Below are 57,671 nucleotides of genomic sequence, written 5' to 3'. Positions count from 1 at the left end.
AGTTTGATTTTACCATTTAAATCCTGCCTTTTATTGCATTTCGTTTTTATTTTATTCAATTATCTTTTCAAACAAACCATTCGGACTCGATTTATATTCAGTTGTTCCATTTCCTTGTCCAATAATCGCTGAAAAATTTATAATATCTCCAGTTCCGATTTTGACATTCCTAACTTTGAGATTATTAAATCCGATAAATTGTACTTCTAAATTATATTCAGATGCAGGAATTGTAAACTGAAACTCGCCTTTGGAATTCGATGTTGTCCCAATGAGGGAATCAGTTTGAATATCTTTAACCCAAATATTTGTATAAGCAAAATTGTCAGTCAGAGTATCATTTTCATTAATTGATTTTGCACAAATTTTTCCAGAAATACTTGCAAGAGTTGTGTCCGCAATTCCGATTCTTTTCAGTTCAATTATTTCGCTGTCTATCGTTTTCGGATTCATTTCTGAACCAAGTCCGCACGTCACGTAATTTTTTTTCGCACAGCTAATAAGTCCGATTAAAATTCCTAATGTTAAAATGAAATTTCTGCTTTTCATAAATGAATGCCAACGGTATTGTGTATGATTTCGTTGCGTGTTTAAGCACTAAAGTTAGCAAATAAATCATAGATAGAAAGTCCGCGAGGACTTTCGTAAGTAGGCTATAACTAGCAATGAATTATACACGGTGTTGTGCATTGTTATTTATTCAATACCTCTTTTATTTTATCTAAATCAACTTGTGGGTTTCCAATAAACAAAACTTCATTTACGTTGTTCAATATGACTAACCTCGGATAAGTTCCTTTTTTATTGAAAACTTTTAGTAGCTTTTCAGTAGCATACCCGTGAGTCCAATTCATTTCTTTTTTTTCAATCATTTTTTTTAGCTTACTAATATTTCTATCGTGAGCATTGATTGAAAAAATTGACAAATTATCCTCATATGTTTTTTTTAATTCTTTAATTTTTTCATTTGCAAGTAGGCAAGGTACGCACCAAGTTCCCCAAAATTCTACAATTGTATATTTCTTTTGTTTAGTAATGTCATAAAGTTTGATAAGGTCGTTTTCAAATACATTTCTAACAGCAAAGTTGTCAACTCGATTGCCAACTTTTATTGATTTGTCAGATAAATTTTGGTTTTCATAAATTGGTTTATATTTTGTTTTAATGTCAATTTTTAAATGTTCTCCTAATATGTTTTTAAAACTTACACTATTAATCTCTTTAATTGATTGAGCCTCAAAATCTATATTTCTACCACCATTTAAATGCTTAGTTCTTTTCAATACTAAAAATCCATTAATAATTAGGTCTGGGTATTCTAATTCTGAATCTTCTAACTTTACTTTTGAAATCCAAATTTTATTCCATCCATTTTTAGATTTTGATATCCAGGCTTGACATTCCTCCTCTAGTATTATTCTATCTTCATTAGGAATTCTTTCATAATTATTGATTTTACGATATTTTGTAGTAATATATGGATTATTCCATTTGGTTTTTTTTCCAGAGTTTAAATCAAGTCTATCATTTTTATTTGAATTCCTAATAAACATTGTTTTTGAAGGACCAATTTTTTTCGGGAACTGTTCAACCAATATGGTGTCCTTATTTATGATTACAATTTCCTTTTCGGCTGTGAGAATACGCTCCGAAATTTCACTATCCATTTTGCTGTAAAATTTAGAATACTTAAGGCTATCTTTTGAGTTGTCAAAATAAAGTTTTCCTCTGAATTCAATTTCAAAAGCTGAATTGTTTTGAGCGTAAATAAAAGAACTTAACAGTAAAATTGTTATAGTTTGAATTTTTTTCATAATGTTTCTCATAATAATGCACAACGTGTTTGTATATGGTTTGTTGCGTGTTTTAAGCACCTAATTTAGCAAATACAAACCGAATAGAAAATCCGCGAGGATTTTCGTAAGTAGGCTAGAACTAGCAATAAATTATATACGGTGTTGGCAACAGTTTTTATTCTTAATCTCCTTTTCCAATTGCAACTATAACAAAAGCAAAATCAATTTCATTCGGCACTCCATAATCAGTCAAATATTTTCCTCCAAGTCCACTAACTTGAGATTTTTTGTCCTCAACTTCAAGTCCATAGGTTTCTCCAAACATAAACTTAACTCCATTGTCTAATTTTAGAGTATCTGTGTCTGAAACATTAAATACTTTAAATTCTCTCGGTTTTATAATTAAGTCCTCTATTATTCCTATATTTTCAGTCGTTTCGTTGTAAAGGAAGACTTTATATTTTTTTCCTGTTTTATCGTATTTCGCTGGAATTATTGAAACTTCAGTTCCCTTTTCAATAAACATGTTTCCGTGCGAATCAGTCCACTTTTTTTCTTTTGGCTTTTCCATTGGGTCAAAACCGTACATAAATTTATTGAGTTGACCATTCGAGCTTTCCAGTCCGACAATATCCATTAATTCCTCAAAATACATACAAACTCTTTCTCTGTCTTCGGTATCTAATTCCAGATAAATGTCCGCAAACCTTGAAAGTCCAATTCCGATTTTTTCTTGATACTTTAAATCAGTCGGGTTTTCAGATTCCGCAACAGTTTTAAAATCAGTCGCAACTTGGTTTATTTTTTCCGTTAAAATTGGTCGCATTTTTTCGTCTGCAATTCCAGGATAGAAATTCGGGTAAGGTTGTTCAATAAACTTTTTCTTTGCAATGAATTCCGCAAACATTTCATTCGCATTTTCTGGTGTTTTCATTTCGGTTGCATTTTGTCCGCAAGCAGATAATGTCAAAAAAATTAATAAAATTTGAATATATTTCGTCATTTCTTAAATTGTTGCCAACGGTTTTGTGTAAGGAACGTTGCGGTTTTGTATGCGAGGATTTTCCGCAGGAAAATCAGAAGCTAGCAAAAGAGCAACGACCAAACGATTGAACTAAAATAAGCAATGTTTTTTACACGGTGTTGCAAGTAGTAGTTTTTTCTTTTCAACTACCTTAAAACTCCGAATAAAATCGAAAAACAGGCCAGTAGAAATTCCGCTTTATTTATTCCGTTGCTATTTTCAATTCCGCAAACTTGCTCAATTCCGCAAGAGTAAATTACCGGGTTCTGCTCGGTTTTCCGCAATGGTTTATAAATCCCGTTTGAGTGGCAATTCCGCAACAAGCTTAATTCAGATTTTGGATAGGAAATTCAACGTAAAGTTTGTTAAAAATCGGTCGTTTTTCAATTCTGAATTCCTAGCGCCTGAGTGAGTTCCGCTATTACTTGCAACGTTTTTGTGTAAGGAACGTTGCGATTTTGTATGCGAGGATTTTCCGCAGGAAAATCAGAAGCTAGCAAAAGAGCAACGACCAAACGACTGAACTAAAATAAGCAATGTTTTTTACACGGTGTTGGGTTTTAGTGCTTTTTATCCACTGGATATTTTGTTCAGATTACTCTTTTATCTATTGTGCTTTTATTCCGCAAACTTGCTCAAATTCCGCAATATATTTAATTCAGATGGCGAGTGAGCGATTCCGTAACTTGCTAAATTCCGCGTATAGTTTGGTTAAGTTTTAATTCAGATTCTGCAAACGATCTAAAATAGTCAAGGTAAGTTTTTGAATATTTTAATTCCGCAAACCTGCTTAAATTCGGCTGTTGTTTTTCAGTATAAGAATTGAATTTAAGCCGGAACTTTGGATTGGTAACAGGCGTTTCCGCATTAAACCCAACGTTTATGTATAAGAATAGTTGCGGGTTTGTATGCGAGGATTTTCCGAAGGAAAATCAGACGTTACAAACACGCAACGACCTTTGATTAAGCACTAAACCGCAATTATTTTTATACGGTGTTAGGTGCAGTTTTTATTCCGTTTCTATTTTCATTTCCGTACTGCAAGAAGTTCCGCAAACTTTACAAATACCGTCAACGTAAATTTTTCCGTTAAACTCATATTCGATTGGATAATTCAATCCAGTATCAGCTTTTTTACATTTTCCGCAATAATTATTTTCGGTAATCCATTCTTGCTCGTCGGAATCTCTTTCTTTAAAATTCTTTTCGAGTCTTTGGTAAACAACGTTTTTTAATTCTCTCGGCTTATCATATGGCTTGGTTTTTTCAAACATTTCATTAATTCCATATTCCCAAGTATAATCCGCAATTATTTCAGTTCCAGCGACAGCACAATCTTCTATATCATCTTCGGTTGCTGAATAATCTAAAATACACAACCATTGAACTTCTTTGTCTTTTAATTCAATGGATGCTTTTCGTAAAGATTTCGGTGTATTTCCTCCGAGTGCTCTTTTCGCACTACTTTTTAAAAATTCGTTTATGTTATTTCCGAAGTTCATCGTTTTCTCAAATTGCACCTAACGGTTACGTATAAGAATAGTGCGTTTTTGTGTGCGAGGATTTTCCGCAGGAAAATCAGATGTAACAAAAGCGCACGAACTCTTGATTAAGCACTAAACTACGCATTGTTTTTATACGATGTTGGCAAATCGTTTTTTATTCATTCGACTTCTCATAAACTTTGTATCCACTATCCATAATATATGCTTTACCAATAGCAAGAAAATTGTTCTTTTTTAAATTCACGAAATAAACTCCTTTGCCTTTTATGTGCATTTCTGTTCCACCAAACTTAATTCCTCTTAAGTAAAAGTCGTTACTTTCAATTATTTTATTGTTAGAATATATATTAATCTTTTTATCTTTTGTAATTTCTAATTTTTCATTGATTTTAGTTTTATAATCTTTCGTAAATCCAAGACCTTTTATACTGTCTAATTTCCAAACTCCAACAATTTGATTCAAGTTTAATGTTCGACCTTTGTGATAAACATTCGTTGCTCTGTCAAATGCTATGAGCGATAAAATTGAACCAGAATTTTCTTTAGCAAAATTTACATATTTACTCATCAAAACTGAATCACTAACTTTAAGTTTATTTAAGTTCAAATCAGGCGAATATTTATGCTCTCTTACGTTTCTCAGTGAGTCCAAAATTCTATCCTCAATAGCGATTTTTTCAAATTCAGAACTTGGAAGTTGATTCAGCGAATCTATTTCTTTTTTTAAACTCTCAATTTCGAATTTCAGATTTGTGTTTTCGCTCAAAAGTTCCTTTTCTTTTTTGTCGCATGAAATCAACGTAATAGTCAGAAATAACCCTAAAATTGTTCTTTTCATAATGTTTTTCTCAAATGTTTGCCAACGGTTTTGGCTATGGTTTCGTTGCGGAATGGTTCGGCAGAACTATTCCGCCATAAACCAAAGTTAGCAAATATGCAGGAATTTCCGAGAGGAAATTCCGCCGCAATGAACTATAGCCGTTGTTGTGTGGCGTTTTTTTTACCACAAATATTTTAATTCAATTTTGTCATTTTCGATATTCATCACTTTATATGTCGAAGCTCCAATTTCGATTAATGTACTTCCTTCGTCAATGTCTAATTTTTCTTTGAATTCCGCTTCTTTTTCCTTTTCAAAAGTCCAGCGATAAATTCCGTCAATTTTTGGTTCCTTTTCTGTTGTTCTTGTCAAAACTAAATTCCGATTTTTTAGAACTCCATTTTCCCAGCCAGAAACGTCCCAAATTCCATTAAAACTCCTTATCAAAGAATCAGCTACGATTTCTCGTTTTTTCTCTAATTCAATAAACTTGTGTTTGAATATTTTACTTTCCAAACTATCGTAGTCAATTCCGTTCCATTCACAATTCCCAACGATTTTAATTTCTTTTCCATTGGTTTTTATATCGTAGTAATCAATTGATGAAGAATTAAAAGAACAAGTATCATTAATCGATTTGGCTTTATTTATAAATTCAGTTATTAATTTTAAGTCAGATTTTCCAATTTCGGTTGTCCAAGTTGAGTCGGTTCCAGAACCATAATAATAAAACGGACTTTTTTTAATAGCTTTTATTTTTTCTCCGCTTTTAAAAATTTCCATTGAGTAAAATTCGATTCTTTCATCTCCAGTTCGATAATGAATTTCAAGGTCCGAAAAGTCATTAAATTCCGCTTTGTCAATTTTGTCAGAATTGCAAGAAGTTAGAATTAGAAGTAAGATTATTAAATGGTTTCTCATTTTTTCTCAAATGACACACAACGGTCTAGTATAAGAATAGTAGCGGATTTTATACACTAACTTTTCGGATTATAACTGACCTTTAATTTATTCATTTTTGTTTCGATTAAGCGATTAAACCGCTATTATTTTTATACATTGTTGGGCACAGTACTTTTTTCTTTCAATTCCTCAATTATCAATTCCTGTGATTGGATAATTTCTATATCAGATTCTAATTCAAAAAGTCGATTACCTCTTGATTCCTTTCGAGTTTGAATTACAATTTTTAACTCAAATTCTTTTCCTTGGCAAGATTTTTCAAGTTTTTCAATTGCATCATTAAGAGTTTCTCTTTTTCCTTGAATTTTAACAGGTACTGGTTTTTCGTTAAAATGCTTTCTTAAAAATCCATCAATTCCAGAGTTTCTTTGAACTGGCAGAGCATCAATACTTTTTAAAATTGCCATCTCATATTCTGATTTTTCAAGATAGCTATTATAACCTTTGTTTAATAATGCAGAATCTGTGATTATCATTTCTTCCAATCGTCTGTTCGCAAGTTCGACTGCATCTTGAGATGCATCAATTCCGATGAAATTTCTATCCATAGATTTAGCAGCAACACAGGTCGTCCCACTTCCACAAAAAGGGTCAACAACTAAATCTCCTTTGTCTGTTACTATTTTAATTATCTCTTTTAAGAGCAAAACAGGTTTTTGTGTCGGATAACCAACTCTTTCTTTTGCTTTAGGATTTAGATAAGGGATTTCCCAAGTATCTGATAATGGAACGCCTTTTTTTTCTTTTCCTAAAACAATATTGCCATCTTCATCTGTTTTGTAAATGGACTTACCTTTTGCAGTTTTTTTTCTGTCTTGTAAGATTTGGTCAATATTAGTTGTAGAAGCGTAATTTGTATAATATTGATTAAATTTAAAGTGCTTACTTTTTGAATAGAAGTATATATTTTGATGCGAGTTTAAAAGCCCTTTCTTGGAATTAGACCATCTTTTATAACTCCAAATGATTTCACTTTGGAAGTTTTTCATTCCAAAAACTTTGTCTAGAGTTACTCTAATGTAATGAGAAGCAACTTTATCACAATGAAGAAAAACACTGCCAGTTTCTTTTAAAACTCTTTTGCACTCTATTAAACAAGCCTCAATTAAATCGAGGTAGTCATTTAATGAATCCCAACTATCGCTGAATTCGTATTTTTTTGATTCATCTCTAGTTACTAATGAATGTTTTTTTTGAGTAAAAAAAGGTGGGTCAAAATATACTAAATCAACAGAGTTAGATTCTAATTCTGTCAATTTGTTAATACAATTACCTTTATATATTCTATTTACTTCCATTTGAACTAGTTTTTTTATCTGCGATAGAAGTTAAGATTTCTAATAAGTCGTAACCAGTATATTTTTTGACAAAATTCCAAGCTTCATCTCCACCATAATATTCCCCTTTTACTCCCTTATAGTATGTAGCAAGTATTTTTTGAATTTTAATTGCTTGTTTCCTTTGAGGATAGTAAAACATAACTCGAATTGGTTTATAACCATAACTAGTTATACACTCAACTCTTGTATGCTCTTTTGTTATATGGTCTCCATCTGTTGTTGCATCTCGCCATTTAATTTCAATAGCGTTGTTACCATCTAAAAAGTCAATTTCAAATGTTTTAGGTTTTGAACCTACTGTATTATCTACAAGCGTTCTCTTTCCTTTTAAGTTATTGAATTTGAAACATAGAACGGTTGCTTCCTCCAAAAATGAGCCTGCATATTTGTAGAGAAATCGACCTGTGTTTTGATAAACATCAATTAATTGACCTCTTTCATTAGAAATCCCCAATACTCTATAAATTAGATAATGAGAATTATCATCTTCGAGCATTTCTTCTTTTCTATCCTCTATCTTTCCGTTCAGAGTTTCAGAATATCTATTCGAAAGTTCTTCAATTTTTGAATATAGTAACTCATAGTCTGTCCCGTCCTTTTTCGCTTGTACGATTTGTTGATTACCGTATGTTTCTGCATCTTCCATTAAAGTGTTTTTGGTTTTTCCTTTTGTCTCGATTCCTAAAGATTTACAATAATCTACAAGTTCTTTTTTATTCAATTTATATAGTTTCAATTAGTTCTTAAATTTTAACAAATTTACGAAATTTAAAATTCTTTCGCAGAAGTTGTTTTGTATTGTGCCCAACGTAGTTATATAGTTAGTGGTGTGTATATATCCACTATACATACACTTACAAATCTAATGGATTTTTTATAAAATCAAAGCTGCTTTTGGCAACATGTGTATAAATCTCAGTGGTTTTTGTGGAATTGTGACCTAATAATAATTGAATATAACGTAAATCAGTGCCAGATTCCAATAGGTGAGTGGCAAAGCTATGTCTTAAAACATGAGGGGAAACACGCTTCTTAATACCAGCTCTTTCAGCGGCTTCTGAAACTATTTTACCAACACTGTTTGCGCTAAATTGTCCTTTAGTAGGACTTTCAAAAAGATAAGTGGCCGGTTTATATTGCTTGTAATAAGTTCGTAAATCTTTTAATGTGTTTTCGGAAAGTAAGGTGTACCTTTCTTTATTACCCTTGGCATCTGTGACATGTATAAGCATTCTAGAGCTATCAATATGATGCGGTTTTAAGTTTAATAATTCACTCCTACGCAATCCGGCGGAATATAACAAACTGACTACACAGCGATGTTTAATATTGTTTGTACAATCAATGACTTTCCTAACTTGATCTTTAGATAACACAATAGGAAGCTTCTTTTCTGGACGTGGACGCTCAATCATATACAATCTATTAGGCATGCCTTTTACAATTTCATAATAAAATTTTATACTGTTAATAGCAACGTTTATATATGAATTAGAACGCTTTTCTTTAATAAGATTAGTTAAATAAGCCCTGATATCAAGCTCATTTAACGAATCTACATCCTTATCGTAATAATAATTTATGAAATCTTCGAAACTATTTACGTAGGATTTTACAGTATTGTTAGAATATTTTTTTAACTCAAGTTTTTGTAGGTATGAATCAGGACACTTTTTATAGTTAGTGCGTTCTTCTCGATTATTATACCAGTTAAGGTTAAAATCTTCGTCGAGCTGTTTCGATCTTGTTTTTTGAAAAAAGTACTTGCCGTCAACCCATGCGACACCTTTAAATATTTGATAAATACTATCTAGGTTAGCTCTGTTATTTGGTATATAATACATATTAAAGGTATCACTCCACTTAACAGAGTCTAATTGATTGACTAGAACCTCTAAAGCTTTATTGGTGTAAAACTGAAGGCCAATAAATTTTTTGTTATCAATCAAAAGATGCTTTAAAATGATATGTTGACTAAACTTCATAATGTGTTTTTGTTTAAAATAGTGAATATTAGTATCTTAAAGGTGTAATAAGCGTTTAATATTCGTATAAATAACGGGTAAGTATAACTATCAATGGAAAATATCAAAACATGCAAAGCTTGTGGTAAAATCCTAGTAGGGCGATCAGATAAGAAATTCTGTGATCCCTATTGTAAAAGTACTTTTCACTACAAAAAGTCAATTCAAGAAACACCTAGTTTTTATCTAAAGGTAGATAAACAGTTGAAAAAAAACAGAAGAATTCTTAAAAGCTATAATAAAGCTGGTAAAGCGACGGTAAGAGGCCAAATTTTAATAAGTAAAGGTTTTGATCCTGATTTTTTTACACACTATTGGAAAAACTATAAAGGTGAAGTCTATTTATTCGTTTATGAATATGGTTATCTTAGGAAAAAAGAACGAAATATTGATAAATACATCCTAATAAAATGGCAGGACTATATGAATAAAAAGAAATAAAACAGAAGGTATTCTGAAACTATGACCAGCCCTGTTGAATTTTATTATATACCCATCCATAAATTAAAATCACTCGTTTTATTCTGACTTGTTCTTAAAATGATTCGTTCGGAGTTTAAATAAATGGATACCGTATTTTTATTGTACCTTTTAATCTTTATAATAAAATATTTCTGAACAATTTCACTGCGATTGATCTTATAAAACTTTTGCGGATCTAGAAAATCTTCGATTTCTTTCAAGGTCGATTGTGGCATTATGTGACGCTTATTCTTATCATCAAAAGCAAATACAACACCTTTGTCTGCTTGAAAATAAACGATGTTTTCAGTTTTAATAAAATAGGTTTCTGTGGCCGATTTAATCGCGAATTGTTCCTTGTATCCAACAGGAACAGGTGACGATTGTTTTAATAGCTGACTAATGGTTTCCATTAACTGCTGACTATTTTTAGAACCACTTCCTCCTAAACGAATAAATTTTTCCCAAGCCTTGGTAAATCGGTCTAGGGAAAATGGTTTTAATAAGTACTCAATCCCATTGGCTTCAAAAGCATGGATTAGAAAGTCATTATATGCAGTGGCAAAAATTATAGGACAGTTTAAAGAAATATCGTCATATACTTCAAAAACATTTCCATCTCTTAATTCTATATCGGAAAAAATGAGATCAAGTTCAGGAGCATCCTTCAAAAATAGTTTGCAGTCTTCAACATTGTCTAGTTCTGCAACAATTTCAGAAGTTGGGCACACTTCAGAAATATACCTTTTTAACTTTTTTCTAGCAGGAGCTTCGTCTTCAATAATAAGAATTCTATATATCATTATTGCTATTTATAAAAGGTAATTTAACCTTAAATTCTGTGTCATTATTTTCTATAATAATATCTGTTCCACTAAGTAAAGTGAATTGAGTTGAAAGGTTTTTTAATGCTCTACCACCAGTTTTCTTCTTATGCTTTTTAGGAATCTTATTGTTAACAACAGATATATTATTAGTAATTTCGATTTTAATATCTACAGGGTTTTCAGCACGACCTAGATTGTGTTCAATGGCATTTTCAACCAATAATTGTAAGCAAAATGGCGGAACGAATACTTCTAACTGAGGATCGTGGTTTTCAATAGTTAGATGGTAGTCTCCCAAATACTTTTGTTCCATTAATTCGAAATAATTTTTCACAAATTCAATTTCATCTTTAAGCGGAACTAATTTTTTTTCAGACGTCACTAAAGAATAACGATAGAGCTCTGAGAAATGATGTAAAAATGAACTCGCCTTGGCACTATCTTCCTAAATTAATTCATCTAGCGTATTTAAATTATTAAATAAAAAATGCGGATTCAATTGCGATTTTAATTGTTGAATAACACTTGAAGACAAGGCGTTGTCGTATTTGCGTATTTCGGCCTTATAATTGTTATTCTCCATTAAAAACAGATAGGCTAAATATAAACCTCCATATAAAGTGAAATCTATACTTCGAGAAAGATGGGTTAAGACTAAAGTTTGAGAATTGAAATTTCTTGAAATGGTATTAAATAATGTCGAAATAAAAAGACCTAATAGATTAGAAATTAAGAGAAATAAGATAAACGAAATGCCAAAATATTTGAAGTAAGTGCTTGCCTTATAAGCGTCTAAAACTTCCTTTTTTTGAAAATAATCAATAGTGAGTTTAATAAGAATCAGAATAAGAAATGCCGAAACAAATTTAGCTAAAGGAGCATCTGGACGAAGAATTTCTACTAAACTTAAATCTGTTTTTATTCTTGAATTTATTACCAATAAGTAACTTAGTAGAAAAATAAAGACAGTAAAGTAAATATCTATTCTTAAAAAGTTAAATAATCTTTTCATTGCTGCAAAATAGCATATATCCATGAAATGATTCTGAAATATTTCATGGATATAGTATTTGTTGAAGATTTATTTTGGCCAAGAACTTGTGATTTCACCTTTTTCATTATAAACCACTAATTGAACCTCATTGTCTTTGTTTATACTAAATTGTGCTCGTGGCATGCCATTATCATCAAATAGAAATAAACCATTGTTCTGGCTTGTTGTTTTACCAAGCATTATTCGCGGCGTAGAACCTACTAAACCTTGTTCCTTATAAGCCATGTACTTTTTTCTTCTTTCCATAGGATCTTTTATGGCTTCTAACTCTAAATTAATTTGATTTGTGAGTTCTTGGGTTTCATTTTCGGCACGATCGTTAAAAGCCAACATGCTCGAAACAAATCTCCTTCCTTCTCTCTTAGTATCTGTTGTTAAAAGCTGCATAACTTGATCACCATCGTACTGATCATAAGTTAATGAAAGTCCAGAACTATGACCATTTTCATTCTTTTTGCCATCATAAATAAGTCCGCCGCATTCTTTTCCGTCTTCATTGAAAAATAACATTCCAGCACGTTTTTTTCGTTCGTGATAAACGGTGTTATTTATCGAATCACCTTTAGTAGGGAAGTGGGCTTCATTGGTAATTAACATCTTTACAGTTCCATCTTTTTCAACAATATTAATGCGTTCCACATCAATTGTTCCAAAGCTTCTGTCTTCTTTTATTTTGAAACCATGCATGGACATAAACACCATACATCCAACGATACAAACGGTAAATGTTCTTAAAATGACTAATTCTCGATTTAATTTTTTCATTGTTTTTTGCTTTAGTTGACTATTAATATTTACACAATAGTATAAAGCGTCGACCAATTAGGAAACTGGAAAACAATGAACGCTGGAAATTTTCAAATGAATAAAGGAAAATTCAATTTTAATGAATTAAGATGTTTTATGCTGAAGGATAAAAATTTCAATGAAAGTATAGTCTTCCCCAAATAGCATTGGTCTATGGTTAATGAAGGTCATCATTGAACACGAGCTCTTCGTATTTTACTTCTTCCGAAGTCCCTTCAACGTTTCCCTTATAGTCCTTGCCTCTTAATTTGGCAACTGTATGGGCTTTTAACTGATCTTTGGGATAATGTTGAATAAGCTCTTGAATCTTTTTGATGTCTAAGTCATCCTCAACCGGATCAAGCCATTTATCCTCTAATTCCTTAGGTAGAATTACAGGCATTCTTGGTTCTTTTAACTTAGGACTATTATGAATCTTAGCCATTAATGAGTTTCCTGTAGTAGTCACAATGCTGAATGAATTTAATATACCGCCCGTTTCAGGGTTTTTCCATTCACTCCATAGTCCTGCGAGAGCCAAAGGTTCATCGTCTTTATGAGAAATATAAAAAGGATAGACTTTTCCTTTGTAATGATGATGCTCGTAAAATCCGTCGACATAGATGATACAACGATTATTTCTTGCTGAATTTCGAAAAGAGGGTTTTTCAAAAATTGTTTCGCCTCGTGCATTAAGCGTATTATTCCATTGTTTTTTGAGCTGCTCTTCATTCTTAACCCACTGCGGAACCAATCCCCAAGTGGCTACTTCAGGGAAATTTGGCGATCTATCGGTGTAAATTAATAGTTCAGGATGACTGAATCCAGACATATGATGAATGGGAAGATCAGTCAAAGGAATAAGATTTTCTTCGATTTCTTCAACGGTTTGAAGGTCTCCTTTCCGTTTTGCTCTTTTCAACTGACTCTCTAAACTTGCTTTAATATCGTAGCACAAAACTTATAGTTTTAATTAATTATTGGTTGAAGCTCTTATATATTTCGAATTAATGATTGAAATAATTGATGTACTATGCCAAAAGATAAATCTTCTCATTTAAGCTTTCATAGGCTTAAGCTTTCATAGGCTCAGTACGTAATATTTTCCGAACCGTTGCCCAGAAACTTAGTAGAGAACTTGAAGATCTATCCGAAAGGTCTGAAAGCAGTAATAAATTGTTTACAAATTGCTTTACATCTTTATCTTCTGGACGGTAATAAGCCATATTCCATTCTTCAAAAAATCGATTCTCCACCTGATTCTCCCATAATAAAGTCACTTCATCATGTCTTTTATCCATTTTTATTTTATGATATACGTCTAGAACATCTTTTTTATCGCCTTCGAGAATTTGAACAAAACTGTTATTAAAATAAATGAGACACCCTGATATATTTCGTGAAGCATTCACAGCATTTGCTCTTTCTAAAATATTTTCTAAATCTTGAGGCTTTAAATCATTTTTTGATGTGGAGCGGTAATTTAATTGATACATATATCTATTTTTCTTAAACTTTTATCACCGATTATGTTATAAATCATCAATGAATTGAAACATCTAATCAAGTATAGTGCTTGGCGTCGTTTTTTTGAATTCTATTTTTTTACCGTCTAAAGTTCCTCTGTAATAACGATGGTCTGTAATAAATAAAACTTCACCATATTTCCCGCGCTTTATACTTGAATCTACTCCGTAAATTTTGTTGTTGTATAACTGAACGACTTCTTTATTTGAACAATGTCCTACAACAATATGGTCTGAATTCACCTGTTTAAGTAGGTCGTAAATTTCCGATTCATTTAAATTATCTCGAAAATAACCTCTATACCATATCAAACTTTTGCTACCATAGTAAATTTTGTAAAAATCAGTTGATTTCATTTCTGCCTTGGATCGGCTAAGCGATTGTCTCATGATATTGTTCAACTGTGAAATTTTAAATTCATTTTTACTTAAAAAATCTTTTGAAATACCACCATGAACGAAGACGTCATTGTTTATTTTAATTATAGTAGGTTTAGATCTTAACCATCTGCCTAAAACCGTATTCTTGCCATATAAATCGTCATAGCTTAAGTCAAGTAACTTAGAAGTGATTCTATATTTTTCATGAATGTATCGCAAATCCTTATGAAGAACCATATATTCATGATTGCCTAATAAAAAATGAACACGACCACCTGCTTTTTTTGCTTGTGCTTCTAAATTATAAATCAACCATAGCATGTCATTTACTTTATCACCTCTGTCAAAAACATCACCGACAATCACCAAATGACCCTTGCCAAAACTCCAGTTGAGTTCATGATCTATAATTTTATTGTTTTTTAATAGTTTTACTGCCAAATCATACTGACCGTGAATATCACTGAGCGCGACTACATTTTTAATATTCTTATAGGTGTCGGCTTGTGGAGTAAAAATAGTATCGTGAGCAGCGCTCTTTAAAACTTTTGATGAAACCTTGCCATATACTATTGATTTCTCAATGAGTTGATTGTTTTCTATAAAAACATACGGACCGTCCGAAAAATTAGATAAGGCTTCCTGAGAAAAGACAGTCGACACACATAAGAGGCCAATGAGAACTAGGTGTAATTTAAAATTATTCATCTTCTAGTCTTTCTGAATTAATGTTCTGTGAATTAGGAAAATATTTTAATCCTAGGTTTAACTTTGATTTGTCTTAGATGACTTTTTTATTAGGTGATCTAAAGAAAATTTATCCCATTCTTGAGGTAGTAATAATAAAGCTACCAATAGGATAGTTCGAGGCATTACATGTGATAAATTCCAAATGGGCTCAGCTAAACCATGACCAAAAGTTACAATAATTGAAACAGAAGCAAGGGCATAAAGCGCATAATTTGTTTTAAAACCTAATACAAGTAGTAGACCTCCAATCAGTTCAATGTACGATGTATAATAGGCGGTAGCGCTTATAATATAGTCTGGAAGTAAATCCTTAAATGTGCCATTAAAGAAATCGGCATTAATAACATTGTCCATTCCCCATGTAAAGACTTTTCCAAAGCCTTGCATTAAGAAGATGAATCCTAAGATCATTCTCAGCGTTAATACAGCAACTATTTTATTTAAATGTATCATAAGTGTTCAGTCTAATAGGTGTAATAGGGTTCATTGTTGCAATATGTATCCAAAGCTAATTACTAATTACATTCAGGAACATTGCCGTTTAAAGTCATTAAAGTATAAGCGGTTTCATAGCCAATCTTGTGTGCTTTCCATGCTTTCCATTCGTCAGATGCTCTATCGGAAGGTTCATCAGCTAAAGCACAATCACCTGTTAGTAAAGTGTACATATAAGCACCAATGGCTTTGTTTAAATTTCCATGCATATGCCAATTGTCGCTGTACGCAGATTGTGATGGAATGGCCTCTTTAAGTTGGGCGTATAAGGTACGGATTGGTATAGCTCGGGCATGAGGTAGTTCTGAGTTTCTAATCATAAAAAGAGCAGCTCCTAAATCGGTGCCGTTTTCATATGAATTTACACGTTTGTCTAAACCATACAGCATGGAAGTATCACCATGGTTGCCATTATCTTGCATAGGGAATCCAAAGGAAAAATCGAATCGCGATGGATCTATTTGATAACGCTTATTAGGTTCAAAATTAGTGTTTGCTCTTCCGTAATTGAAATTAATTGGAGCAGGTCCATTAGCTTGAAGTGTTCTAGAGGATTGAGAAATTACCCATTGTAGACCATTTAAAATACCGTTTTCAGAGCTCGAGCCTGTGTGATTATAATTCAATACCGAATCCTCAATCTCACAACTAATAAATGGAGACATAAATAATGGCTCTCCTGTATATGCAATGCTATTGGCCTGAGTTGTTAAAGCAATCTCAGCGATGTCGTCATCGTATTGATAATCTGAACTAGCGGCTGTTTTATTGAGAAGCTTAGAGTAAATAGACGCAGCAGCTGCATAGGCTCCGTTTGGTGTTGGGTGTTCTATACTTTCATCTTTTTTAGTTGAAGGTAAAGCGTCCCATGTTAGACCCGCCGGAACAGTTTCAACAGTTACTTTGGCTCCATCAGCTGTGCGTTGTGTCAATTCTGCATAATAATCTATTGATGCAGTCGAGCTCTCATCTTGTGGCCAAACCATTAATAATAGTGGTTGAGCACCACCTTCTGCGACTTTTTCGGCAATTTTATTTACACCTAAGGCATAATAGCCAGGGAGTTTTGCAACAATATACGGATCGGCAGCAATGACCACATAATCCCATTTATGAGCAGCTTCACCAGTTAAATTTTTTAATCGTTCTGTTTGTTGGTCTGGCCAATAGTAATACTGCGTTAATGAATGCGCGTAATGATAGGAATTCATAGTGTTTCCAGCCTGACCTAATCCATAGGTGATTACTTTTTCTTTATAAATATCTTCAAAGGAAATATGGACTTCTAAATTTAAGGAAGTATCCTGACTTAAAATATTTTCCAATTCCGCGGCTATTCTACTTGATGCAAAGCCAGCAGAATTAGGATCAATTGAAACACTGGTTCCTAAAACCAAAATATTTAATTGACCATCTCCATTGATGTCGGGCGAAACTTCAACGGGTTCTTCGGATGTGATATCAGAAGAAGTATCATCGGTTGAACAACTAGTCATACAAACCAAAGCCGTTAGTATGAATAAAGTCAAATTGTTTAGTTTTAAAAAAAATCTTGTTACTGTTTTCATATATCTAAAGAAAAAATTGAACGCTAATTTACTAATAATAAAAATCAAGAGGGTTCATTAATGAGCTATTTCTAAATCTATGAATTCTATTTAGGTAGAGTTTCTGGCAGGTGGGTTTAAACTGCTAAACTAACGGAATCTTTATTCTGGAAAAGTGGTGTCTAAATTGAAAAGAGTTAGGAAAAAATAAGTTAAGTATTCAGTTGTAGGTGTGAATACAAAGGTTAAGTGGTAGAGAGTAACTTAAGTTACAATAATTGTCTTATTGAAGGCTTATCTTTGATGATATGGTAAATGAGGCCATGTTTAAAAATTAAATTTTATCAATAATATTATGAAAAATCAGTTTTTTATTATCCTTTTAGTTTTCGTAGGATCCCTATTGTACACTCCAGTTACAGCGCAATCATTAAGTATTTCTGTAATAGAAAATTCAATAAAAAAGGATGGGAAGTACGCTATACTTGTTTCTAATTCGCGTTATTTTCAGGCAGCTGTCAGAACAGGAAAAGGACTAAAAGCCAAGCATTCTGAATTGGACTTTCAAGTGGTGTTAATTGGTCCTGTGGTTAAAGATTTAGCTAAAGATGAAAGTCTTAAGTCTTCCATAGAAACTAGTGAAAAATTTGGAATTCGTTTGGTGGTTTGTGAAGCTGCTATGAATCACTTTGAACTAAAGCAAACAGATTATCATAACTATATTGCTTTTACTCCAGATGGCTTCGTGTACTTTTTAGGGCTTCAGGAAAGTGGATTCAAAACAATCACTTTATAATCAGAATAGACTTTTTATTTATTAAATAAATCAATAGTTTTCTCAATAGCTTTATCAAAGTTCTCCCAAGATTCTTCAGACCTTAAATCTGTTGTAATAAATTTTTTGTTGAATTTAGATAAAAGGGTAAAATAAACATAACCGCCAATCATCAATTGAAAAGCATGATTAAGGGAGCTGTCCTTTTCCGAAATGGCGAACATTTTTCCTATCTCTTTATTACTATACTTGAATAAGTCGTGAGTAGCTTCATTATTTTCTAATAGTTGCCAACGCAGAATTTCTTGAGTTAATTTATTTTCACGAAGTTCCTTAGTTCCTGCTTTTGCAAAGTCTTTTAAGTCTTCTACAGTAGCTAAATCTTTATCATGTAATGATAGCATAGACTTAAAGAAGTCGCCTTTTTTGGCGAGGTGGAGTAGGAGGCCTTGTAATCCGCCATAATAGCGATAGATAAGTTCTTTTGAAACACCTGCCTTTTTAGCTATGGCGTTGATCCCTACAGCTTGTGGTCCTTTCTCTTCAAGAAGACTTAAAAAGCTTTCGTATATTTTTTCTTCGGTAGCAGCTCGGTCTTTCTTCATTATAACTTTGATAAATTTAATACTACACCTAATTCAATTTGACGTTCCTCTAAGGCTGGATAGGTGTCTTTCATTAATTGAAACATATAAGCTAATGGCACATGATCAAAAGTTCCATAGTCTTCGATGTACTCCATAAATTTTATGTCATTTGAAGCCATATAGGGTTGAAACAAGGAATCATTCACACCATCAAAATCTAAGGGCTCAACTTTCAACTTTTCACATAAGGTTTTATTGAAAGCCGGAGTGGCCTTCACCCATTTGCCATTTAGAAAAATTTCAACATAGCCATGTGGTACGAGGACATCATTTCCAAACTTCTCCACAATATCTTCAACAGCAATATGATTTTTTACCTTGGCTAATCCTAATCGGGCTGGAATATTTTTGCCACGTAAAACACTGATTAGTAAAATTGCTTTATCCAAACAATGTCCACTTTGATGTGTGCTAATTTCTGAGGCTTTCCAATCGTCTTCAATTAAACTAAAACGATAAGGATTGTAAGGCCATGCATCTCGAATATAATAATAAGCTTTTAATGCAAAGGCTAAAGGCGAATCGGAATCGTTACCATCACTTATTTTTTCTATTAAATCTTGAATGGCAGCTGAAGAAAAGTCAAAATTACTATTCTCTTCTAAATATGTAGGTTTCATATAAATTGTGTTTTGATAATAATAAGATTAGCTGTAACTTACAATGAGAAAATACTATAACAATTATTAGGTTTATAAAATTTACGACTATTTTATTTGACAAAGATAATTCTTTAGTATAGATTTGTAACCATGTGGTCACATATTTTTTTATCCTATATGTTACCACCTAGTAACGTTTAAAAAATAATCAATAGATGGATGCATATATTTATGATTCTGTAAGAACGCCAAGAGGCATCGGAAAACAATTAGGGAGTTTATCTCAAGTAAGTCCTGTACAATTAGTAACCACTTTACTTTCTGCCTTAAAAGAGCGAAATAACCTAGATACTTCTTATGTTGAAGATTTGGTTTTAGGCTGTGTCACCCAAGCCGGTGAACAAGGTGGTAATATTGCTAAAGTTGCGGCTCAAGTGGCTAATTATGGCGATCATTTAGCAGCTGTTTCACTAAATAGATACTGCGCATCGGGGCTAGAAGCGGTTAATCAGGCTGCTGCTCGTGTTAGATCGGGATGGTCCGATTTGATTATAGCAGGAGGCGTAGAGTCGATGTCAAGAGTACCAATGGGTATCGATGGTTCGGCATGGGTGATGGAACCTGATGCGGCATTTGGGAAATTTGTTCCTCAAGGTATTTCTGCAGATTTAATCGCGACCAAATACGGCTATTCACGTAACGATGTCGACAAATTTGCTGTAGAGTCCCAAAAAAGAGCTACAGCAGCTTGGGCAAAAAAGGCCTTCAATAAATCAATTATACCAGTTAAGGATATCAATGGTTTAGAAATTTTATCAAAGGACGAATATATTCGTGCGAATACCACTTTAGAAGCTTTAGGTAAATTGAATCCGTCTTTTGAAAAAATGGGGGAGATGTTATTTAATCAAACCGCCTTAGATACCTATGTTGAAGTAGAACGAATCAATCACGTGCATCATGCCGGAAATTCATCTGGATTAGTTGATGGTGCTGGGTTAATGTTAATCGGAACTAAAGAAATTGGGGAGAAACTAGGTTTAAAACCAAGAGCGAAGATCAAAATGGGATCTATAATTGGTTCAGAACCATTAATCATGTTAGAGGGTCCAACTCCAGCAACCAAGAAAGCATTGAAAAAAGCGGGAATGACAGCTTCTGATATTGATTTATGGGAAGTGAATGAAGCTTTTGCAGTCGTGCCACTACGTCTTATGGAAAACCTGAAAATCGATCATTCAATAGTCAATGTGAACGGAGGAGCCATTGCAATGGGACACCCACTAGGAGCTACAGGTTGTATGATTTTAGGAACCGCCTTAGATGAACTCGAGCAGCAAGATAAAAGCACGGCTTTAGCAACACTTTGTGTTGGTGGAGGAATGGGTATTGCTACAATAATTGAACGTGTATAACCGAAAAACCAAAGACAAAATGCAACATATTAAATATTCAATAGATACAGATGGCGTCGCTTTTATAACATGGGATGTCGCCAATTCTCCAGTAAATATCATGAATGAAGCCACTATCATGGAATTCTTTACAGCTGTAGATAAAGCAACTACAGACGATTCAGTAAATGGGATTATCATCAATTCGGCAAAAAGAGATTTTATTTCGGGAGGCGATTTAAAGTGGTTTTTAAATTATGAAGAGTCCAAAGAAGCGTGCTTTGAGATGCTTATGAAAACTCATCGCTCTATGCGACAATTAGAACTTTCCACTAAACCTGTGGTAGCAACCATAAATGGTCTAGCCTTAGGTGGAGGATTGGAAATCGCTTTAGCTTGTAATTATCGAATTATGACTAATCATCCTAAAAACAGAATTGGATTGGTGGAATGTTCGGTTGGATTATTTCCTGGCGCAGGAGGAACACAGCGTTTTTTACGTATGTTAGGTGCTAGAAAATCTATAGAATATATTACCCAGTCGCGAAAATTAACAGCAGAACAAGCCTTAAAAGATAAATTAGTTAATGAATTATGTTCGCCAGAAGAGGATATAACCGCATTAGCTAAAGCATGGATATTAAAACATCCAGAAGTTAAGCAACCTTGGGATGAGAAACGTTTTGTGGTTCCAGGAACGCCGAATGGAATTGGGCAAGTGTCTGGAGTTAATGAGTTTTACTCCGTGTCTAATGCTATGGCTTATAAAACCACTCACGGCAATATGCCTAATATTAAAAATGTATTGAGTGCATTATATCATGGTAGTTCTACAGGAATCGATAAAGCCCTAGAAGTTGAAGCGCGTTATTTTGTAGATACTTTGTTTAGAAAGGAAACTAAAAATATCATTCGGGCCTCATTTATTTTTATAGGTGATGCTGCTAGAGGAAAGGCCAAGCCAAAAGGTTTTGAACCTGTAAGCTATCAAAAAATTGGTGTTTTAGGAGCGGGAATGATGGGCGCAGGAATCGCCTATGTTTCTGCTAAAGCGGGATTAGATGTGGTACTGAAAGATGTATCTTTAGAAGGTGCGGAACGAGGGAAAGGTTACGCTTCCAAAATAGAACAGTCAAAAATAGAGAAGGGCAGATCGACACAAGAAAAGTCCTCAGCTATTTTAGAACATATCATTCCATCTGAAAGTGTCAACGATTTAAAGGATTGTGATTTAATTATTGAAGCGGTTTTTGAAAATGAACAGTTGAAAAATACAGTCACAAAAGAAACGGAAGCCGTGATAAAACCAGAGGTCATTTACGCGAGTAATACGTCTACCATACCAATTTCAACTTTGGCTAAAGCTTCTTCAAAACCTGATAAATTTATTGGTTTACATTTCTTTTCACCAGTAGATAAAATGCCATTAGTTGAGGTTATAGTTGGTAAAGAAACTTCCGATGAAACTTTAGCTGCAGCTATAGATTACGTGACTAAAATTAGGAAAGTGCCAATAGTAGTAAATGATGGTCGTGGCTTCTTTACATCTCGTGTATTTGGGAAGTTTGTAAATGAAGGTATTACTATGTTGACGGAAGGAATTCCGCCTGCAGTTATAGAAAATGTGGCGAAAAAAATAGGCATGCCAGTAGGACCACTTGCAATTTCAGATGAGGTGAATTTGAAACTCATGTTAGATATCATGTCTGAAGATCCTAGTTTGACGGACTTTGAAAAGGAATTAGAGAAAACAATTTCTACTATAGTTCATACCCATAAAAGACCAGGAAAGAAAGAAGGCAGAGGGTTTTATGAATACCCAAAGGGAGCGAAAAAATATATATGGGAAGAATGGAGCAGAATTTACCCTACAGTAGAGGATTATGATGAGGAAGAAATAGGAAGACGCCTATTGTTTGCTATGGTGATTGATTCTTATAAATGTTTGGATAGCGGTGTTTTAAATGACCCGAGAGACGCGGATATTGGATCGATTTTAGGACTTGGATTTCCAGTTCATACAGGTGGTGTCATGTCTTATATCGATTATATAGGCGCGCAAGAATTTAGAGACTATGCCGCTATTTTAGCTAATAAACATGGTGAGCGTTTTCAACTTCCAGCATCACTTTTAGAACGCATTGAAAAAGCAGGAAGTCAGCGTGTGTATTATAAAAACTAAAATATTATAAACAGCAAAATCAATCAGCTATGTTACAAAACGTATTATTAGAACGAAAAATATATGCATCGGAAGAACATAAAATGATGCAAGGAATGATTCAGGATTTCATTACAAATGAAATTGAACTTCATGTAGAGACCTGGGAAAAAGATGGTATGGTTAGTCGGGATATATGGAAAAGAGCTGGTGATTTGGGTTTGCTGTGTATGGATATGCCTGAGAAATATGGTGGCTCTGGATTAGATTTTAGCTTTAGTGCTTTATTAATCGAAGAATTCGCAAAAAAAGGAATTAGCGGTCCTGGTTTTTCATTACACTCGGATATTGTGGCGCCTTATATTTTTAAATGGGGAACAGATGCTCAAAAGGAAAAGTATTTGCCAACCATGGCTACGGGCGAGATGATTACAGCTATTGGAATGACAGAACCGAATTGTGGTTCAGACTTACAAGCGCTTCGGACAACTGCGGTAGATAAAGGTGATCATTATGTGGTAAACGGACAGAAAACATTTATAACCAATGGTTATTTATCAGATATGGCTATTGTGGCAGTAAAAACAAATTCAGGGACGCCAGAAGAGGGAGTTTCATTACTGATTATGGAAAGTAAGTGGGATGGTTTCGAAAAAGGCGTGCCATTCAAAAAAATTGGAATGAAAGCCCAAGATACATGTGAATTGTTTTTTGATAATGTAAAAGTGCCTAAAGAAAATTTACTAGGAGAAGAAGGACAGGGTTTTAAAATTATGATGACCGAATTAGCTCGAGAACGTTTGTCAGTGGCATTGGCGGCCATTGGCGGGGCAGAAGGCGCAATCGAAGATACCATAGCGTATACATCTACAAGAACAGCTTTTAAACAACCGATCGCAGGATTTCAAAACACCCAATTTAAATTAGTTGAAGCTGCAGCGCAATTACAAATTCACCAAGCTTTTGTAGATCGTTGTACTGAAGATTTAGCAAACCACAACCTATCTGCAGAAAGTGCCTCTATGGCTAAGTTTTCAGCCACAGATATGCACGGAAAAGTAGTTGATGAATGTTTGCAGTTGTTTGGTGGTTACGGCTATATGTGGGAATATCCTATAGCAAGAATGTATGCCGATAATCGTGTCGCAAGAATTTATGCCGGTACTAACGAAATTATGAAAGTTGTTGTGGCAAGAGGATTATTTAAAGAGTTGTTTGCACAAATGAAAGCGATGAAGCAAAAAAAGAAATAACAATAAGAGCTTAATTGGTTGAAAGCTATTAGTTTGTAGGCTGTAGTTTTGAGTTGTTAGTGTATTAGTGAACATTAGTGAAATTCATGTCGTTGTTAGTTTTTAAGCTATAGTTTTGAGTCATTAGTGGGAATTAGGGAAATTAGTGTCTGTAATAGTTTTTAGTTGATAGTTAAGAGTTGCTAGTTAAGTGAAATTAGTGTCTATTTTAGTTTTTAGGCTATAGTTTTGAGTCGTTAGTGGAGATTAGTGAAATTAAAGTTAGTTTGAGTTTTTAGAGGTAAGTTTTTAGTTATTAGTGGGGATTAGTGAAATTAGTGTCTGTATTAGTTTTTAGTTGATAGTTAAGAGTTGCTAGTTAAGTGAAATTAGTGTCAGTATGAGTTTTTAGGCTATAGTTTTGAGTCGTTAGTGGAGATTAGTGAAATTAAAGTTAGTTTGAGTTTTTAGAGGTGAGTTTTTAGTCATTAGTGATAATTCGTGAAATTAGTGTCAGTATGAGTTTTTAGTTGATAGTTAAGAGTTGCTAGTTAAGTGAAATTAGTGTCTTTTTCCCTTTTGCTCATTAGTTTATAAGTGTCTTCAACAATCCTTACAGGAAATAATTTTCGCCTCCATAAATCACTCAATTCAAGACTCCGTTAACCATAATCACCCCAAACAAATTAAATATTTATGCAAGAAACAAAACCATTAGAAGGTATAACCATAATTGATTTTACTCGCCTATTACCAGGGCCTTTAGGAACTCATTTATTAAGTCAACTTGGTGCTATAGTGATTAAAATCGAAAGTCCTAATCGATTAGATTATACACGTTTTTATGAACCTAAAATCGATGATAACTCTGTGCTGTTTCATGCGATGAATCATTCTAAAGAACAGCTTATTATCGACTATGAAACTGAAGAAGGGTATCAAAAAGTCAGCGAATTAATTGCCAAAGCAGATGTATTAATTGAGCAATTCCGACCAGGAGCAATGACTAGTTTTAAATTGGATTTTGACAATACAAAAAAGATCAATCCTAATATTGTCTACGTCTCCGTGACAGGTTATGGACAAAAAGGACATTTACACAACAAAGCAGGTCACGATATCAATTATTTAGCAACGGCAGGCTTGCTAGATTTAAACAGAGATGCGGAAGGAAAACCTGTAATTCCTGGTTTTCAAATTGCCGATATTGCTGGAGGTTCTTATATGTTGCTTTCGGCTTGTACTTCGGGACTGCTGGCTCAGAAGTTGCAAAATAAACCTCAATATATAGATTTAAGTTTATTATATGCAAGCTTGCCTTTAACTGCAATTGCTCATGGAATTTCTCAGGGCGGCGTATCTTATAAAAAACTGCCAATATTAAGTGGAATGATGGTTAATTATAATGTTTATGAATGTTCCGATGGCAAATGGATCGCATTGGGTGCCTTAGAATTGAAGTTTTGGAATGACTTCTGTGATATGGTTGAAAAGCCAAGTTGGAAAGCCACATCAGATAAAGAACTTATCAATGGAGTCTTCCCTAAAAAAGACTTAGAAACACTTTTTAAAACAAAATCAAGGGATGAATGGGTGAGTCTGAGTAAAAATCACGATAATTGTTTATCTCCAATTTTAGAAATAGAAGAGGTGAATCAACATCAACACATACAAGATCGTCAAGTCTTTAATTCGACTATAATAAAGAATAAGAATATACAGACCTACAATGCACCTTTCAAAACCTTTAGCTAATTATAAACATCCTAGAGAATGCCTAAACACCTAACGCGCCTATTCGATTTACCAGAATATCAACTACGCCACACGCCACAAGAAAAAGCTTTTAATACTAAAGTAGGAGGAGAGTGGTTGGCTTTGAGTACTAAAGAATATTGCAATCAAATTGCGATTATTAGTAATGCTTTAGTGGAGTTAGGAGTTCAAGCAGATGATAAAATTGCCATTGTAACAGAAAAAAATAATGTAGCATGGCATATTCTTGATATGGCGCTTTTACAAGTTGGTGCTATTAGCGTACCCTTATATGCTACCTTATCTACTAAGGATTATGAATTTATTCTAAATCATTCCGATTCAAAATTATGTTTCGTTTCTAATAAGGATTTATACGACAAGGTAGAGTCAGTAAAAGCGAATACACAGGTCAGCTCCATTTTTTGTTTTAATAATTCCGTATGTGATACTAATTGGGATTATTTATTAAAATCAGGACAAAGTGTTGATCATCATTTAGAAGTTGAAAAAAGAAAATCAAATATATCCACTGAAAATTTAGCCACCATAATCTATACCTCTGGCACAACGGGAACACCGAAAGGCGTGATGATAACTCATGAAGCACTATTGTTTTCTATCATCGTGTGTTCGGAACTATTAGACTTAGATGAACCATATTTGCCAATGGTGAGTTATTTACCCATAAGTCATGTATTTGAACGCTTGGTGATGTACTATTATCAATATATGGGCTTTGAGATTTACTTTGCGGAGTCTTTAGAGAAATTAGTCGATAATTTACAAGAAGTAAAACCAGTTTTTCTTCCGATTGTTCCTCGTTTGTTAGAGAAGATATTCGATAAAATCATAGCCAAAGGAAACGAACTTTCAGGTGTGAAAAAAGCCTTGTTCTTTTGGGCAGTTCGACTAGCAGAACAGACAGAAATTGATCAAAAAAGAGGTTTAAAACATAAAATAGCAGATCGCTTAATTTTTAGCAAGTGGCGCGGAATTTTTGGAGGAAATGTGAAGTTTCTAGTGTCAGGGTCAGCGCCTTTACAAGACCGACTAATTAAAGTGTTTACCGCTGCTGGCTTACCGGTTTATGAAGGCTATGGAATGACCGAATCGTCTGGTGTTATCTCTTTGAATGGTCATAAAAAAGGTGATATGCGTTTAAAAACGGTGGGTAAAGTTTTGCCAGGCGTCGAAGCTAAAATTGCCGAAGATGGTGAAATCCTTATCAAAGGTCCTAATGTTTTAAAAGGCTACTATAAAGATGAGCTAAAAACAGCTGAAGCTATTAAAGATGGATTTTTACATACAGGTGATATCGGTGAAATTTGTAAGGATGGTTTTTTAAAAATTACCGACCGTAAAAAAGAAATATTTAAGACATCAGGTGGAAAGTATATTGCGCCCGCCATCATTGAAAATATCATGAAACAGTCCAGTTTTATTGAACAAATTATGGTGATTGGTGAAGGTTATAAAATGCCAGCAGCACTGATTCAGGTTAATTATGAATTTGTGAAAGAATGGGCATTAAGACATAATCATGAGATCATAGATATCACCACCGATGAAAAACTGTTAGCGAGAATTCAATAAGAGATTGATTTGTATAATACTTCTTTAGGGCGTTGGGAACGCATTAAGAAATTTGAAATTACACCAGATGAATGGACTATTGAAGCAGGACACCTCACCCCAACTTTAAAGCTGAAACGAAAGGTGATAAAAGATAAATACAAGGCACTTTTTACAAAAATATATGCAGAATAAATTGTTGTGTCCTATATGAAGTGCCTTGTATAATTGAGTTAGAATAGTATTATTTTAATTCGTAGAAATTACGTTTCCCTATTTTGATTTTTGTTTCCGGGTGTAATGGAATGTCTATAAGAGGGTTTGTTAATTTTTCATTATTAATTTGAACTGCACCACTTTCAATAAGTCGTCTTATGGCCGATTTAGACACATCGTTTTTCAGTTGACTACATAATTCAACTAAGCTTGTAATGCGGTTTTTAGCTTCAATAGAGCTTATCATTACAGGTTCGAAAACTTTTTCTTCAAATTTTTGACTTTGAAATTGATTAACGAAAAATTCTTCAGCCTCTTCTGCTGCTTTTACATCATGGTATTGGCTAATAATGTTTTTTGCAATTAATTTTTTAAGGTTCATTGGGTTTTCTCCCTTAGCTAATTGCTCTATAAGTTCTTGTTTCTCTTCTAATGAAAAGTTGGTAGTTAAATCTAAAAACTCTTCAATTAAAGAATCAGGTATCGACATGGTTTTACCAAACATATCATTGGGTGCATCGGTTAAACCAATAATATTATTTAAAGACTTGCTCATTTTTTCTTTTCCATCTAAACCTCTTAATAAAGGCATACACATTACGGTTTGCGGATCCATTCCGTAAGTCTGTTGTAATTGACGACCCATCGTACAGTTAAATAGTTGGTCTGTACCTCCCATTTCTATATCGCAATTAATCTTTACAGAATCAAAACCCTGTAAAATTGGGTATACTAATTCGTGCATGGCAATCGGAGTGTTTTCTGTGAACCGTTTGTTGAAATCATTTCTATGCATCAGTTGAGCAACCGTTACTTTAGAGAGAATTTGAATAATTTCTGAAGAAGAAAGTTGGTCTAACCACTCTGAATTGAAGACGATTTTACTTTTCTCTACATCAATAATTTTTGAAAGTTGAGAAATATAAGTTTCAGCATTATGAAGAACTTCTTCATTACTCAAAGGTTTTCGGCTTTTGTTTTTCCCTGTAGGATCACCAATCTGTGCTGTAAAACTTCCAACTAAAATCACAATCTGATGGCCTAGGTCTTGAAACTCTTTTAATTTTTTAAGCATAACGGCATGTCCCAAATGCAAATCTGGTGCCGTCGGATCAAAGCCAAGTTTAATAATGAGTGATCTACCTTCCTTTTTTGCTTGTTTTAGCTTTTCGTCCAAGCCATTTTCAGGTAGAATAATTTCTACGTTTTCTTTTAATTTGTTTAATGTTTCCATGATTTTTAAGAATAAAAAAAGCCCGAACAAAAATGCTCGGGCTTTAGGTATTATAGTATATGTTGTTTATTGTTAAATCAATTTCAAGTATATATATAGGCCTTCCGAGCAGAAATTATTGGATAATAATAAGTGCTGAAATAAGGAAGACGTAATATGTGGTTTAAAATTTTCATTTCAGGGCAAAGTTACTAAATAATATGTTACAGAAATCTTAATATATTCAATTACAACATTTTTAAATTTATAAAAGTTCTGGTTGAGCCTATTTAATCATTTGATAGAATTGCTCAACATCACCTTGATTACCCATAATATAAAGCTTATCGCCTTGTTTTAATATCTCATTTGGTTGAACGCTTTGCAGCATTTCATCTCGTCTCTTAATCCCTAAAATATTAATGCCATACTCAGCTCTCAGGTTTAAATCTCTCAATGGTTTCCCTAAAAACTTATTACTGTCAGATCTCATTAGTAAACAAGTAATATTGAAGTCTGCTAGTTCACTAGGTTTAATAGTTTTTGGGCGTTTAAAATCGCCTTTAAATAATTGGTAGTTATCAGACCTAACCTTTTGGATTAACTGAATAATATCACCTTCTGGAACTAGGAAATTATGTAAGACATGTTCGAAAATTTGAATAGATGTTTCGAATTCTTCCGGAATCACTTCATCAGCGCCAAGAGCTAACAATTCAGTAGTTTCCTTTACATATCTCGTCCTAACAACAAGGTATAATGAATCTGAATGTGATCTAATATTTTTAATAATGCTTCTCGTAGCAGCGATTTCAGAAATGGCAATTACAGCAGCTCTAGCACGTGAAATATTTACAGTTTCTAAAATGTGGTACTCTCTAGCATCACCAAAGATAATGGGTAGTCCTTTTTCTTTTTCTCGCTTCACCACTTCGGCATTCATTTCAATGACAATAAAAGGGATGTTACTCGCCGTTGCTGCTTTGGCTAAATTACTACCATTAATTCCGTAACCAATGATTACTAAATGGTTTTCTAATTCGGTTTCGGTTGCTTCGCCAAAATCATTTGGATTTACCTCTCTTTTTAGTCCTAATTTTTTCTTTACACCTAAGATTTTATCCGCAATATTCTCTGAGAAAATGATAATAAATGGGGTTAAAATCATAGAGACGATTGATACAGACAAAAAGTATTGATTAGTTTGAGGGGTCAATAGATTGTATTCTATACCAATTTTTGACAATATGAATGCAAATTCACCGACTTGAAAAAGTGATAAACCTGTTAAAATAGCAGTTTTAGTTGGGTATTTTAAAAGAGCTACGGCTATGGCAGATACGGTAGATTTTAAAATAAGAACTACCAAAACCAATAGCATAATAATAGGAACGTTTTTTAGGAAAAAGTTTAAATCCAATAACATACCCACCGAGACGAAAAAGAAACTTGTAAACAACTCACGGAAGGGTAGAATGATACTTGTAGCTTGATGGCTATATTCTGATTCAGAAATAATAAGGCCTGCAATAAAGGCACCCAAAGCTAATGATAATCCTATTTCAGCAGTTAGAAAAGCAATTGCAAAACATAGGGTTATGGTTACTAATAAAAACAGCTCTTTACTATTCGTTTTGGCTACCGCATGCATTAATTTTGGAACAATATATCTTGCCATGATATATGTAAGTACAACGACTATGGCCGATTTTACCAACAGCATCAAGATATCCATTAGAATATTGCTCGACACACCTGCCATCATCGGTGTAACAAGCATCATGGGTACTACAATGATATCTTGAAATATTAGAATGGCAAGCGCATTTCTGGCTTGAGGTGTCGAAATTTCTTGCCGATCTTGTAATGTCTTTAAAACAATGGCCGTACTGGACAAGGAAAAAAGAAAGCCGACAAATACCGATTCACTCCAGGAATTTCCTAAGAAATTATAGACCAAAGCGGCCACAAGAACCGTAAGTCCAACTTGAAGAAACCCACCAATAAATACGGTCTTTCTTATAGAAGCCAATTGTTTGATGGATAGTTCCATTCCAATTACAAATAGTAACAGAATAACACCAACTTCCGATAAGATTTCTACTTGCTCCACAGCCTTAATAAGGCTTAATCCGTACGGACCAATAATCACACCGGTTAATAGAAAACCAATGATTGACGGAAGTTTAAGCCGTTGAAGAACAAAAACTATAACGACAGAAAAACCTAAAAGGATAAGAATATCTTGTAATAATGGCATATATGGTGGCTGTTTTTGGTTCTAATTTTCCACCCTACAATACTTTAGATTGTAGTTATAGTGGAAATTGCAAAACTAAATTAATTTGAATAAAAATGTTTCTATTCATTCATCTATCATTAAAAAAAGATTAATGATAGGTTTTGTCTTTGAATCAAAATAAAGCTTAAAGTACTTTTATAAATTAATCCTCTTCAATAGGTCCAACTATTTTTCCATACAGCCAGCTTCCAAAAGCATAGCAAAGTCCGAAATAAGCTATTAATAGAATACTAGCTAAAGCCCATCCCATATTACCCATTGTATATACGAAGCTGAAAAAATAGGTGTCCATACTTTCTATGGGTTTAAGTGCTATAGACGCATTATCTGGTTTAGACATAAAGTCTATAATCAATAAGAGAATAATACATCCAATGATGAGGCTAATACATCCTGAAATAACTTTATTAGTTTTCATAGTCAATTAGTTTATTCAAGTAGGACGTCGAGCTTGATTGAGGTCTTGTAGATTTTACTTAAGCCATTTTCATTTTGGTTAATATATGTTGAAAATTCAAAAACGGAGTTGAAGCTTCTTGGCTTAAGATTATTTCTTTTGCTTGTAAAATACAACATTTGATTCTTTTCATCATAAAAGGGGCAATATTCCATATATTTTGTGTTCACCGGAATTCCTAAATTGATTGCTTTTGTCCAATTACCATTCTCATCTATCTTTGATACATAGAGGTCACCACTACCTAATCCGTCTTCTTCATTGTATTTAGAAAAGATTATAAACTCTTCGTTTTCCGAGATAAAGGCGTTGAATTCGTAACCAGGGCCATTAATGTTTTCATTCAATAAAACAGGGTCGGTATATTGTCCATTGATCCATTGAGATACATAAATATCATCTTTTCCGTAACCATTGGGGGAAACCATGGTGAAATAGAGATTATTGTTTTTGCTCAAGGAAGGATAGAATTCATCTAATTCTGAATTTACGGGATGACCTAGGTTTATAGGTTGAGACCACTTTTCGGTTTCATTGGTTCGTTCTACATACCAAATGTCAAAATCTTTTTTCTTATTACTGCTTGAATTTAGGGGTCTGTCTGATGCAAAATAAAGTCGCATATTGTCGTGGGATAAAAAGGGTTCTAGATACTTGAAGGAATCACAAAAGGGAAGGAGTTGAGGTTCTGACCATTCGTTATTGGTCTTAGTAATATAAGCCAGTTGTGAAATTTCTTGATTAGGACTTTGTATGCTGAAGAAAGCTTCTTTGCCATCTTTTGAAATACAAAAATCACGAACATTTATAAACTGATTCAAAATCTTATCAAATTGAACAACCTCTGAAGAAGTTTGCGTAAAAGCTAGATTTGAAATACATAAAAGGATGCTAAATATTCTGATGATTCTCATTGTGGAAGGACTATGTTTAATATTAATCACTAGATTTTAGTTATGTTGAAAGCTAAGAGTAAATTATACCAGTTCTATGGATTCATTTAACGCTTTTTGAAACTACAGAATAAAAAATTTTGTGTGGTGTCAAAAGGTGTAGTATGGTCTTCTGTAACACAGTTTAATCTTTCAAAATTATTTTGAAACACATCTGATAGATCGTTTTCGTTGTATTGTGTGATTTCTAATCCACTACATTTCAGCGGGCCATTTTTTGAAAATGTACCTATGGTCATAAAGCCTCTGACAGATACAGACGCCGTTTTCTCGTATTTTTTGATGTCTTCAGGAGTGGTAAGAAAATGAAAGGCAGCTCTATCATGAAAACGTTTATGTGTAATAAAAGCAGGTTCAGGAGTGGTAAGAAAATGAAAGGCAGCTCTATCATGCCAAAAATCATACTTTTCATTAGGTTTGAATTCAGTGATATCGCAGGTAATCCAATTAACGTTGTCTGCTTTTTTACCAAGTCTCTTTTTCGCTTTCTCCAGGGATTTAGAGGAAATGTCAAGAACTGTAATGTTTTGGTATCCATCATCGATTAAATAATCAACCAGTCTACTGTCACCGCCACCAATATCTATAATTTTCGCAGTCTTTTCCAAGTTAAAAGAGCGAATGAATTCAAGAGAAGTTTTTGGCTTGTCTTGAGTCCAACTTACTTGGTCTGGATTTTTTGTTTCATAAACTGTTTCCCAATGTTGTTTTCTATTTGATGTCATTTGGTTGATTTGATTTTGTGCTTTGAAATGGCATTGTTGGTAGTTGTTTTAAACTTGAACACTAAGTTAGTAAAAGGGAAGGTTTTAGCAGGGAATTAGTTGAGTTTTATAACTCTGAAGAAACTATTGATTAAAATTAAGCCCCTTTAATTGGCTTATAGTAATACCTCATTGGATCTTATGGTTTCACTTGCAGTATCCTAACTACTAGAGAATAATTATTTCATCATCAGAAACTACAATTCAAAATTAGCCTTTTTTGTAAGTCGTGAAGCTTAAAATATAATAAGGCTTTTGTGTATGTCAGGGATTGTATCTTAAACTATTTCGTAGGAAGATTTTTATAGATTACTTTAATTATGATATTGGCAATAATTTTATTAAAATAATTAAGTATTGTAAATAAATTATTGATTTATGTATATAATATGTTGATTTGGAGTGAAAATTTTATTTTAATTCTAAGATTTTTGACGCATTGATGATGAGGTTGAGGGGTGATTTAAGAGATTGTTGTGAGCTTTAATTTAATACTAGAAAGTGAAGCCCGATAACAGTATGGGAATCGACCCTGAGATTGATTGGGTATGTGGTGAAGCGTGGAAAGAAATACAGAAATAATTTGCTACTAAGAAATAGGAATCAAGTCTAAATACTGTCTTTCATTAATAAGGAAGCATTGAATACCTATTCTTATCGACCAATATTAACCTTTAAAAAAGATCCTATGCATTTAACAGCTAGAGAAACAGAAAAGCTCCTCATATTCATGGCGGGTGAACTCGCCGAAAAACGCAAGGCTCGAGGCGTGAAGTTAAATTACCCAGAGTCCATTGCATTAATCAGCAACCGATTGCAGGAAGCTGCACGAGATGGTAAATCCGTCGCTTCTTTAATGCAAGAAGGCGCAACTTACTTAACACGAGAGGATGTTATGGAAGGCGTTCCTGAAATGATTCACGATGTACAAATTGAAGCAACATTTCCCGACGGCACCAAGTTAGTGACCGTTCATAATCCTATTCGTTAACCTTAATTTACAAACTATGATACCAGGTGAATATATATTGAAGAAAGAAGATATTGTATGCAATCCCTTCCGAAAAGCTATCAAATTAAAGGTTGTCAATAAAGGAGACAGACCCATTCAAATTGGATCCCACTACCACTTTTTTGAAGTGAATAGAGAAATGGAATTCGATCGTGAAAAATCCTTTGGCTACCGATTGAATATTCCTTCAGGAACAGCTGTTCGTTTTGAACCAGGGGAAGCTACAAAAATTGAACTCATCCATTTAGGAGGAAAACGCAACTCTTTCGGACTGAACAATCTTGCTATTGGCGACACCATGAATCCTCAAAATTTAAAGAGAGAAATGCTAAATGTAGAACGTGAATCCTTTAAAAACAAAAAATCATGAGTTTTAAAATCGACAGAATTAAGTATGCCAATATGTACGGACCAACCCTTGGCGATAAAATACGATTGGGAGACACCGAACTGTTCATTGAAATAGAAAAAGACTATACTTTCTATGGTGAGGAAAATAAATTTGGTGGCGGAAAAACGGTTCGTGATGGCATGGCGCAATCCAGTACAGCAACTCGTGATAGTGGCGTTTTGGATTTAGTGATTTTAAACTGCATTGTTTTAGACCATTGGGGAATTGTTAAAGGAGATATTGGTATTAAGGATGGGAAAATAGTGGGGGTTGGAAAAGCTGGAAACCCAGATACTATGGAAAATGTAGATCCAAATATGATTATTGGCGCCTCGACTGAAGTGCATGCGGGTGAAAACCTAATCGCTACTCCTGGAGGAATAGATACACACATCCATTTTCTTTCTCCACAACAAATTGAACACGCGCTTTTTAGTGGAATCACCACCATGATTGGTGGCGGAACAGGTCCTTTTGACGGTACCAACGCGACCACAGTAACACCTGGCGCTTGGAATATAGAACGTATGCTTCAGGCGACAGATAATTTGCCAATGAATTTAGGCTTCTTCGGAAAAGGAAACTGTTCATTTTTAGCTCCTTTAAAAGAACAGGTGGAAGCTGGTGTTTTAGGGTTGAAAGTGCATGAAGACTGGGGAGCAACTCCATCGGTTATTCACGCATCCTTACAAGTAGCAGATGAATATGATATTCAAATTGCTTTGCATTCTGATACTTTAAACGAAGCAGGATTTTTAGAAGATACTATGGATGCTATAAACGGTAGAACCATCCACACCTTCCATACAGAGGGCGCGGGCGGTGGCCATGCTCCAGACATTATCAAAGCAGCAATGTATCCGAATGTGTTGCCAGCATCTACAAATCCGACACGACCATTTACCAAAAACACTATTGATGAGCATTTGGATATGCTGATGGTGTGTCATCATTTAAGTAAAAATATCCCGGAAGATGTCGCCTTTGCTGATTCTCGAATTAGACCAGAAACCATTGCTGCTGAAGACCGACTTCACGACATGGGCGTTTTCAGTATTATGAGTTCAGACTCCCAAGCCATGGGACGTGTGGGTGAAACCATTTCAAGAACCTGGCAAACAGCGCATAAAAACAAGATTCAACAAGGGTTTTTGGAAGAGGACAAAAAAATGAAGGCAGATAATTTCCGTGCGAAACGTTATATAGCAAAATACACCATCAATCCAGCAATTGCTCACGGTATTTCGCAACATGTAGGGTCTATTGAACCTGGTAAAATGGCCGATTTTGTATTATGGAAACCAGCCTTGTTCGGAGCCAAACCTGAAATGATTGTTAAAGGAGGTATGGCAATTGCCAGTAAAATGGGCGATCCAAACGGGTCAATCCCTACACCGCAACCTATTATGATGCGTCCAATGTTTGGCGCTCTAGGAGCTGCCGTACATAAAACTTGCGCCACTTTCGTATCTAAAGCCGCAATGAACAATAATATTAAAGAAAAATACGGACTCAAAAAACAATTATTCGCGGTTACCAATTGTAGAAGTATTTCTAAAAAGGATTTAATCCATAATGATAAAACACCTTTAATTGAAGTCAATCCTGAAACCTACGAAGTAAAAGTAGATGGCGTAAAAGTAACCTGCGACCCGATTGATGTGGTGCCTTTAGCACAACGTTATTTTTTATTTTAATAAGAATTTAAAGCTACGCAACGTCGTATAAACCTTGTGTATTTTTATTTTAAAACGAAATGCTCATATGCTTTGTAAAGAAGTTATTGGAAACATAGAATCTTATCCCATAGGAAACAAAACGGTAGACACACTACATCTGGAATGGTTTGAAATGACCAAACGCATTATGCGAAAAAGAACAGAGCATGGTCGTGAGGTGGCAGTTAAATTCCTGAAGGAAGGCCAGCGCCTTCACCAAGGAGATATTCTTTTGGAGGATGAGACAAGTGTGGTGGTTGTTGATGTATTGCCTTGCGATAGCATTCAGGTAACACCAAGAAATATTGTAGAAATGGGAACGGTTTGTTACGAAATAGGAAACAAACACTTGCCTATTTTTATTCAAGAGGAGAAAGTTTTGGTGCCTTACGAAAAACCTTTGGAGCGCCTTTTGGAAGCAACAGGTTATATCGTTGAGAAAAGACATTGCAAACTGTTGAACATGTTAAAAGCCAACGTTGGACATTCGCATGCAAGTGATACACCTTCCCTATTTTCAAGAATTTTAGACCTCACCACAAAACAATAATGAATATGACACACAACAAACAAAGGGTTTTATTGGAGTTACTGCATATTTCAGATCCGACGTTGCCAATTGGTGGCTATTCGCATTCCAACGGATTGGAAACTTATATCCAGCAAAAAGTGGTGAAGGATGTGGATACTACGCGCGAATTTGTAGAAAACATGCTCATTTATAATTACAAGTACAATGATGGGCTTTTTGTCCGTGATGCTTTTAAATATGGAACAGATCAAAATCTCGAAGCGCTTTTAGAGTTGGACAACGAGTCACACGCCTTGAAAACACCTATGGAAGTCCGTGATGGCAGTTCAAAATTAGGCATGCGATTGCTCAAGATTTATGTTCGGCTACACGATTATGAATTGATGCATTCCTTTTTCGAAAAAGTGAAAAACAAAGAAACCCCTGGGCACTATGCAATAGTTTTCGGAATGATTACCGCCCTTTTAGGTGCTGAAATCAAATCGGTATTGAGTGCATTTTATTACAACGCCGCGGTTAATATGGTGACCAATAGTGTGAAAATGGTCCCCTTGGGGCAAATGGACGGACAGGAAATCTTGTACAATATGCACGATTTAATTGCCAAACTTGTGGACGATACCTTAACCTTAGATGAAGAGATGCGCGGCTTATGCAACCCAGCATTCGATATCAGATGTATGCAACACGAAACCTTGTACTCACGACTCTATATGTCCTAAAATAGTCGTTAGGTGTTAGGTATTAGGGATGAGGAATGAGGAATGAGGTCAAGATTTAAGAAGTACAACTATTTACAAAATGGGTTTTTAAAATAAATAAAAACAAAACATAAAATGTCAGAGAGAACATATATAAAAATAGGAGTTGCCGGACCTGTTGGCTCAGGGAAAACCGCTTTAATTGAAAAATTATCCCATAAAATAGCTAAAGACTACAGTATCGGCGTCATCACCAATGATATTTACACCAAGGAAGATGCGGAATATCTAACGAAGAACTCCTTATTACCTGCCGATCGTATTATTGGTGTGGAAACTGGTGGTTGTCCGCATACAGCTATACGAGAAGATGCAAGTATGAATTTAGAAGCTGTAGATGAGATGGTCAACCGTTATCCAGAAATAGAAATTGTTTTTATCGAAAGTGGCGGAGATAACCTATCGGCAACCTTCAGTCCAGACTTAGCAGATGTCATCATTTTTGTGATTTCCGTGGCTGAAGGTGAGAAAATTCCACGAAAAGGAGGCCCAGGAATTACACGCTCCGATTTATTGGTCATCAACAAAACTGATTTAGCACCATATGTCAATGCTGATCTTGAAGTAATGCGTGCAGATTCTAGCAGAATGCGCCAAGGAGCACCTTTCGTCTTTACCGATTTGATGCGAGGCGACGGATTAGAAGATGTCATCAATTGGATAAAAAAATACGCCTTAATTGAAGAAGAAGCTCCAGAACCAGCATTACAATATTAAGCTATGGGGCAATACAGTATTGAAACCGGCTTGTACCAAGAGCGCACCATTTTAAAGGACACCTATTTTACGCCGCCATTTAACGTGGTTGAAATTCGTGAGGATAAAACCAACCCTTTAATGGAAGTGATGATTATGAGCTCTTCACCAGGCTTTTTTAATCTGGATGATTATAAAATTGAAATAAACGTTAAGACCAATACCTTGCTAAATCTACAAACACAATCCTATCATCGGGTGTACGATACGCCTGATGGCGCGCGACAGGAAATGAAGGTAATTATTGAAGAAGATGCTTACTTCAGTCATGTGCCACATCCTTCCGTACCGCATAAAGGCGCTATTTTCGAAAGTAAAAACAATATTAATCTCGCTAAAAACAGTGTGCTCATTTGGGGAGAAATATTGGCCTGTGGACGAAAGCTTAATGGCGAATCCTTCGCTTTTACAAAATATAGCAGTCTGACGGAAATTTATCGCGAAGGCAAATTATTTTATAAAGACAATTTATATCTAAAACCATCTGCCGTAGATTTTAAGACCCTTGGACAATATGAAACGTTCACCTACCAAGCCAACTTGGTAAGTATTGATCCCTTTCATTCAGCAAAAGACCGGATGGTATTTATATCTACAGTGTTGGATGAGGAAGAAGATATTCTATTTGGAGTATCACAGCTTTCAGAAGATGCTTGTGCTTTAAGAGTTTTGGGCAATTCCGGAGAACAGCTTTTTTCAGCCTTAAAAAAAATTCAAAAACAATTAGATAAACACGCAAACGCTCTACGTAAAAAGGAAATAGAGCTCAAGTTAGTATAAGAATGGAATCAGAATTAAATGTATTATTAATGGCCGCTATATCCATTAGCGTGCTTCACACCTTAACAGGACCAGATCATTACATCCCTTTTATAGCAATAGGAAAAGCGAAGAACTGGAGCCTCAGACGCACTATTTTTTGGACCGTCATTTGCGGCACAGGGCATGTCATGAGTTCCGTTTTCTTGGCTTTGGGAGGTGTGGCACTAGGATTTTCATTAAACAAACTGACCTGGTTTGAAGAAGTAAGAGGCGGTTGGGCTGCCTGGGCATTATTCCTATTTGGAATTGTCTTTCTATTAATTGGAATATATCAAGTTTATAGAAATAAAAAACACAAACATTTTGACGTGTACGATAGTGGCGATGTATATGTATACGAACACAAACACGGTCAGGGACCAGTCATGCCAACGGAACGACGCAAAGTTACGCCATGGGTGATGTTCATCATCTTTTTGTTGGGACCTTGCGAACCTATGATTCCCCTACTTACTTATCCTGCCGTTATGGATTCTACTTACGGCATTTATCTTATTACTGGGGTCTTTTTATTCTTCACCTTGTTAATGATGGTAATGATGGTGGTTTTGGGACATTATGGGTTTAAATTAATAAAAACAGATTTCTTCGAAAAATATATGACTGCCATTGCAGGCACAACCATTGACATCTGTGGAGCAGGAATGATTTTCTTAGGTTGGTAAGAACCAACTTCATTGAAACAACAAAACCCCAGCATCTGCTGGGGTTTTGTATTATAAACTTATCTGATCAAGTTTTGACTAAAAGAAGCCCATAGGTTTCTTGTCGTAAGAGATCAACATGTTTTTAACAACACGGTAATGATCTAAAGCCATTTTATGGTTTTCACGACCGAATCCTGATTCTTTCACACCACCAAAAGGAGCGTGCGCAGGATAAGTATGGTATTGGTTTACCCAAACTCTACCTGCTTGAATAGCACGAGGAACTTGGTATAATTCGTGAGCGTCACGAGACCAAACACCTGCACCTAATCCGTAAGGCGTATCGTTTGCGATGGCGATAGCTTCTTCAGTAGAACGGAATGTTGTTAAAGCTACAACTGGGCCAAAAATTTCTTCTTGGAATACACGCATGTTGTTATCCCCTTTTAATACGGTTGGTTGGATGTAATATCCTTCAGAAAGTTCCCCTTCGTAGTTACCAGCGTCACCACCAGCTAATACCTCAGCACCTTCTTCTTTACCAATATTAATATAACTTAATATCTTGTCATATTGTGCTTTAGAAACCTGTGATCCAATCATTGTTTCAGGATCTAATGGATTTCCTGTTTTAATGCCTTTCATGCGTTCTTGCATTCTTGCAATAAAATCATCAGCAATATCTTCGTGCACTAATATACGCGTTGGAGCGGTACAAATCTCACCTTGGTTTAAAGCGAACATTAACGCACCTTCAATAGCTTTGCTATAAAATTCATCGTCTTGATCGGCTACCGATGGGAAGAAAATATTAGGAGACTTACCACCTAATTCCATTGTTACAGGAATAATGTTTTCTGCTGCGTTATGTAAAACTTTACGTCCTGTTTCAGTAGAACCAGTGAAAGAAAGTTTAGCAATACGCTTAGAGGTAGCTAATGCTGCTCCAGCTTCTGCACCAAAACCAGTTACGATGTTTAATACACCTGCTGGTAAAATGTCACCAATTAGCTCCATTAATGCCATAACACTTGTTGGTGTCTGTTCTGCTGGTTTTACAACCGCTGTACAACCTGCTGCTAAAGCTGGAGCTATTTTCCAAGCTAACATTAACATAGGGAAGTTCCAAGGGATGATTTCTCCAACCACACCAATAGGTTCGTGCAATACAATACTTACAGTGTCTTTGTCGTGTTCAGAAATTGATCCTTCGTCTGCACGGATAACACCTGCGAAATAACGGAAGTGATCAATACAGTAAGGGATATCTGCTGCACGTGACTCACGAATAGGTTTCCCATTATCGATAGTCTCTAAAGTTGCTAAGTATTCGAAGTTATCTTCCATTACCTGAGCAATTTTCAATAACGCATTACTACGTTCTGTAGCGGAAGAGGTGCTCCAAGATGGGAACGCTTCGTGAGCTGCATCTAGTGCAAGATCGATATCTTCTTGAGTTGAACGTGCTGCTTGCGTGAATACTTTACCGTCTACTGGAGATACGTTATCGAAGTACTGACCTTTTACAGGTGCTACGAACTTACCACCAATAAAGTTCCCGTATCTTTCTTTGAATACGGGCTTTGTTACATTTGCCATAATTATATAGTTTTAATTTTAATTCTTGATTTATGCTTGCTAAAAACAAGCGCTGTGTAATTACACTGCAAATGTAGGTCGGCTTCTCTCCTTTCTATTTATTGATACGGTTCAATAACTTATGAAAAAAGGTCAATATTGGTGGTTTTCAAAAATTTAGCGTTTTAAAATCATGTAAACACCTGATATACAGCTATAAAAAAAAGGGCTGTGTTTTGTTTTTATAAGTATATTGAGCTAATAATGGTCTTGATTAAGTATTTGTGGCAAGCGAAATAGGTGATTTTAGTCCACGTTCATGGTTAATACTAAATTCTCTTTAAAATGCATGGAGTTCTATTGCCAATGTGCTGCCTTTAACTATGGCGCATTTTATTTAATTACAGTACACAAAGTAATTTAAATGATTTCACTTTTAATTATAGTGTATAGTTCATTATTCGATTATTCAGAAAAGCTTATCTCAAGGGGTTTAAAATGTATTTTAAAGGTGCTCTTTTCTTTATTTGAATAATTCAGTTCTCCATTAAGTTGATCTGCCATTATTAAAATAAGTTGCATGCCTAAGGAATCAGATTCTTCAAAATTATAATTGTTTGGAAGGCCAGGGCCATTATCGGAGTAGATTAATAAGTAGTAATCATTTTCTTTGCGTATAGTTATCTCTAAACGATTTTCTTTGTTTAAATTAAAAGCGTGCTTATAGGAGTTGGTGACTAATTCATTAAGAATTAGTCCAAGATTTGAGGTAGTGTCACCATCAAAAATTAAATCATCATCTATATGTATTGAGGTTGTTAGATTTAAATCTTTTATACCTATAATTTGTTCCACAAAATCTAGTAGCTGTTCTGTGTATTCTTTAGTTTTAATTACTTTAAGTGATGCGCTTCCGTATAGCTTTTCATGCACCAATGCCATAGAATGAATACGAGATTTACTTTGTTCTAATGCAGCTTTTACAGAAGCGTTATTGCTTTCGTCCTGTTGCAAACTTAAAATTCCAGAAATCATCTGCATATTGTTTTTAACTCTATGGTGAATCTCTTTGATAAGAGTTTCAATCTTGAAAAGACTTCTTTCTAATTCCGTATTTTTTACATTAATTTCGGTATTAGCTAGTTTTAAGTTTTTATTTAATCGAGTGTTTTTTAGGAATAAATAAAAGATAACAATAATAGCTATGGACATAATAAAATACCATAAATAGGTTAAGTAGGCTATGGTATTAGAAATCTTAGGTTTTTCTTTGTAGGCACTTCCAATCTTTAGGTTTAAACCAAAGACATGTATATTGGAGTAAATAAACTCATCATCTGAAACTTCAAAATTCTTATAATATTCAGGATCTGTATTTTTATTATAAACAGTGGTTTCATTATAAATGACTTCCCTAGTTACGTCTACCGAATCTTTGACAATGAACTTATGTATAAACTCCTTTTTCTCATCACCTTCGTAAAAATAGTTCAATAAATATTTAGCATTTATAACAGGGGCCATATAGCCTAAAACTTCGTTCTGATTGTCATGAACGGTAAAGTTGAAAGGTAAACCCACCCATCCTTCCCTAAGGTTGATAGGTGTAAATATAAGAATATCGTCGGTTGTCATTAATTCATCTAATGCTTCGATTCTTTCATTACTCAAAAGATTTTTTAGCGAAACTCCCTTCAGTCCTGGTGGATCAATAGCATGTGGTGTAACAACATATTTAAAAACATGGTTCTTGTCTATATAGCTAACGACGATGGAATCATTAAATTTAATTTCGTCTAAGAGGTCCTTTAGATAATTTTGAAGTTCAATCTCTGTAGGAAAAGTTGGTGTGTTTTTTAGATGGCTTTTTAAAGAAGACACTAGGGTAGCGTAGACGTCAATTCCGGCATTTGCTCTTATCATAGCATCGGAATGCGTTTTTTCTAATCTATCTTGAATTTTTTTTCGTTCTAATTCTTGATATGAAGAAATAAATTGATGAAGTAAAATTCCACCTAAAATTAGAGTGATAATGATCACAATCAGGGACTTACTGATTTTCATAGGGTGTGGGGATGAATATCTGTCAAAAGAAATAGGGCTTGTTTATTTCAAAGTTACTATAAATATTGATTTAGTTTTTATAAAACTACCTTTAAAATTTAAAGTTAAGCATCTGTAAATGTATGAAATATCTGAAAAACTTGGGGGTTTAGAGTTCTGGTTTAGGGATGTCTGTCGGGCTGAATCCAAACTTATTTTTAAAGGCTACACTAAAGTTGGATAAATTATTATAACCAATTTCAAAATAAATATCGGAAGGTTTCAGATCTTTGTTTTGTAGTAATTCTTTGGCTTTTTGCAAGCGTTTATCCTTTAACCACTTTCCTGGTGGTTGATTATATTCTGTCGTAAAATGACGTTTGAAAGTCGATAAACTCATATGACATAAAAATGCAATCTCCTCTAATTTCAAATTAGAATGCACATTGCTTTCTACGACACTTTTGAAGGGTGAAACTTCTTTAGATATTAATGAGTGTAAGTAATATTCGAATCTCGAGCCATACTTATTTAATAAATACAGCATTATTTCTTCAAATTTTAAAACTAATAATGCATCACTAAAACTGTGATTGGTAAAAGTGGTTGAAGATAATGAGTTTATAAAAGCCGCAATGTATTCGTCATTTTCAATGACAAAATATGGGGTTTCCTCTTGATAAGGATGGATATCGTTAGTATATTTCTTTAAAAAATCTTTTAACTTTCTTTCAGAAAAAAAGAAAAGTTTACAATAGTAAATAGCTTCAATATCTAGCAATTCTGTCCACAACCAATTCCCTTTTTTTAGTAGTAAAGATTGCTTTTTGTTAACTGCAATAGAGTTATTGGCAAAATGTACCTGCTTTTTTCCTACTTGGAGAAAGCTAAACATATTCATACTCAAGTTAACCTTACTCTTTACAACATCACTCGTCATCTTAAAATCGTAGACGAAAATGTCTTGTAGATTCTTAGACTTATCGATGTAAATTTCGGGAATGTTTTCTATGGGCATGTACACTATTTTAGTACAAAGATAACGGACTTATTTTAGGGACAATAACATTAACTCAAGTTTGAAAACAATTCCTTTATAACAGCAGAAATTTTTATATAATAGACTATTGTAAATACCAATCTCATCGGTTTATCTCTTGTAGATTGGTTAATATTGCTTAAGCGAAAGTTAATTAAGGATAATCCTTGACATCTCATTTATTTATATCCATTCTAAATTATTATATTTGCACTTCCAAATTAGAAAACATGAAGAAAATACTAATTGCATTAGCAACATTTTCCATCGTAGTAGCTTGCGGGGATCAGAACAAAAAGAAAGATGATCAATCATCAACAGCAGAAACCACTACCAGTCAAGTGGTAAATGTTTATACGCATCGCCATTATGAACCAGATCAAAATATCTTCAAAATGTTTGAAGAGAAAACAGGTATAAAAGTTAAGGTGATAAATGCAAGTGCAGATGAGTTGATTCAGAAAATGAAAATGGAAGGTAAGCAGTCGCCTGCTGATGTATTAATAACTGTTGATGCTGGCCGATTAAGTCGAGCTAAGGATGAAGGCTTATTACAAAGTATTGAATCAGATATTTTAGAAAAAGAAATACCATCACATCTACAGGATGTCGATAATCAATGGTTTGGTTTAACCAAAAGAGCTCGTATCATTGCTTATGCAAAGGATCGTGTTAAGCCAGAAGACTTAAGCACTTATGAAGACTTAGTAAATAAAAAATGGAAGGGCAAAATATTGGTAAGATCTTCCTCTAACATTTATAATCAGTCCTTAATGGCTTCGATTATTGCTAATAATGGTGAAGCGGCTGCAAAATCTTGGGCAGAAGGGGTGGTAGCTAATATGGCACGTTCTCCAAAAGGATCAGATAGAGATCAGGTAAAAGCGGTTGTTGCTGGTGAAGGTGATATCGCAATTGTTAACTCGTACTACATTGGTAAAATGTTGAATTCTCCGGATGCTGAAGAAGTGAAAACGGCACAACAAATTGGTCTGTTTTTTCCAAATCAAAACGATAGAGGAACGCATATAAATGTAAGCGGAGCTGGAGTAGCTAAATATGCACCAAATAAAGAAAATGCGATTTTGTTTATAGAGTATTTAATTAGTGCAGAAGCACAACAAGTATTTACTGAAGCTAACTACGAATATCCTGTTTTAGAAAGTGTTGAACCTGTGAAAGATATTAAAGAATGGGGTGAATTTAAAGAAGATAAGTTAGGCTTGAACAAATTAGGAAAGCACAATAAAAAAGCAGTTTTAATTTTTGATGAAGCAGGCTGGAAATAAAAGCGAAGCATTCTCTTTAAAAACGAGGATTAAAAGGCTGAAAAGAGACATAAATAAGTGGTCAGTTTTAACACTGACCATTGTTTTTTTCTTGGCCTTACCCATTATATTTATTGGTGTAGAGTTGTTTTCAGGTCCTGGTGAAACTTGGGGTCATATTGTAAAATACCTATTGCCAGATTATATATGGAACTCGTTTTACCTTGTCATCGTTTGTAGTTTTCTTGTATTAATTTTTGGAGTGTCGTCGGCCTGGTTTGTGTCGCGATATGATTTTCTATTCCGAAAACAAATGGAATGGCTGTTGATACTTCCTTTGGCTATTCCTTCTTACATCGTTGGTTATGCCTATGCTGGTATTTTTGATTATGGCGGAAGTATGGATCTTCTGTTTCGACAACTGGGCTTAGAGTTTATTCGGATTGATATTATGAATAGAGCTGGTCTCGCTTTTATTCTGAGTATTTCTTTGTTTCCTTACGTATATGTTAGTGCGCGTGCTTTTTTCCTTAATCAAGCAAATAATCTTCTTGAAGCTTCAAAAATGCTAGGTGTAGGTGAACGAAAAACATTTTTTAAACTCATGCTCCCACTCGCACGTCCTGCGATAGTCGCTGGATTGGTGTTGGTTTTAATGGAGGTACTTAACGATTACGGTGCGGCAAAATACTACGGGGTAAACACCTTTACGACTGGTATTTTTCGATCTTGGTTTTCACTCGAAGAACCTCAAACCGCGGTGTATTTATCAGCATTATTAATTCTTATTATATTTACCCTAATTCTATTTGAAAAGTGGCAAGTAAGAAAAATAAAATTTACTTCTTCAAAAACAAATAGTACTCAAATTCAGAGAAAAGAACCAAAAGGTGTTATGCAATGGGTGATATTTTCTGCAGTTTCTCTACCAATTATTTTAGGTTTTATTTTACCTGTTATACAGCTCATTTATTGGGCAGTGATTACGGCATCTACCGTATTTGATATGGAATTTATCATGATTTCTCTTCAAAGTTTTGCCATTGCGATCGTCTCAGCAATCATTACAGTGTTCTTTGCTCTTTTACTAATTTACTTTTCAAAGTGGAGTACACTTACAACCATTAAAAATATTTCGAGAATTGGAGTTTTAGGCTATGCCATTCCAGGAGCGGTAATTGCTATTGGAATTATGATTCCAACGCTTGCCCTAGATAAATGGCTTATTAATATGCTTGCTAAAGTTGGTGTTGACTCAGGTTTAATTATCAATGGAACTTTGATTGCTTTATTGTATGCTTATGCCGTTCGATTTTTAGCTGTGGCTTACAATCCAATTGATTCTACAGCCCTAAAAGTTGATAACTCCATTCCAGATTCGTCTAAAGTCTTGGGTGTTGGTAACTTGAAAACATTTTTAAAGATTGAATTTCCGCTAATTAAAACCGGTGTATTCAGTGCGGTCATATTAGTTTTTATTGATGTGATGAAAGAACTTCCTCTAACTTTGATTTTAAAACCTTATCATATTGACACTTTAGCGGTAAAAGCATTTGAGTACGCTAGTGATGAAATGGTTATGGAAGCTTCTATCCCGTCTCTTTTCATTATCTTTACAGCTATGATTCCTGTGATATTTTTAAATAAATTATTGATTAAAAAGTAACCATGTTAACAATAGACTCACTTTCCAAAAGTTTTGACAAAGGCAAGAATTTTGCTCTTGAAGATGTAAGCTTCAACTTGAAGGCTGGACAAGTTTGTGCTATTGTAGGGGAGAGTGGAAGTGGAAAAACGACTTTGGTTCGTCTTATAGCTGGATTAGAACGACCTGATCATGGGAGTATTACAATGGGAGGTAAAATAATTGCCTCATTGGACAAATTCGTTCAGCCTGAAAAAAGAAAAATAGGATTGGTTTTTCAAGAATATGCTTTATTTCCTCACTTAACCATTTTGGAAAATGTCTTATATGGTATTTCAAAACTAAAGAATAAGAAAACAAGAGCACAAGAAATGCTTGATTTGGTGGGGTTGGGTAATATGGGAAGTCGATATCCACATCAATTATCGGGAGGACAGCAACAACGTGTAGCTTTGGCAAGAGCATTAGCGCCAGAACCTTCTTTGTTAATCTTAGATGAGCCCTTTAGTAACCTTGATACGATGTTGCGTACGCAATTAAGAAACGAGGTGTTCGATATTATAAAGAAAACTGAAGTGACAGTGTTATTTGTGACTCACGATACACAAGATGCACTTTCAGTGGCCGATGAAATCTTGATTTTGCAGAAAGGTAAAGTTATCCAGAAAGATGTAGCTGCAAACCTCTATGTGAAACCAAATACCCTATATGTAGCTTCTTTATTTGGAAGTACAGTGCATATCAACAAGAACTTACAGAATGCTTTTCGTTGTCCGTTAAAGCAAGACTGTTGTCATGCCATTCGTAATGAAAAAATTATTGTAAGCCCATCTTCAGCTGAAGCCGACTGTGAATATATAACAGCAGCTCGGGTGATTAAAAAAATTCAATTAGGTGATTCTACCCAATTAGTATTAAAATTGGAGTCTGGTGAACAATTAACCGTAATGACACAGGACCAAAACATTGCAGATACTATTTATGTAGGATTTAATTCTAAAGATATTTTAGAATTTGAGCAGGAGTAAGGTTGTCTAATGATATCCAATCCTTGTGACAATTAATACAAAACAACTTACCGAAATTAAGGTATACACTACTTTTAGATAGATATTATTACATAAAAACACACCACAGATGGCCAGTAAGGCCATAAAACCAGTCTCAAATCGAGTGGCAAGAATTCCAATAATCATCATTGCAAGTATTAGGTGTGACCATACGCTTTTAGGTTTGAATAGTATTGCTATAGCAACGGCTGATTCTATTATGATAGTAAGCCAAACAAAAATTTGACTATAGAAGTTAACTTTTGGAAAAATGTCGCGTATTATAAGGCTTTGATGTTCGTTTGGATTTGTAGCTTGAAAGTTTGTAAGGTTTGCTGAATTACTCTTAATAATCTCTACGCTTTCTGGAAAGAAATTGATAAATTTCCGGAATAAAGCGCCTTGATTTATCATAAAATAATAGAAATCTCCACTGATAAATTGCCGCGACATAAGTTTTTGAAAAACTGATGTTATAACTACAATAACTAATAGAATTTGTATATTTTTAAATAGATAATCTCCACGTTTGTGATAGTGAAATGCTATCACTGAAAGCACCATAAACGTTAATAAAAAATGGTGGTTTGCTAACCAAAAATAGTCATGAATGAGATCTTCAAGTAGTAGCGCGAATAAAGTAATCCAGATAATAGGGTGATTTTTCCTATTACGCGATAGAAAATAACTAATTCCTCCTATTAATAGAATTAGTGCTTTCCATTTCCGATTCTCTTCAACCATAATAAAACAGTAGGATCCAAGAATTAATAAGAGTAATTGAATGGCAAGTGCACTTGAATCTTTTAATTTGGACTTAATGTTTAATAAATAGCTCAAAAGTCTGTATTTTTTAAATGGATTTCATCTATTAACTCTCTACTATATATACCTTGCTTAGAATTAATAACAGGTTTCCATATTTGAATATGAATGCTATCTTTTTGAGTTGTGCTTAAAATTAATTCACCGGACTTTTTTAGGTTACTCTTATTAGGCATAAGCATCAAAGTACCGAGAGTTTCCTTCATTTCGTCATTATCCTTAACTAAGGAATCAACGGACATTCCTGAAATATGAATTTTATTATAGTAGTAATGTATATCCGTATACATGCCATAGCCTCCACCTTTCCATTTGCTGAGGTTTTTATTGCAAGCAAACCCGAAATGAACTATAATTATAATTATGGCGAGGCTAGGAATGCCAAATTTCAAAATGAGCTCCTTAATGGGATTGGTCATGAGTATTACTTAAACTTCTTTTTAATTCGATGATAATCGATGAACTAATAGGTTTAGCTTATTATGTTTAGGAATTTAGATTCTAAATATAGATATAATATAATACTGAAGGAAAATAATTTTTATCAACCTATAAATTTAATTGCTATTTCACATAGGAACCTGTCCATTCACCATTTGGATTAAATAAGTTAAATCCATTTTTTGAATCAGAGCATAGATATTGTCCTGTCCATTCAGCATCAAGTGAAAATAAATTAAAATTAGAATTTGAGCGAACAAAGTAACCTTTCCATTTATTCTGAATATCATACAATAAATACATATCAGAATTAGCATATACTAAAAAACCGATGAGATTAGCTTCTTCGTCAAACATATACATTCCATCCCAAGGTCCATTAGATGGTTTAAGTTTAGAGTTATACTTTGGATTTATTTCCGAATTAAACTCAGGGTTTATCTTAGAATTATATTTTGGGTTAATATGGGATGAATACTTCGGGTTAATATCCGACGAATAATTTGGATTTATACTCGGATTGTACTTTGGGTTAATTCGAGAATTGTATTTTGGATTTATACTTGTGGTATACTTGGGGTTTATGCTAGAGTTGAATTTAGGGTTTTGACTCGATGGGACAAATTGACCATATGTAAAGGTCACTGAAAATAGAAATAAGTACAAAACGTATTTAGTTATCATATTTACCCATTAAAAGTTTAAATTCTTTTCTTAAATCCGGTTCTAAAATACAAAACGGTTTGAGTTGAACTCAAACCGTTTTGTATATATAATCTAAAAGAGAATTATGTTTAGTTCTTAAAAACGGTTTTACCGTCTTTAGTTAATTCCAATTTATCACCTTTTCCTCTTAATTCGTAAGTGTCATTTTTATACCAAATTCCTGATGCTGCTTTCTCAGCAACTAGGTCGATTTGTTCGCCACCATTAAGGTAAGCTTTAGCCGTACCTTCGGTATTGTTGAAAGTCAAATCTAATGTTTGTCCTTTGTCATCCTTCAATGAAGATTGTACGATATCATCTTGGTGTTCAAAAACAATCTCATCACCTTTTTTTAATTGGATATCATTTCCCTTTCCTCTTAATTCATAGTTGTCATTTGCATACCAAAATCCAGATGCCGATTTCTTCTGTTGTAAATCGATCGTCTCTCCATCAAAAACAAGAGTTGCCGTTCCTTTTGTATTATTAAATACAATTTCTAATTCCTCACCATCTTTGTTCACGGTAGTTGTTGTAACAAAATCATCCGCAACTTGCTCAACGGTTTCTTTTACGTCAACGTTTTCCTGTTGAGGCGCGTCTTTACATGAGTTTAATACTAATGCTGAAAGCATGGTGATTGTTAAAATATTCTTTGTCATTTTTTAATTTAGTTTTTAAAATTAAGTTTTATTTCTGCTCTTATAAGTCGCAAATACTCTGCCAAATCTATACAATTCCACAATTTATTTTTATAAAATAAAAAACGGTCAGAGTTTGATACCTGACCGTTTAAGTTAGCTTAATTAGGGTGTAATCTATTTAAAATTTAAGCTTGTTTTGTGAATTGTACATTTACAACCATTTTTACTTTGTCAGAAACAACGATACTTCCTGCTTCAGTAACAGCACTCCAAGTTAAGTTGAAGTCTTTTCTGTTAATAGTGCCAGTCATTTCAAATCCAGCTTTGGTTTGTCCGTAAGGATCTTCTGCTACACCATTTAATTCGGCGTCTAAAACAACTTCTTTCGTGATGTCTCTTATCGTTAAATCTCCTACTAATTTTTTACCATCAAACGATTTTGAAACGAATTTCATTTCAGGGAATTTTTCAGCGTTGAAGAAATCATCTGATCTTAAATGTGCATCTCTATCTTTGTTTTTAGTATTGATAGATGCTGTTTTAGCACTAAATGAAAAGTCTGCATTTTTAAAATCGTCTCCATCAGTTTTAGCAGTTGCTTCAAAATCTTCGAAGTGACCTGTTACTGTTGAAATCATCATGTGCTTCACTTTGAAAGCTATTTCTGAATGTGCGTTGTCTAATGAGTAGTTTGTGTTCTTACTCATCTTTATATGTTTTAATTGTTAATATTTATCTTGTTTGTGTTTTGGTTATAAGTTGTAACCATTCTTTATTTTAATTCCTCTTTAAAGCTGGTATTACATGGACATTGGAACTTCCATAAGTAATACACGTGCGTTTTCTGTGGCTTTTACATTAAGGCTATCTGTGTCCCAAATACCCATACCATCTCTCTTAGAAAGTTTAGTGTCATTGATTTCTACCTCACCTTCAAGTATGAATGCGTAAACGCCATTTCCTTCTTTTTTGATTTTGTATTCATCTGATTTTCCTTTTTCAAACTTTCCTATATGAAACCAAGCATCTTGATTAATCCACACACCTTGATCGTCTTTGTTAGGAGAAAGTACTTGATAAAACTTGTTGTCTTTAGCAATATCTCGTATTGAAATTTGATCGTAACGAGGTTCAACATTTTTCTCTTTAGGGAAAACCCAAATCTGAAGGAATTTCACTTCCTTGTCTTTGTTTTTGTTGTATTCTGAATGCGTGATTCCTGTACCAGCACTCAATACTTGCACGTCACCTTCTTTAATTACAGCAACGTTACCCATACTGTCTTTATGCTCTAGATCGCCTTCTAAAGGTATGGAAATAATTTCCATATTGTCGTGTGGATGTGTTCCAAAGCCCATTCCTGCGGCAACTGTATCATCATTTAGTACACGTAGTACGCCAAAATGCATACGCTCTGGATTATGGTAATTAGCGAAACTAAATGTATGGTGTGAGTTTAACCAACCGTGATTTGCGTGTCCTCTTGTCTCTGCTTTGTGAATTATTGTGTTCATAGTCTTTATATTTTTATTAGGTAAATGATTAAATCCTACTCGTTGCATCAATGTATCGTAAGTTGATGTTTTAGGTTTACTATTTTCTGTCTTAAGTACTTGAGGAGCAATCGCGCCAACAACACCTGTTAACAAAACATTTTTAATAAACTTTTTACGATTCATAGTATTTGCTTTAAGTATGGTACAAATATATAACCGATTAGAAATCTGTGGAATATGAAAAAGAGGGATAGACTTATGAAAATCCGATATTTAAGAATTTTGCTCCTTTTTCTTGAAGCTAGATGGGGATATTTGTGTGTGTTTTTTAAAAAAAGCACTAAAATTAGCAGGTTCATTAAAACCTAATTCATAGGCCACTTCTTTGTTGGTTAAATCTGTAAAATACAACAGTCGTTTAGCCTCTGTAATTATTCGTGCTTGAATATAATCTTTAGCAGTTTTTCCAAGTTTAGATTTTACCGTTCTATTTAAATGATCTGGTGTGATATACAACTCGTTTGCATAAAAGCTTGTAGAGTGTTCTACCTTATAGTGATTTTCTACAGATTTTTTAAACTTCCTGATTAAGTTGTCACCCGTAGTATCCACATCCGATTCTATAGGGTTGATAGAACAAATATTATTACATTCTATAAGTAAAAGCTTTAAATAAGCACCTATAGATAGTAGTTTCATGTTTGTATCACTATGAAATAGTTTAAAAATTTGATCGGAATAATGTTCAATAGTATCAAATTTTTCTTTGCTTGGGGTTAGGGGAGGACTTTGACCGTAATTGTTAAAGAGGTTTAAGCTATCAATAAAAGAAAGTCGAATGGAGTTTTCAACTAAAAACTGATTTGAAAAAGTCATGGCATATCCAAAAGATTTCTCCGATTCAACTACCTGATGCACTTGCCCTGGGGCAACAAAAAATACTTGCTGGTTGGAAAGATCATAAGTGTTAAAGTCTATATTGTGTTGTCCCTTTGCTTGGTTGACTATTAAAACCGTATAATAATTATGTCTGTGGGGTTCATCAACCTCTCCATTGCGTTTGGTGTAAATATCTTCCATTTTAGAAATGCCAAAATTTACGCTTTCTTCGGCATGATTTACTTTTTGATATGTTTTGACGCTGTCCATTATTTATTGAGGTTTCAAAATAATTTGATTGAAGGGTTATATTTTCTCTAAAAATCTACCATACTTTCGGCTAGTAGCATAATCTGAAACAAAGTGTTCGTTTTCAAAGATAGTTTTTCCTCCAACCATTACTCTTGATACTGTGCCTTCATTTCTATTGACCAGTCTGTCGTAGTTGTTAAACTCTTTAATCTGTCCCATTTCAACGGTTTCTGTAATGGCGTCAAATTTATGAGGATCAATAATGGCTAAATCTGCTATTTTACCTTCAGCAAGATAGCCCGTATCTAATCCAAACCAATCACTTTGTTCTTTTGTCAATCGCCAAATACATTTCTCCATAGTCATAATTGGTTCACCTTTAACAATAGATTCCTGTACCACCTTTATCATTTTTAATGGGAAGTTATAGAAGGCCATATTATTTAAATGGGCACTAGCATCAGAGAAACTGATCAAATTATGTTTGTGATTGTATATAAGACCATATTTTTCAATTCTATCATTGGCTATTGTTGTGGTCCATCTTATTTTTTTATCATATTGAATGATATTATCTAAAAAGTAATCTACGGGATGTTGCTGATGTTCTTCGGCAAGTTCATAAAAGTTCTTACCTATCATAGTAGTATCTGGTGATTCTAAGATTACCGCTTTACTTAAGTCCTTATGCCAAACCTTAGGGGCGAATTTCTTCTTTATTTCTTTCTTAAAAGAGGCTCTAAAGTCAGAATCTTTAATCATCTCATTGCGTTCCTCTAGATTTTTGGAGAGATGTCTCATTGCTTCACCACTTGGAAATTCTTCGAACATCACAGAATCTACACCATCGTAATAAACGGTGAATGGTACAGGTGGGGACTGCATCCTAAAGTTTGCATTACCTAAAGTGTTTATAACTTTACTACCGAATGAAATTAAAGGGAAAATATATCTATCGCCAATTAAATCCATCATGGCAATCATCGTCGTTTTTAGTGGTTTTCTAAACCATCCAGAACTAGAAAACATATAGTTGAGTGCATTTACCCTAGTTACAAGATTTGGAGCGCCTTGTAATATGGCATCTCTACTACGAAGCAATTCTATAAGATTTTTTCGTTCTTTCCATGAGGAATAGAAAGACGGTGTTTTGTGCGACCAATAGCGGTCACCATCCATTTTGTCCCAAGGGTTGTCCATAGTAGATAAACCAATGAAGCCTTCATCTAATGCTTCATTCAGCATGTTATACATTGCTGCTTGTTCTTTTTTAGTAGCCGTTTCATTATCCTTTAATGATCGCTCAATTCCCATAGCTTTCATTCTTAAATCTGAATGACCAACAAATGAGGCTACATTAATACCTAAGGGAAGATTATTGACGTAGGCTTTCCATTCCTTAGCATTAGTCCATGATTTTTCTTTTTTCAACAAAGGAAGCATGACCTCTCTTGGAATGGCTTCAACTCGAGTGAAGGAGTCCGAAACATCTTCGGGTGAATTATAAATAGCACTAACTGAACAACTGCCCAAAATTACCGAGGTTACGCCATGACGAGCAGATTCCTTGAGACCTGGAGAGGCTATAAGTTCGGCATCGTAATGTGTATGTGAATCTATAAAACCAGGAACCACCCATTTTCCTTTGGCATCAATAATATGCAGATTATCAGTGGTTTCAATGGATCCGATTTTCTCTATTGTTCCATCCTCATTAATCAAAATGTCCTTTACTGTTGCTTTTTCATCTTTGCACCCTGAAAAGAATAAGCCGTTTGTAATTAAGGTTTGTTTTTGCATAATTCGAATAAAGTGGATTTTACTGGTACTTATAGAAAGTAAGTTTTGGTTTTAATAAGGCCGTTAGGCTTCTAAAATAGTAAATATATGAACACATATAATAAGCTAGAATAATTTCTTATGAGCTCAGCTCGTCTACCTTTTCTTTAATGATTTTTAATAATAAATCAATATCCTCTAGGTGCGTTCTAAATATGACGACAGCGACACGAATCCAAAATACATCATTGATCGTGGTAGATGAAAGAAATAGTCGACCATCGTTTTGGATCGCTTCAATCAACTTTTTATTAAATGCATTGACATCACCGCTTTTCGGGATATATCTAAACATAGCCACAGAAAGTTCAGGTTTTGGGCCTAATTCATAAGCATCCAACTGTTTTATTTCCTTATAGAAATAACGGGTTAGTAGTAGTTTTTCTTCTAATGAAGCTCTAAATGGTTTTAAACCAAATAGTTTTAGGGGTAACCATAATCTCAGGCCTCTAAAATGTTTGGTGAGTTCAGGAGAAACATCCGCTGGAGACACCTCCTCATCGGCATGAACAGCATCCTGCATATAGTCGGCTAAGAAATGATGAGCTTTTAAGGCTTTTTCTTTACTTTTTATAAGAATTGTACCAGTTCCGAAAGGTAGGAACAGTGTTTTATGTGGATCGAGCGTAATGGAGTCGGCTTTTTCAATGCCCTTAAATTTCGACTTCATTTCAGGTACCAACTTAAAGAAACCACCATAAGCGGCGTCTACATGAAACCAAAGATTGTGTTTTTGTGCAATATTGGCAATCGGCTCTAATGGATCAATGGCTCCTGAATTAGTAGTGCCAAAGGACGTATTGATAAAGAATGGTATGAGGCCATTTTTCTTATCTTCAATAATTGCTTTTTCTAAATCAATTACAGAAAGTTTTAAAGCATCATCTAATGGAATATATCTTAAGTGTGCTTCGGACAGACCTGCAATTTTAATTGCTTTTTGAATGGAATGGTGGGCTTGACCTGAAAGGTAAATAACTAATTTGTCGAAATCTCGAGCTTTGATATCAAAAGATTCGCGCGCTGTAACTATCGCAACTAAATTGGCAATAGAGCCGCCTGAAGTTAAATTACCTATAGAGGTTTCTGGATATCCCATAAGACGACACATCCAGCGAAGTAGCATGTTCTCCAGTCTCACAGCACCTGGAGCTGCATAAAATACGCCGGCATACCGATTGCTAACAGCCGCGATATAATCTCCTAAAGCCGATGGGTAGAGTCCACCACCCGGAATATAACCCATATGACCACTTGACGCAGGATTTAGTCCAACATTATCAATATTTGTACTTATGCTATTCAATAAAATAGATAAATCTGTAGCTTCCTCTGTGATGTCTAAGTCATAGATGTCTTTGCCGTTGTCATTGGAGTTTACGAAAGCCTTGGTGGTATTTAGCTCATTAATAAATCGATTAGAATATTGTAAAACTTGAGAGTTCCACTGATCTCTTTGCTTTTGAAGCGGATCTAAAAGCCGAGAGGTTTTTTCAAGTGCTTTGATTTTATCAATCATATATTAAATAAGTGCTTAGGTTGAAAACATATAAATTAACAACCGTATGTTATCTAGTTTTACTCAGAAATGATTTAATATTTCAGTGGTTCCAGATCCGATATCATGGTTATAGCCATTGGTCTTTAAGGCTGATTCAATAGCTCCGATTGTTGCTAATAAATCACTTTTGTTCACGGATCCCATATGACCAATTCTAAAGTAACTGTTTTTTAAATCAGGTAAAAGTCCTCCTGCTAGTATAATACCTCCTTGACTCACTGCTTTTAGAAAATTAGATCCCTTAACTTGATTTGGATATAATGGCGCAGATAAGGTATTCGCAGAAATCTCTTCACGCTTTGAAAGTAAATCTAAACCTAAAGCATTGGTGCATTCAAGGCCTTAACGCAACAAAAGTTGCTAATTGGTTATGGTACAATTTAATTTTTTCTTTCCAAAAAACCTAGATTTTTCGAAGGCAT

55 protein-coding genes and 1 pseudogene are annotated in these 57,671 nt (G+C 34.2%); 19 read left to right on the top strand and 37 right to left on the bottom strand.

What is annotated here, in order from left to right; genetic code table 11:
* Positions 1–51: 51 nt before the first annotated feature.
* The 9 genes from DFQ11_RS13610 to xerA all read right to left on the bottom strand — a co-directional run bounded on the left by DFQ11_RS13610 (position 52) and on the right by xerA (position 9,433).
* Positions 52–549: a carboxypeptidase-like regulatory domain-containing protein gene (locus DFQ11_RS13610; RefSeq protein WP_110476429.1), complete on the bottom strand. Its 498-nt coding sequence runs from the start codon at positions 547–549 to the stop codon at positions 52–54.
* Positions 550–692: 143 nt separating this feature from the next.
* Positions 693–1,667 carry a TlpA family protein disulfide reductase gene (locus DFQ11_RS13605; RefSeq protein ID WP_158525008.1) on the bottom strand — a complete coding sequence of 325 codons (975 nt, stop codon included), beginning with the start codon at positions 1,665–1,667 and terminating at the stop codon, positions 693–695.
* A 310-nt stretch (positions 1,668–1,977) separates the two neighbouring features.
* Positions 1,978–2,730 carry a DUF4844 domain-containing protein gene (locus tag DFQ11_RS15350; protein WP_229791305.1) on the bottom strand — a complete coding sequence of 251 codons (753 nt, stop codon included), beginning with the start codon at positions 2,728–2,730 and terminating at the stop codon, positions 1,978–1,980.
* A 1,100-nt stretch (positions 2,731–3,830) separates the two neighbouring features.
* Positions 3,831–4,322, bottom strand: coding sequence for a hypothetical protein (locus tag DFQ11_RS13595; protein WP_110476427.1), 492 nt, complete (start codon positions 4,320–4,322; stop codon positions 3,831–3,833).
* A gap of 157 nt (positions 4,323–4,479) precedes the next feature.
* Complete coding sequence (locus DFQ11_RS13590) at positions 4,480–5,163, bottom strand: hypothetical protein (RefSeq protein ID WP_110476426.1); 684 nt, start codon at positions 5,161–5,163, stop codon at positions 4,480–4,482.
* A 162-nt stretch (positions 5,164–5,325) separates the two neighbouring features.
* Positions 5,326–6,066 (bottom strand): hypothetical protein, encoded by a 741-nt coding sequence (locus tag DFQ11_RS13585; RefSeq protein WP_110476425.1) that lies wholly within the window; start codon positions 6,064–6,066, stop codon positions 5,326–5,328.
* Between the two features lie 131 nt (positions 6,067–6,197).
* Complete coding sequence (locus tag DFQ11_RS13580; protein WP_110476424.1) at positions 6,198–7,406, bottom strand: DNA-methyltransferase; 1,209 nt, start codon at positions 7,404–7,406, stop codon at positions 6,198–6,200.
* The gene (locus DFQ11_RS13575) at positions 7,393–8,169 is read right to left on the bottom strand and encodes an ApaLI family restriction endonuclease (protein ID WP_229791304.1); all 777 of its coding nucleotides are present in this window, start codon (positions 8,167–8,169) and stop codon (positions 7,393–7,395) included. Before DFQ11_RS13575 ends, DFQ11_RS13580 begins: the two co-directional genes overlap by 14 nt.
* A gap of 133 nt (positions 8,170–8,302) precedes the next feature.
* A complete protein-coding gene (xerA, locus tag DFQ11_RS13570) occupies positions 8,303–9,433 on the bottom strand; it encodes a site-specific tyrosine recombinase/integron integrase (RefSeq protein ID WP_110476423.1) in 1,131 nt (376 codons plus the stop codon).
* 93 nt (positions 9,434–9,526) lie between these two features.
* Between xerA and DFQ11_RS13565 the strand changes: the two genes are divergently transcribed.
* On the top strand, positions 9,527–9,913 hold the full coding sequence (locus DFQ11_RS13565) for a hypothetical protein (RefSeq protein WP_110476422.1): 387 nt from the start codon (positions 9,527–9,529) through the stop codon (positions 9,911–9,913).
* Between the two features lie 44 nt (positions 9,914–9,957).
* Here the strand turns inward: DFQ11_RS13565 and DFQ11_RS13560 are convergent, their stop codons facing one another.
* From DFQ11_RS13560 to DFQ11_RS13525, 8 genes and pseudogenes are all read right to left on the bottom strand, one after another.
* Positions 9,958–10,737, bottom strand: a complete 780-nt coding sequence (locus DFQ11_RS13560; RefSeq protein WP_229791303.1) for a LytR/AlgR family response regulator transcription factor — start codon at positions 10,735–10,737, stop codon at positions 9,958–9,960.
* Positions 10,727–11,773: pseudogene (locus DFQ11_RS15470) on the bottom strand (sensor histidine kinase). Before DFQ11_RS15470 ends, DFQ11_RS13560 begins: the two are co-directional and overlap by 11 nt.
* Positions 11,774–11,842: 69 nt before the next feature.
* Positions 11,843–12,580, bottom strand: coding sequence for a hypothetical protein (locus DFQ11_RS13550; protein ID WP_110476435.1), 738 nt, complete (start codon positions 12,578–12,580; stop codon positions 11,843–11,845).
* 199 nt (positions 12,581–12,779) lie between these two features.
* Entirely contained in the window at positions 12,780–13,559 is a 780-nt protein-coding gene (locus DFQ11_RS13545; protein ID WP_110476421.1) for an SOS response-associated peptidase, read from the bottom strand.
* Positions 13,560–13,674: 115 nt separating this feature from the next.
* A complete protein-coding gene (locus DFQ11_RS13540) occupies positions 13,675–14,097 on the bottom strand; it encodes a BLUF domain-containing protein (RefSeq protein WP_110476420.1) in 423 nt (140 codons plus the stop codon).
* A gap of 63 nt (positions 14,098–14,160) precedes the next feature.
* Positions 14,161–15,216: a metallophosphoesterase gene (locus tag DFQ11_RS13535; protein WP_110476419.1), complete on the bottom strand. Its 1,056-nt coding sequence runs from the start codon at positions 15,214–15,216 to the stop codon at positions 14,161–14,163.
* A 57-nt stretch (positions 15,217–15,273) separates the two neighbouring features.
* The gene (locus DFQ11_RS13530) at positions 15,274–15,711 is read right to left on the bottom strand and encodes a DoxX family membrane protein (protein ID WP_110476418.1); all 438 of its coding nucleotides are present in this window, start codon (positions 15,709–15,711) and stop codon (positions 15,274–15,276) included.
* A gap of 62 nt (positions 15,712–15,773) precedes the next feature.
* A complete protein-coding gene (locus tag DFQ11_RS13525) occupies positions 15,774–17,282 on the bottom strand; it encodes a hypothetical protein (RefSeq protein WP_146221538.1) in 1,509 nt (502 codons plus the stop codon).
* Positions 17,283–17,655: 373 nt separating this feature from the next.
* Between DFQ11_RS13525 and DFQ11_RS13520 the strand changes: the two genes are divergently transcribed.
* A complete protein-coding gene (locus DFQ11_RS13520) occupies positions 17,656–18,096 on the top strand; it encodes a DsrE family protein (protein WP_110476416.1) in 441 nt (146 codons plus the stop codon).
* 14 nt (positions 18,097–18,110) lie between these two features.
* Here the strand turns inward: DFQ11_RS13520 and DFQ11_RS13515 are convergent, their stop codons facing one another.
* Both DFQ11_RS13515 and DFQ11_RS13510 read right to left on the bottom strand, forming a co-directional pair.
* Positions 18,111–18,680, bottom strand: a complete 570-nt coding sequence (locus tag DFQ11_RS13515; RefSeq protein WP_110476415.1) for a TetR/AcrR family transcriptional regulator — start codon at positions 18,678–18,680, stop codon at positions 18,111–18,113.
* Positions 18,680–19,342 carry a transglutaminase-like domain-containing protein gene (locus DFQ11_RS13510; RefSeq protein WP_110476414.1) on the bottom strand — a complete coding sequence of 221 codons (663 nt, stop codon included), beginning with the start codon at positions 19,340–19,342 and terminating at the stop codon, positions 18,680–18,682. Before DFQ11_RS13510 ends, DFQ11_RS13515 begins: the two co-directional genes overlap by 1 nt.
* 197 nt (positions 19,343–19,539) lie before the next feature.
* Here DFQ11_RS13510 and DFQ11_RS13505 point away from each other — a divergent pair, with 197 nt between their 5' ends.
* From DFQ11_RS13505 to DFQ11_RS15430, 6 genes are all read left to right on the top strand, one after another.
* Positions 19,540–20,739: an acetyl-CoA C-acetyltransferase gene (locus DFQ11_RS13505; protein ID WP_110476413.1), complete on the top strand. Its 1,200-nt coding sequence runs from the start codon at positions 19,540–19,542 to the stop codon at positions 20,737–20,739.
* A gap of 19 nt (positions 20,740–20,758) precedes the next feature.
* A complete protein-coding gene (locus DFQ11_RS13500) occupies positions 20,759–22,900 on the top strand; it encodes a 3-hydroxyacyl-CoA dehydrogenase NAD-binding domain-containing protein (protein ID WP_110476434.1) in 2,142 nt (713 codons plus the stop codon).
* A gap of 29 nt (positions 22,901–22,929) precedes the next feature.
* The gene (locus tag DFQ11_RS13495) at positions 22,930–24,132 is read left to right on the top strand and encodes an acyl-CoA dehydrogenase family protein (RefSeq protein ID WP_110476412.1); all 1,203 of its coding nucleotides are present in this window, start codon (positions 22,930–22,932) and stop codon (positions 24,130–24,132) included.
* Positions 24,133–24,807: 675 nt separating this feature from the next.
* Positions 24,808–25,866, top strand: coding sequence for a CaiB/BaiF CoA transferase family protein (locus tag DFQ11_RS13490; RefSeq protein ID WP_110476411.1), 1,059 nt, complete (start codon positions 24,808–24,810; stop codon positions 25,864–25,866).
* Between the two features lie 18 nt (positions 25,867–25,884).
* The gene (locus DFQ11_RS13485) at positions 25,885–27,462 is read left to right on the top strand and encodes an AMP-dependent synthetase/ligase (RefSeq protein WP_308425360.1); all 1,578 of its coding nucleotides are present in this window, start codon (positions 25,885–25,887) and stop codon (positions 27,460–27,462) included.
* A 9-nt stretch (positions 27,463–27,471) separates the two neighbouring features.
* Entirely contained in the window at positions 27,472–27,636 is a 165-nt protein-coding gene (locus DFQ11_RS15430) for a hypothetical protein (RefSeq protein ID WP_308425359.1), read from the top strand.
* 49 nt (positions 27,637–27,685) lie between these two features.
* Here the strand turns inward: DFQ11_RS15430 and tyrS are convergent, their stop codons facing one another.
* From tyrS to DFQ11_RS13460, 5 genes are all read right to left on the bottom strand, one after another.
* Positions 27,686–28,891 carry a tyrosine--tRNA ligase gene (tyrS, locus tag DFQ11_RS13480; protein ID WP_110476410.1) on the bottom strand — a complete coding sequence of 402 codons (1,206 nt, stop codon included), beginning with the start codon at positions 28,889–28,891 and terminating at the stop codon, positions 27,686–27,688.
* Positions 28,892–29,156: 265 nt separating this feature from the next.
* Positions 29,157–31,130 carry a monovalent cation:proton antiporter family protein gene (locus DFQ11_RS13475; RefSeq protein WP_110476409.1) on the bottom strand — a complete coding sequence of 658 codons (1,974 nt, stop codon included), beginning with the start codon at positions 31,128–31,130 and terminating at the stop codon, positions 29,157–29,159.
* Between the two features lie 184 nt (positions 31,131–31,314).
* Positions 31,315–31,590 carry a hypothetical protein gene (locus DFQ11_RS13470; protein ID WP_110476408.1) on the bottom strand — a complete coding sequence of 92 codons (276 nt, stop codon included), beginning with the start codon at positions 31,588–31,590 and terminating at the stop codon, positions 31,315–31,317.
* Positions 31,591–31,601: 11 nt separating this feature from the next.
* Positions 31,602–32,543: a TolB-like translocation protein gene (locus DFQ11_RS13465; RefSeq protein ID WP_110476407.1), complete on the bottom strand. Its 942-nt coding sequence runs from the start codon at positions 32,541–32,543 to the stop codon at positions 31,602–31,604.
* Positions 32,544–32,629: 86 nt separating this feature from the next.
* Complete coding sequence (locus DFQ11_RS13460; RefSeq protein WP_110476406.1) at positions 32,630–33,307, bottom strand: class I SAM-dependent methyltransferase; 678 nt, start codon at positions 33,305–33,307, stop codon at positions 32,630–32,632.
* Between the two features lie 727 nt (positions 33,308–34,034).
* Here DFQ11_RS13460 and ureA point away from each other — a divergent pair.
* The 8 genes from ureA (at position 34,035) to DFQ11_RS13420 (ending at position 40,003) form a co-directional block, all read left to right on the top strand.
* A complete protein-coding gene (gene ureA / locus DFQ11_RS13455) occupies positions 34,035–34,337 on the top strand; it encodes an urease subunit gamma (protein ID WP_110476405.1) in 303 nt (100 codons plus the stop codon).
* A gap of 16 nt (positions 34,338–34,353) precedes the next feature.
* Positions 34,354–34,728 (top strand): urease subunit beta, encoded by a 375-nt coding sequence (locus DFQ11_RS13450; protein ID WP_110476404.1) that lies wholly within the window; start codon positions 34,354–34,356, stop codon positions 34,726–34,728.
* A complete protein-coding gene (ureC, locus tag DFQ11_RS13445; protein WP_110476403.1) occupies positions 34,725–36,446 on the top strand; it encodes an urease subunit alpha in 1,722 nt (573 codons plus the stop codon). Before DFQ11_RS13450 ends, ureC begins: the two co-directional genes overlap by 4 nt.
* Before the next feature lie 67 nt (positions 36,447–36,513).
* Positions 36,514–37,017, top strand: coding sequence for an urease accessory protein UreE (gene ureE / locus DFQ11_RS13440; RefSeq protein ID WP_110476402.1), 504 nt, complete (start codon positions 36,514–36,516; stop codon positions 37,015–37,017).
* A gap of 131 nt (positions 37,018–37,148) precedes the next feature.
* A complete protein-coding gene (locus DFQ11_RS13435; RefSeq protein ID WP_229791302.1) occupies positions 37,149–37,721 on the top strand; it encodes an urease accessory protein UreF in 573 nt (190 codons plus the stop codon).
* A gap of 114 nt (positions 37,722–37,835) precedes the next feature.
* Positions 37,836–38,477, top strand: coding sequence for an urease accessory protein UreG (ureG, locus tag DFQ11_RS13430; RefSeq protein WP_110476401.1), 642 nt, complete (start codon positions 37,836–37,838; stop codon positions 38,475–38,477).
* A gap of 3 nt (positions 38,478–38,480) precedes the next feature.
* On the top strand, positions 38,481–39,296 hold the full coding sequence (locus tag DFQ11_RS13425) for an urease accessory protein UreD (protein WP_110476400.1): 816 nt from the start codon (positions 38,481–38,483) through the stop codon (positions 39,294–39,296).
* Between the two features lie 2 nt (positions 39,297–39,298).
* A complete protein-coding gene (locus tag DFQ11_RS13420; protein ID WP_110476399.1) occupies positions 39,299–40,003 on the top strand; it encodes a hypothetical protein in 705 nt (234 codons plus the stop codon).
* A 78-nt stretch (positions 40,004–40,081) separates the two neighbouring features.
* On the opposite strand, the gene DFQ11_RS13415 is transcribed toward DFQ11_RS13420, so the two are convergent.
* From DFQ11_RS13415 to DFQ11_RS13405, 3 genes are all read right to left on the bottom strand, one after another.
* Positions 40,082–41,584: an aldehyde dehydrogenase family protein gene (locus DFQ11_RS13415; protein ID WP_110476398.1), complete on the bottom strand. Its 1,503-nt coding sequence runs from the start codon at positions 41,582–41,584 to the stop codon at positions 40,082–40,084.
* 444 nt (positions 41,585–42,028) lie between these two features.
* Complete coding sequence (locus DFQ11_RS13410) at positions 42,029–43,627, bottom strand: sensor histidine kinase (protein WP_110476397.1); 1,599 nt, start codon at positions 43,625–43,627, stop codon at positions 42,029–42,031.
* A 148-nt stretch (positions 43,628–43,775) separates the two neighbouring features.
* A complete protein-coding gene (locus DFQ11_RS13405; RefSeq protein WP_110476396.1) occupies positions 43,776–44,624 on the bottom strand; it encodes a helix-turn-helix domain-containing protein in 849 nt (282 codons plus the stop codon).
* A gap of 251 nt (positions 44,625–44,875) precedes the next feature.
* On the opposite strand from DFQ11_RS13405, the gene DFQ11_RS13400 reads away from it, so the two are divergent.
* The 3 genes from DFQ11_RS13400 to DFQ11_RS13390 are packed head-to-tail and all read left to right on the top strand — an operon-like array spanning position 44,876 to position 48,586.
* The gene (locus tag DFQ11_RS13400) at positions 44,876–45,934 is read left to right on the top strand and encodes a Fe(3+) ABC transporter substrate-binding protein (protein ID WP_110476395.1); all 1,059 of its coding nucleotides are present in this window, start codon (positions 44,876–44,878) and stop codon (positions 45,932–45,934) included.
* Positions 45,915–47,579: an ABC transporter permease gene (locus DFQ11_RS13395; RefSeq protein WP_110476394.1), complete on the top strand. Its 1,665-nt coding sequence runs from the start codon at positions 45,915–45,917 to the stop codon at positions 47,577–47,579. Before DFQ11_RS13400 ends, DFQ11_RS13395 begins: the two co-directional genes overlap by 20 nt.
* A gap of 2 nt (positions 47,580–47,581) precedes the next feature.
* Positions 47,582–48,586: an ABC transporter ATP-binding protein gene (locus tag DFQ11_RS13390; protein WP_110476393.1), complete on the top strand. Its 1,005-nt coding sequence runs from the start codon at positions 47,582–47,584 to the stop codon at positions 48,584–48,586.
* A gap of 6 nt (positions 48,587–48,592) precedes the next feature.
* Here the strand turns inward: DFQ11_RS13390 and DFQ11_RS13385 are convergent, their stop codons facing one another.
* From DFQ11_RS13385 to DFQ11_RS13340, 10 genes are all read right to left on the bottom strand, one after another.
* Positions 48,593–49,447 (bottom strand): hypothetical protein, encoded by an 855-nt coding sequence (locus tag DFQ11_RS13385; protein WP_110476392.1) that lies wholly within the window; start codon positions 49,445–49,447, stop codon positions 48,593–48,595.
* Positions 49,444–49,851 carry a hypothetical protein gene (locus DFQ11_RS13380; RefSeq protein WP_110476391.1) on the bottom strand — a complete coding sequence of 136 codons (408 nt, stop codon included), beginning with the start codon at positions 49,849–49,851 and terminating at the stop codon, positions 49,444–49,446. The genes DFQ11_RS13385 and DFQ11_RS13380 overlap by 4 nt, the downstream gene beginning before the upstream one ends.
* A 145-nt stretch (positions 49,852–49,996) precedes the next feature.
* Positions 49,997–50,557 carry a hypothetical protein gene (locus tag DFQ11_RS13375; protein WP_110476390.1) on the bottom strand — a complete coding sequence of 187 codons (561 nt, stop codon included), beginning with the start codon at positions 50,555–50,557 and terminating at the stop codon, positions 49,997–49,999.
* A gap of 110 nt (positions 50,558–50,667) precedes the next feature.
* Positions 50,668–51,240, bottom strand: coding sequence for an MliC family protein (locus DFQ11_RS13370; protein WP_110476389.1), 573 nt, complete (start codon positions 51,238–51,240; stop codon positions 50,668–50,670).
* A gap of 167 nt (positions 51,241–51,407) precedes the next feature.
* Positions 51,408–51,929 carry a YceI family protein gene (locus tag DFQ11_RS13365; protein ID WP_110476388.1) on the bottom strand — a complete coding sequence of 174 codons (522 nt, stop codon included), beginning with the start codon at positions 51,927–51,929 and terminating at the stop codon, positions 51,408–51,410.
* 93 nt (positions 51,930–52,022) lie between these two features.
* Positions 52,023–52,736: a pirin family protein gene (locus DFQ11_RS13360; RefSeq protein ID WP_110476432.1), complete on the bottom strand. Its 714-nt coding sequence runs from the start codon at positions 52,734–52,736 to the stop codon at positions 52,023–52,025.
* A 255-nt stretch (positions 52,737–52,991) separates the two neighbouring features.
* On the bottom strand, positions 52,992–53,867 hold the full coding sequence (locus DFQ11_RS13355; protein WP_110476387.1) for an AraC family transcriptional regulator: 876 nt from the start codon (positions 53,865–53,867) through the stop codon (positions 52,992–52,994).
* Between the two features lie 36 nt (positions 53,868–53,903).
* Positions 53,904–55,649, bottom strand: coding sequence for an N-acyl-D-amino-acid deacylase family protein (locus tag DFQ11_RS13350; protein WP_110476386.1), 1,746 nt, complete (start codon positions 55,647–55,649; stop codon positions 53,904–53,906).
* A gap of 118 nt (positions 55,650–55,767) precedes the next feature.
* Positions 55,768–57,207 carry a pyridoxal phosphate-dependent decarboxylase family protein gene (locus DFQ11_RS13345; protein ID WP_110476385.1) on the bottom strand — a complete coding sequence of 480 codons (1,440 nt, stop codon included), beginning with the start codon at positions 57,205–57,207 and terminating at the stop codon, positions 55,768–55,770.
* A 63-nt stretch (positions 57,208–57,270) separates the two neighbouring features.
* Positions 57,271–57,468, bottom strand: coding sequence for a hypothetical protein (locus DFQ11_RS13340; protein WP_110476384.1), 198 nt, complete (start codon positions 57,466–57,468; stop codon positions 57,271–57,273).
* Between the last annotated feature and the right edge of the window lie 203 nt (positions 57,469–57,671).

Source organism: Winogradskyella epiphytica, assembly GCF_003217215.1.
Classification (GTDB): domain Bacteria; phylum Bacteroidota; class Bacteroidia; order Flavobacteriales; family Flavobacteriaceae; genus Winogradskyella; species Winogradskyella epiphytica.
Note: the sequence above shows the minus strand (reverse complement) of the source record. Positions and strands in the feature narration are given on the sequence as shown.

Bases quoted from the DNA above. Each gene is read 5' to 3' on its own strand.
- DFQ11_RS13610 (WP_110476429.1), bottom strand. From the start codon at position 549: ATGAAAAGCAGAAATTTCATTTTAACATTAGGAATTTTAATCGGACTT.
- DFQ11_RS13605 (WP_158525008.1), bottom strand. From the start codon at position 1,667: ATGGATAGTGAAATTTCGGAGCGTATTCTCACAGCCGAAAAGGAAATT.
- DFQ11_RS15350 (WP_229791305.1), bottom strand. From the start codon at position 2,730: ATGAAAACACCAGAAAATGCGAATGAAATGTTTGCGGAATTCATTGCA.
- DFQ11_RS13595 (WP_110476427.1), bottom strand. From the start codon at position 4,322: ATGAACTTCGGAAATAACATAAACGAATTTTTAAAAAGTAGTGCGAAA.
- DFQ11_RS13590 (WP_110476426.1), bottom strand. From the start codon at position 5,163: ATGAAAAGAACAATTTTAGGGTTATTTCTGACTATTACGTTGATTTCA.
- DFQ11_RS13585 (WP_110476425.1), bottom strand. From the start codon at position 6,066: ATGAGAAACCATTTAATAATCTTACTTCTAATTCTAACTTCTTGCAAT.
- DFQ11_RS13580 (WP_110476424.1), bottom strand. From the start codon at position 7,406: ATGGAAGTAAATAGAATATATAAAGGTAATTGTATTAACAAATTGACA.
- xerA (WP_110476423.1), bottom strand. From the start codon at position 9,433: ATGAAGTTTAGTCAACATATCATTTTAAAGCATCTTTTGATTGATAAC.
- DFQ11_RS13565 (WP_110476422.1), top strand. From the start codon at position 9,527: ATGGAAAATATCAAAACATGCAAAGCTTGTGGTAAAATCCTAGTAGGG.
- DFQ11_RS13560 (WP_229791303.1), bottom strand. From the start codon at position 10,737: ATGATATATAGAATTCTTATTATTGAAGACGAAGCTCCTGCTAGAAAA.
- DFQ11_RS13550 (WP_110476435.1), bottom strand. From the start codon at position 12,580: ATGAAAAAATTAAATCGAGAATTAGTCATTTTAAGAACATTTACCGTT.
- DFQ11_RS13540 (WP_110476420.1), bottom strand. From the start codon at position 14,097: ATGTATCAATTAAATTACCGCTCCACATCAAAAAATGATTTAAAGCCT.
- DFQ11_RS13535 (WP_110476419.1), bottom strand. From the start codon at position 15,216: ATGAATAATTTTAAATTACACCTAGTTCTCATTGGCCTCTTATGTGTG.
- DFQ11_RS13530 (WP_110476418.1), bottom strand. From the start codon at position 15,711: ATGATACATTTAAATAAAATAGTTGCTGTATTAACGCTGAGAATGATC.
- DFQ11_RS13520 (WP_110476416.1), top strand. From the start codon at position 17,656: ATGAAAAATCAGTTTTTTATTATCCTTTTAGTTTTCGTAGGATCCCTA.
- DFQ11_RS13515 (WP_110476415.1), bottom strand. From the start codon at position 18,680: ATGAAGAAAGACCGAGCTGCTACCGAAGAAAAAATATACGAAAGCTTT.
- DFQ11_RS13510 (WP_110476414.1), bottom strand. From the start codon at position 19,342: ATGAAACCTACATATTTAGAAGAGAATAGTAATTTTGACTTTTCTTCA.
- DFQ11_RS13505 (WP_110476413.1), top strand. From the start codon at position 19,540: ATGGATGCATATATTTATGATTCTGTAAGAACGCCAAGAGGCATCGGA.
- DFQ11_RS13500 (WP_110476434.1), top strand. From the start codon at position 20,759: ATGCAACATATTAAATATTCAATAGATACAGATGGCGTCGCTTTTATA.
- DFQ11_RS13495 (WP_110476412.1), top strand. From the start codon at position 22,930: ATGTTACAAAACGTATTATTAGAACGAAAAATATATGCATCGGAAGAA.
- DFQ11_RS13490 (WP_110476411.1), top strand. From the start codon at position 24,808: ATGCAAGAAACAAAACCATTAGAAGGTATAACCATAATTGATTTTACT.
- DFQ11_RS13485 (WP_308425360.1), top strand. From the start codon at position 25,885: ATGCCTAAACACCTAACGCGCCTATTCGATTTACCAGAATATCAACTA.
- tyrS (WP_110476410.1), bottom strand. From the start codon at position 28,891: ATGGAAACATTAAACAAATTAAAAGAAAACGTAGAAATTATTCTACCT.
- DFQ11_RS13475 (WP_110476409.1), bottom strand. From the start codon at position 31,130: ATGCCATTATTACAAGATATTCTTATCCTTTTAGGTTTTTCTGTCGTT.
- DFQ11_RS13470 (WP_110476408.1), bottom strand. From the start codon at position 31,590: ATGAAAACTAATAAAGTTATTTCAGGATGTATTAGCCTCATCATTGGA.
- DFQ11_RS13465 (WP_110476407.1), bottom strand. From the start codon at position 32,543: ATGAGAATCATCAGAATATTTAGCATCCTTTTATGTATTTCAAATCTA.
- DFQ11_RS13460 (WP_110476406.1), bottom strand. From the start codon at position 33,307: ATGACATCAAATAGAAAACAACATTGGGAAACAGTTTATGAAACAAAA.
- ureA (WP_110476405.1), top strand. From the start codon at position 34,035: ATGCATTTAACAGCTAGAGAAACAGAAAAGCTCCTCATATTCATGGCG.
- DFQ11_RS13450 (WP_110476404.1), top strand. From the start codon at position 34,354: ATGATACCAGGTGAATATATATTGAAGAAAGAAGATATTGTATGCAAT.
- ureC (WP_110476403.1), top strand. From the start codon at position 34,725: ATGAGTTTTAAAATCGACAGAATTAAGTATGCCAATATGTACGGACCA.
- ureE (WP_110476402.1), top strand. From the start codon at position 36,514: ATGCTTTGTAAAGAAGTTATTGGAAACATAGAATCTTATCCCATAGGA.
- ureG (WP_110476401.1), top strand. From the start codon at position 37,836: ATGTCAGAGAGAACATATATAAAAATAGGAGTTGCCGGACCTGTTGGC.
- DFQ11_RS13425 (WP_110476400.1), top strand. From the start codon at position 38,481: ATGGGGCAATACAGTATTGAAACCGGCTTGTACCAAGAGCGCACCATT.
- DFQ11_RS13420 (WP_110476399.1), top strand. From the start codon at position 39,299: ATGGAATCAGAATTAAATGTATTATTAATGGCCGCTATATCCATTAGC.
- DFQ11_RS13415 (WP_110476398.1), bottom strand. From the start codon at position 41,584: ATGGCAAATGTAACAAAGCCCGTATTCAAAGAAAGATACGGGAACTTT.
- DFQ11_RS13410 (WP_110476397.1), bottom strand. From the start codon at position 43,627: ATGAAAATCAGTAAGTCCCTGATTGTGATCATTATCACTCTAATTTTA.
- DFQ11_RS13405 (WP_110476396.1), bottom strand. From the start codon at position 44,624: ATGCCCATAGAAAACATTCCCGAAATTTACATCGATAAGTCTAAGAAT.
- DFQ11_RS13400 (WP_110476395.1), top strand. From the start codon at position 44,876: ATGAAGAAAATACTAATTGCATTAGCAACATTTTCCATCGTAGTAGCT.
- DFQ11_RS13395 (WP_110476394.1), top strand. From the start codon at position 45,915: ATGAAGCAGGCTGGAAATAAAAGCGAAGCATTCTCTTTAAAAACGAGG.
- DFQ11_RS13390 (WP_110476393.1), top strand. From the start codon at position 47,582: ATGTTAACAATAGACTCACTTTCCAAAAGTTTTGACAAAGGCAAGAAT.
- DFQ11_RS13380 (WP_110476391.1), bottom strand. From the start codon at position 49,851: ATGACCAATCCCATTAAGGAGCTCATTTTGAAATTTGGCATTCCTAGC.
- DFQ11_RS13375 (WP_110476390.1), bottom strand. From the start codon at position 50,557: ATGATAACTAAATACGTTTTGTACTTATTTCTATTTTCAGTGACCTTT.
- DFQ11_RS13370 (WP_110476389.1), bottom strand. From the start codon at position 51,240: ATGACAAAGAATATTTTAACAATCACCATGCTTTCAGCATTAGTATTA.
- DFQ11_RS13365 (WP_110476388.1), bottom strand. From the start codon at position 51,929: ATGAGTAAGAACACAAACTACTCATTAGACAACGCACATTCAGAAATA.
- DFQ11_RS13360 (WP_110476432.1), bottom strand. From the start codon at position 52,736: ATGAACACAATAATTCACAAAGCAGAGACAAGAGGACACGCAAATCAC.
- DFQ11_RS13355 (WP_110476387.1), bottom strand. From the start codon at position 53,867: ATGGACAGCGTCAAAACATATCAAAAAGTAAATCATGCCGAAGAAAGC.
- DFQ11_RS13350 (WP_110476386.1), bottom strand. From the start codon at position 55,649: ATGCAAAAACAAACCTTAATTACAAACGGCTTATTCTTTTCAGGGTGC.
- DFQ11_RS13345 (WP_110476385.1), bottom strand. From the start codon at position 57,207: ATGATTGATAAAATCAAAGCACTTGAAAAAACCTCTCGGCTTTTAGAT.